Raw genomic sequence first — 52,006 nt, forward strand, 5'->3', positions numbered from 1 at the left:
AACCCGGCTATGCCGTGCCCGTGGTCGCGGAAGTGGCGCTGGCGATCACGCTGCTGATCGCCCGCCGCATTGGAACCTCGCCAGCATAAAACGCGCTGGCGTTCGCCCGCATCACCCCGCGCGCAGGGCCGTCAACAGCGCCACCATATCCGCTGGCAGATCCGCCTCGAAGTCCATCTCCGTGCCTTCGACCGGATGGGCAAACCCCAGCGATGCCGCGTGCAACGCCTGCCGCGCAAAGCCACGTGCCGCCTCGGCCCCTGCCGCCCCCACCGCACGCTCCGAAAGTTTGCGCCGCCCGCCATAGACCGGATCCCCAATCAACCCGTGCCCGATGTGAGACATATGCGCCCGAATCTGATGTGTGCGCCCGGTCTCCAACCGGCATTCCACCAGTGCCGCCACCTCACTCAGCCGCTCGACCACCCGCACCCGTGTCACCGCATGGCGCCCACCCGCAAAGCAAACCGCCTGCCGCTGCCGGTCGGTCTTGTGGCGCGTAAGCTGGGTGGTGATCCGCAGCGTGCCATCCGGCTCAAAATGGGTGCCCTTGATGCCGCGCAGCCGAGGTTCGGACCCATCAGGAATACCGTAACACATCGCCAGATACCGCCGCCGTGCGGTATGGGCCTCAAACTGTTCGGCAAGCCCATGATGCGCCGCGTCAGACTTGGCGACCACCAGCAAACCACTGGTATCCTTATCAATTCGGTGCACGATACCGGGCCGCTTTTCTCCTCCGATTCCCGAGAGCTCCCCGCCAAAATGATAGAGCAGCGCGTTCACCAATGTGCCGCGCGGGCTGCCCGGCGCCGGGTGCACCACCATGCCCACCGGCTTGTTGACCACCACGAGGTGATCGTCTTCAAAGGCGATGTCCAGCGGTATGTCTTCCGCCACCATCTCCACCTCGACGGCCTCGGGCACGGCAATTTGCACCGCGTCTCCCTCCGCCACCTTGGCCTTGGCATCGGCGACCACCGCGCCGTTCACCAGCACCGCGCCCTCGGCAATCAACCGCACAAGCCGCGACCGGCTAAGGCTGGCCTCGTCTGGCACATCACGCGAAAGCGCCTTATCAAGGCGCGACGGCGGCGTAGGGCCGATGATGAAAGTCACGAGAGAGGCGGCCATGGCGGCTCCGGAAAATGACGAACTGCCGGTGGACCTGAAATGGCTCAAGCGGCTGGTGACGGGGCTGACGCTCACGATGATCGCAGGGATCGCCGTGATCGCCGCCCTGCTTATCATCCGCCTCTCCGGGCCGCAAAGCCCATCCCTCCCCGAAAGTATTACCCTGCCCGAGGGCGCCACCGCGCAGGCCTTCACCGCCACGGCCGAATGGTATGCCGTCGTCACAACCGACGACCGCATCCTGATCTTCCACCGCGATGGAAGCCTGCGTCAGGAAATTGCCCTGTCACCCTGAGCCGGGCAAAGCCGCTTCAGAGCTTTTGGATGTAGGTCTGCGAAACGTAGCCAACCATGCCCGGCGAGCGGTCCAGCGCGACCTTGCACCAGCGCGTCCCGCCGATGCGCGAACAGTCCCTGACCCGCACCACCGTGCCATTCGGCAACCCGGCCTGAATGGTGTAGCCCGTCCCCGGCCCGGCGCGCAGTTTGAGCATGTCGCCCTCTTCGACGCCGGTCACCTCGTATCTCTCCGCCCCAACAGACACCGGGCCCGCCGCATCACATGCCGTGAGCGCACCCGCCGCCAGAGCGCAGATCATGATTCTGTGCATGATTTTCTCCTGCTCCTGCCTCGACGCTCAGCTTAGTTCGTCACCCGCCGAAGGGCCAGTTGCCAATGCGCTGCACTTCGGCAATTGGACGCGCCGCAAAGCAAGGCACCCTTGGGCAATCCATCTATCGTACCGCGATTTCAGGGCTGAATGGTACCACCTCCCCGGCTCGAACGGGGGACCTCTTGATCCACAATCAAGCGCTCTAACCAACTGAGCTAAGGCGGCACTGGGGCGTCATTTAGCGCCCGTCCCGCGCGATTGCAAGAGTGTCAGAGGTCAATCCTGTAGTCGATTATCACGGTATCCTGGCCGAATTCATGCATCGGGCGGCTGCCGATGCGCTGGAAGCCCGCCTTGTCATAAAGTCGGCAGGCCGCCACGTGGGATTCGTGGGTCCAAAGCACCAGTTCATGGTAGCCCTTCTCACGGGCGAATGTGAGGCAAGCGTCCAGCATCTTGCGGCCCAGCCCGAGGCCGCGAGCTTCCGGTTCGAGGAAGAAAAGCCGAAGCTGCGCTGTATCCGGCCCGCGCGCCACACAAAAAACCGAGCCCAGCCGCCGCCCCCCGCCCCAGGCGATCCACCCACGTTCACGCGCCGGGTCATGGCTGCGGATGAACTCCGCCATGATCTCGGCCACCAGCGCCTCGAAGCTCGCGTCATACCCCTCGTCACGGGCATAAAGCTGGCCGTGGCGCTCCACGATCCAGCCTGCGTCGCCCGGAGAAAGATCTTTCAGCTCAACATCCTGTGGCGGATTGAAGGCCTGTTTGACCCGGGCAAGCCCCTCGCCCAGAAGTGCTCGTGCATCTGGGGACATCTGGCCCAGAAACGCCCCCACAGCCGCACGTGAGGCCTTGTCATGACCGGCGGCCAGGGCCTTGCCGTCTTCGGTCAGTGTCAGACGTCGGCGGCGGGCATCGTCCGGGTCCGGCTCCCGCGCGATCCAACCTTTCTTTTCGAAACCGGCGAGCAAACGCGACAGGTATCCCTCGTCGAGGCCCAGCCGCTCCGCTATCTGCCGAGCGGTGCCCTGATCGCCATAGGCCAGTTCCCACAGCACCCGTACTTCCGTGACGCCAAGCCCGGAGCCGAGGTAACTCTGGCCAAGCAGGCCCAGCCGCTGGGTGTAGAACCGCGAGAAGTCGCGCAGCGCTTCGATATCGTCCATTACGTCCTCCTAAGAGAACGGTCCGGCATGCCCTTGCCTCGGTCAAGCATTATCCACCCTTGCCACAAGCCATCCCTCACGCTAGCTCACGGCGCACCGCAGCCGGAGACAGATCATGGGCATTAACAGCGATAGCGACATCACCGCCAACCTGCAGATCGGCCCGACCGATCAGGGCATGGTGCGAATCTACGTTCAGGGTGAAACCGTTGACCTGCCCATGGATTTTGACCCGCAGGAAGCGCTCGAAATTGCAGAAGAGCTGAAGGGGGCCGCTCAACGTGCTGCTGCCATGGTCGCCGGCAACAGCAAGAAGAAGCGCTAAAGCAGCCCCGAAGGCCGAGGATCGCGAAGGGCCTGAAGCCGCAGCGCCGCGTGACGGGCGAATTTTTGCACCATCACCTTACGCCGCGCTGGTGGCAGTTTGGTTTCGGGCGACATGCGAACGATCTCTGCATCATAGCTATCGGCAATGATAAGGCCTGTTTCGGCTGGCAAGAGCTCGGTCGGAAACTCCTGATCCACTGCCCAGAAGAACCGGTCACACCACTCCAGATAACCTTGCCACTTGTGGTCGGCAATATAATCGGCCCGGCTGGATTTGCATTCGATCACCCAGATTTCGCCTTTCGGGCCAAGCGCCATTACATCCACTCGAAGCCCGCTCGTTGGCACCAGCTCCTCGACGGTGACGAAGCCGTGGCTAAGCAGATGCCGACACACGCCGCGCGCGAGCAACTGGCCGGGTTGCATCCCTGGCGTGGGCGATTCTGGGTCAAACTTCATGCGCGCAGCATGAACAAAACATAAACACCCTGCAAGTCACGGACACGACAGGAAACTTTCAGACAAGAATTTGCCTCTTTTTTGCCTCAATTATCCCGGACTTCGCCGGAAATGCGCACCCTGCACGCTCATCGTTTCCAGCTAGGGAACACCCGGCAGAAAAGCGGGATGACTCGCCGCTGCCCCTGCCCTAATTTTGCCTCATGGGGCGTCTTTCTTTCATAACTCTCGCAATTGCGCTGGCGGCGGCCATCGCCATCCCGGCGCGTGCGTCGGATGAAGACTTCGGCAAAAAGTTCTGGAGCTGGCTCTCCGGAACGAACACACCGGCTCAAGTTGAAGAAACCTCATCCGGCCGCCCCAAGGTCTGGACGTTGCATCCCTCCGACCGTGCTCGCCACCCCGAAAAGCGGTTTCGCGGGGGCGGTAAGAAGGGCCATCGGCTTTTCCCGTTCCAGAAGGACTACGTGGTTTATGGCGGCGGCCCCTCTCGCGGGCTTTCGATTGGCACGACCACACCCAACGGCGCGATCATCCGCCAGGGCAGCCCCTCTCTCTCGCGCGGCATCAAGCGTTCTTCGGTCAAGCGCAAGGTGCGCCGCGCGTTCCGGTGAGCTTTGCCCCCGCGCAAGCCGCACGCATTTTCACCGCCCCCTTGTCATGTGCCCACCATGGGCCTATCTGCGCTCTTGGCGGATCTGCTCTTCTCGTGTCGAGGCACAATTCCAGTGGCCTTAAGCAATTCCATGGGAGTTGGCTCTGTCCGGGCCCTGGTCCGGTTACCCGACGCCCACCTGTATATACAGGTCCCCGGGAATTCGAACGCCTTGCCGGTTGCTGTGGTCCCCGCCACCCACACCCTTCTCCGGCTCATAACGCCCAAGTGAAGCGCAGCGCGCTTTCCTCTAGGCGGTGCGCGCCTATACTCGCCGGATCAAGGTGGAGGGCGCTATGAGCCGGAAGATGAGCCAGAGCGAGGCGCGCGGCCTTGCTCATGCGAAAGAGCTGGAGGGGCACCTTGGCGTGCTCGACGGCTTCACCCCCACGGCGCTTGGCGTTCTGGCCACGGCCTCGGGTATTTATACCTACCTCGGCGTGTCCTCCCTTCTCGACAACAACGGCGCGATGACCTTCTTCGCCGCCGTTGCCTATTCCATCGCGGTTTCGGTCGGCATCTTCGTGTTCTGGTCCTTCCTGCTGCGCCTGCTTCCGGCGGTGCGCACGGGCGCGGCCCGGATCGGATTACTGCTTTCCATGGGGCTCGGCTCGCTGGCGATTGTTGCCATGTCGTCATGGTTGAACGCGGCAGCGCTCGCCGGTGCGGCGGCGGTAGAGCAGCACCTCGCCAAGACCGTGCAAGACTATCAGGGCGCATTGGAGCGCAGTTACCAGATCGCCACTGCCGGACAGGGGCTGGGGCGCGATGTGGCCCGCGTGCGCCAGAGCTTCACTGACCTCTCCGAGCAGGAGGCGACCGGCAACCTCTCGGGCCTCGCCGGTCGCGGAGCAGTGTTTCGGGTGCTCAACCAGAAGGCCGATGAGCTGGGCGGGCTGGAAGCGCAGATCGCCAGCCAGACCCCGCTGGTGGAAGAGCGCTTTTCTCAGGGCAACGTGATCCTGAGCCGAATGCGGGCGCTGACGGTAGAGACCGGGCCGGTGGAGGCTCGATCCATCGAGTTTTCCGAAGAGGCCGTGCGATTGGCGGGGATCATCACCGAACTGCGGCAACTCTCGGTCGCGCCGCTGGTGCAGCGGGCGGCGCAGGATCTGTCGGAATCGGTTGTTCTGCCCGAGCTTGACGGGCGCACCGAGCAAGACCGGATCGGTCAGGCCTCGACGCTGGAATCGGTGCTTTCCGTTCTGGGGCAGCGCGCTGAAACGCTGCGCCTTGCTGCCGAGAGCGTCATGGCCATGACCGCGCCCGCCGAGGTGGCCTACACACCGATTTCAGCTGCCGATGCGGTGATCCTTTATGCCGAGAACTTCGTGCCAAGCTGGGCCGGGGCGATTGCCATCGACCTGCTGCCTGCCGTGCTGGTGCTGATCCTCATGGTGGTGCAGGCCGCCATTCGCACGGGCCGCGAGCCGGTAGACCTTGGCGACAGGCTTACAATGGCCGAGCTGCGCGCCGCTCTAGTCGCGGCGCGGGATGTGGAAAACGCGATGGATGACCGCGAAGAGCGGGACATGCAAGAAACGCAGCCCCCGGATGCCGAGCAAGAGGCTGATCCGCACCCCGAGAATGTTGAGCCGCTCGAAAAGCCCGCCAAGGGCTCAGGCCCCCGGTCGGTCTGAGGAGCAGGCGATGGCGTTTACGGCAAAAACCGGCCTCAAGGCGATTTTCGGGCTCCAGATGGGCATCGCGTCCGTGCTTTTGGCGCAGGATTTTGCCGCTGTGGCCCCCGAGATCCGCTGGCCCACCTCCGCCCCCGCCGTCACCAACCCCGTCGCCCCCGGCGACCAGACCCGCCGGTTCAACCCCGACGAAGTGCGCCGCCCCGCCATGCCCGGCGTCCCGATGGAGGGGGCCGCGAACATGCCCAAGCGGCTCTATTTTGAGGACCGCCCCGAGGGTGGCTTTCGGATCGTCGGGGCGATCAAGGAAGGCGATGCCGCCCGCTTTGTGGAATGGCTGGAGCGCCAGCCTGAACAGCCCGATCAACTCTGGCTGCACTCCCCCGGCGGATCGGTGCGTGATGCGTTGCAGATTGGCCGGCTGATCCGCGAGAAGGGCATCGACACAGCGATGGACGATGGTGCCTTTTGTCTCTCCGCCTGCCCTTACATCCTGATGTCAGGGACCGAACGGCAGGTGCATGCGGACGCGAAGGTGGGGGTGCATCAAAGCTACTACGGGCAGAGCACGGTTTTGCCTGCCTTCCTGGCGGTGGAAGATATCCAGCACAGCCAAGCGGAGGTAATCCGTTACCTCGGCGAAATGGGCATAGGGCTGGGGCTTATGGAGCATGCGCTCTCTACCCCGCCGGATGAAATTTACATTCTTCTGCCAGAGGAACTTACCGAGTTTTCTGTCGCGACCGAAATCACCGGCCAGTAGCGATCAGAAATCTTCAAATCTGCGCTGCTTGCGCTGTTCTGCCTGCCGATCCTGCACAGCGATGGGCACGGTGGCGTGCTGCTTGGCCACCCGCCCGTTACCACCACTGCCACCCTCGGGCTCTGCCATCCGCATGATCGTGATGCCAAACTGCACGCCGGAAAAAACGATACCGTTGAACATGAACAGCATGAACACAGCCAGCGGCCCAGCTGAGGTGTGTGAAACCAGATGCCAGAGGTTGCCCACATTGAGCCAGAGAAGTCCGGCGACAAACAGCGCAGCGAGCGCGAAGCCGATCAGAACGTGGCGGATATACAGGGTAATGAGCTTGGGCATTAGCAGGGCCTCCGGGGCAATGCGCGTCGAATAGAAGATAGCGCCCTTGAGGTTTACGACCAGTCAATTCGCGCGGAGCGGCCCGGTCAGCAATGCTCCGCCTGCTAAAATGCCTCGGGCTTGGCCTCTCGGGCCATATGATCCAGCACCGCATTCACGAACTTGGGCTCTCTCCCCTCGGGAAAGAACGCCTTGGCGATATCGACGAATTCCACGATCACCACCTTGGGGGGCGTGTCGCTTTCTACCAGTTCGGCCCCGGCGGCGCGGAACAGCGCACGCAGGGTCGGGTCGATCCGGCTGATCGGCCATTTGGCCACCAGCGCCCGGTCGGTCATCTGGTCAATCTTCGCCTGTTGGTTCACCGCATCGCCCACGAGCCTGCGAAACAGCGAAGGATCGCCTTCGACCATCTCCGCGCCCTCAAAGTACTCGGTGCCAAAGCGATGGTCTTCAAACTCGGCCTCAACCGCCTCAGCCGTTTGACCGGAGGCTTCCATCTGAAACAGCGCCTGCACGGCATAGAGACGTGCGGCGGATTTCTTCGTGCGTTTGTCGCTCATGCGGTTTTAGGCCCTTCGCCGCTGCCAGCCAGCAGGATTTCATTCTCAAGCGGGGTGCGAAAACCCACCCCGCGCTCGGGCTTGCCAAAACGGCGGGTCAGCGCGATCAGGTGCAACGCCGCAGCCGCCGCGCCGCCGCCCTTGTTCTGGCCGTCAACCTCGGCGCGCACGTCGGCTTGCCTGCGGTTCTCAACGGTCAGGATCCCATTGCCGATGCAAGCGCCCTCCAAACCCAGAAGGGTCAGCGCGCGGCTGCTGTCGTTACAGACCGTTTCGTAATGGGTGGTTTCACCCCGGATGACGCAGCCAAGCGCTACGAAGCCATCAAAGTTGCTCTGCCGATGGGCGATGCGAATGGCAGTAGGCACCTCCAGCGCACCAGGCACTTCGACGGTTTCATGAAAGGCTCCAACGGCCTCCAGCTCGGCTTGCGCCCCGGCCACCAGCGCATCGGCTATGTCCTTGTAATAGGGCGCAACGACGATGAGCACCTTGGGCGCGGTATCAAACTCGGGGCGCGATAGGATGTAGTGGCTTTCGCTCCCGGCCATCAGTTCGCCTCCTCGATCCGGCGTGTGCCGGTGATCTCCAGCCCATAAGCATCAAGCCCCACGATCTTGGGAGAGGGCGAGTTGGTGAGCAGTTCCAGCTTGTTCAGCCCGAGGGACGACAGGATTTGAGCCCCAAGGCCATACTGCCGGAGCGTCTGCGGCGAGGCTTCCTCCGCTGCGGCAATTTTCATCGTGAGGTCGCGCAGCAGCACCACCACGCCACGGCCCTCGGCGGCCACGGCCTCCATTGCCGCGCCAAATTCATGCGCCCGGCCCGCGCCCGCCACGCCGACGACATCAAGCATAGGGTCAAGCGCGTGCATGCGGGTGAGCACCGGCGCATCGCCCGAGATGTCGCCCTTCACCAGCACGATATGCTCGGCGCCCTGCACCTCGTCAGAGTAAATCTTCATCTGCCACTCGCCGCCGAAGGCGGAGGTAACGGTTTCTTCCTTCTTCACGCGCACGAGGTTGTCGTGGCGGCGGCGGTAGGCGATGAGATCAGAAATCGTGCCGATCTTGATGTTGTGCCGCTGGGCAAAGGCCACCAAATCGGGCAGGCGCGACATGGTGCCATCTTCGTTCATGACCTCGCAGATCACCCCCGAGGGGTTGAGTCCGGCCAAGCGGCTCACATCAATTGCCGCCTCGGTGTGCCCGGCACGCACCAGCACGCCGCCCTCGCGGGCGCGCAGCGGAAACACGTGGCCCGGCGTGGCAATGTCCTGCGCGCCCTTGGCAGAGTCGATCGCAACGGCCACGGTGCGGGCCCGGTCGCCCGCCGAGATGCCGGTGGTCACACCCTCGCGGGCCTCGATGGACACGGTGAAGGCCGTCTCGTGGCGCGAGGAGTTTTGCGAGGCCATCAGCGGCAGCCCGAGCGCGTCAATCCGCTCGCCCGTCAGGCACAGGCAGATCAGCCCGCGCCCGTGGGTGGCCATGAAGTTGATCGCATCGGGCGTGGCCATCTGCGCGGGGATCACCAGATCGCCCTCGTTCTCCCGGTCCTCATGGTCGACAAGGATGAACATCCGCCCGTTGCGGGCATCTTCAATGATCTCTTCCACCGAGGAGATCGCGTCATGATAGTCAGTCGAAAGATCGTTCATCGGGCCGCCCGTCTGGTTTGCGGCCTCATCTAGCCCGGTTGTGCCGGGTTGGAAAGGGCGGAAGCCGGGGGAGAGACGTGAGGTCGCGGGCGCTCAGAGGCCGAAATACTCATCGGCTGGCACATGGCCCGCAAGGGCGGCAGTGGGGGCCCAATCCGCCTCCAGAGCGGTGTCGCCCACGACGACCACCGCCCCGGGCAGGTAACCCGCTGCATTGAGCAGGTCGCGCAGGCGTGCCCGGGTCTCGCCCCAGCTCTCGGACAGCTGCGGCGCCTGGGCGGCAGGGGCCAGCACTATGCCATTAGCCGCTTCAATGCGGGCAGCCATCTGCGCCGGATCTTGTGGAGCATGGGCCAAAAGGCCGGTGCCGCAATTGGTGAGGCGCTGCAATTTGGCGGCGCGGGTGGCGGGCATGTCTTGCCCGGCGCGGATCATCCGCAAGGCGTTGTTGGAAAACAGGATCGCAACGATATCCCGCCCCGCAGAATGGTGCACCCGGGCATAGGTTTTGAAATCCAGCCCCAGCTCGTTCGCGCGCTTCAGGCGGCGCTGGATCACCGGCAGGGGCAGGCTGGGGAGCAGCTCGGCCCGCGCCCGTTTCCACGCATAGCTGCGCCAGCCCGCGCCGGGCTCCATTGAGGGGCCGCCGTTGTGCCCGGGGCCGAAATTGGCTTGATCCACCATCAACCGGCCTCCTGAAGCCGAGCGACGTAGCGGGCCATCGTATCGACCTCCAAGTTTACGCTATCGCCCTTCGCCACCTCGCCCCAAGTTGTGACCTCGCGGGTGTGGGGAATGAGGTTGATGCCGAACTCGACCCCATCAACCTCGTTGACCGTCAGCGAGGTGCCATTGAGCGCAACCGAGCCCTTGGGCGCGATGAACTTCGCCAAGGCTGCGGGCGCACGAAAGGTTAGACGCAGGCTATCGCCCTCATCGCGCATCCCCACCACCTCGGCCACGCCATCGACATGGCCCGAAACGATATGCCCGCCAAGCTCATCCCCCACCTTCAGCGCCCGCTCAAGATTGAGCCGTTTGCCGACCGGCCAGCCATTGGAGGGGATTGAGGTTTTCGAAACGGTTTCGGCAGAGACGTCCACCTCAAACCACCCTTCCCCCAGCGCCACTGCCGTCAGGCACACCCCGTCGCAAGCGATACTCGCGCCAATATCAATGCTGCCCGTGTCATAGGCCGTTGCGATCCGCGCGCGCATGTCGCCGCGCATCTCAACCTTTTCCACCCGCCCGATGTCGGTGACGATGCCGGTAAACATGCCTCAATCCTTTATCGCTACCCCCGGCAGAGGCCGGAGCGTTTCAGCCTTAATTCTGCCGCAGGAATGGGTTAGGCCACAAGCAAGACCTGAGGAGACCGCGCCAAAGATGAGCGCCCTTGCCGCTGACAACCGACGCTTCCTGTTTTTGCAGGGGCCGCACGGGCCGTTTTTTCATCGGCTCGGCAAGATGCTGCGGGCTGCGGGCTGCGAGGTTTGGCGCGTGGGCTTCAACAAGGGTGACGAGGCTTTCTGGTTTCATCCCCGCAGTTTCATCCCCTATCGCGGCACACCGGAGGATTGGCCGGCCCGCTTTGCCAAGCTTTGCGACGAGAAGAGCATCACCGACGTCGTGCTTTATGGTGACACCCGTGGCATCCACGCTGAGGCCGTGCGCATCGCGAAGGAAAAAGCGATCACCGTGCATGTCTTCGAAGAGGGCTACCTGCGGCCGTACTGGGTGAGCTACGAGCGTGGCGGCTCCAACGGGCACTCACGGCTGATGGAATTTTCCATCGAGGATATGCGGACCGCCCTGGCCATGTCAGACATCGACTTGCCCGATGCGCCCGCCAAGTGGGGCGATATGCGCCAGCACATCTTCTACGGCTTCCTCTACCACTACTTCGTTCTGCTCTGGAACCGCCCCTACCGCAACTTCCGCCCGCACCGCTCGCTTAGCGTGGCGCAGGAGTTTGGCCTCTACCTGAAACGCCTTTTGTTGATGCCCGTCTTCTGGGCCGACCGGGTGCAGGCGACCTTCCGGATCAAGCACGGTGGCTTCCCCTACCATCTTGCAATCTTGCAGCTTGAGCATGACGCCAGCTTCCAGAAGCACTCGCCCTTCTCGACCATGATCGAGTTTCTCGAAGTCACCATAGATGGCTTTGCGCAGGGAGCGCCGCGTCACCATCACCTCGTGTTCAAGGCTCACCCGCTGGAAGATGGCCGCGTGCCGATGCGCAGCGAGATCCGCCGCCTTGCCCGGGAGCATGGGGTGGGAGACCGTGTGCATTACGTGCGCGGCGGCAAACTGGCGCAACTGCTCAACCATGCCCGCAGCGCGGTGACGGTCAACTCCACTGCCGCACAACAGGTGCTGTGGCGCGGGCTCCCGCTGAAGGTGTTTGGCGACGCGGTCTATTCCAAGCCCGAGTTCGTCTCGACCCAGCCGCTACCTGACTTCTTTGCCGCCCCAAGCCGCCCCGACAGCAAGGCCTACCGCGACTATCGCAGCTTTCTCTTGGAAACGTCGCAAATCGCCGGGGGCTTCTACTCTGCGCGCGGACGGCGGCAGCTTCTGCGGCAGGTCGTCGACATGATGCTGGCGCCGGAAGACCCTTATGACGCGCTCGCTCAAGGCAAAGCCGGGCCGAGGCTTCAGCTCAGGCTCGTCACCTGACGCAGCCCTTGGGGGTGACAAAAGCCACTTCCACTACATCTGCCAAATATCAGGGATTCCTAGTAGAATCTGAATGGTGCCAGGGAGGAAACAATCGCGGCACATGCGCAACACCCTTGCCCTGATCGGCCCGAGTTCGCCACCAGCCAGCTTTCATTTCATATGTCGCTTCCGTAGGTTCGGGTCAAAACTTGAGGCAGAAATCCGTAAAGGAGCCCGAGCAGTGAAACTGAAAACGTCCCCGATGGCCCGGGCTGCAGCCGCATTGGCTATGGTCGGCCTTCTGGCCTCCTGCGGATTGCCGCGCGTTGGCCCGAACAAGCGCGAAATCTATGCAGGTTCCGTGATGAAAAAAGGCGACGCCTATATCGTCGCCGTGAATTCCCGCGTCACCAAGGTCACTTCCGGCACGGCGGCGCTGGGCTTTTCCAAAGCCTTCCTGAACGCGGGGCGCATCGGCTCCGATACCATTCGCCCCGGCGACACGCTGGGCCTGACCATCTGGGAGAACGTCGATGACGGGCTTCTGGCAGGTGAAGGCCAGAACGCCACGGTGCTGGAAGAAGTGCAGGTAGACGCCGCGGGCTTCATCTTTGTGCCCTACGCTGGCCGGATCAAAGCCTCTGGCAATACGCCCGAGCGCATCCGTCAGCTCATCACCGATAAGCTCGACACCCAAACCCCCGACCCGCAGGTCATCGTTCGTCGTCTCGCCGGTGATGGCGCAACCGTTTCTGTGGTTGGCGGTGTAGGTGGGCAGGGCGTTTACCCGATTGAGCGGCCTACGCGCACCCTGTCTGCCATGCTGGCAGCGGCCGGTGGCATCGCCATCGAGCAGGAAGTGGCTCAGATCACCGTGATCCGGGGCAAGCACAAGTGCACCATCTGGTGGGAAGATCTGTTCAAGAACCCCCACTTCGACATCGCCCTGCGCGACGGTGACAGGATTCTTGTGGAAGAAGACACCCGCGCCTTTACAGCGCTTGGTGCGACCGGCTCGCAAAACCGCGTTCCTTTCACAACGCAAACGCTCTCGGCCATTGAAGCCATTGCCCAAGTGGGCGGGCTGAGCTCCAACTTGGCAGACCCGACAGGGGTGTTCGTGTTCCGCGATGAGCCCGAGTCCGTGGCCAGAAAGGTGCTTGGCCGGAGCGACCTGCAAGGTCAGCAGCGCATGGTCTATGTTCTCGACCTGACCGAACCGAACGGCATGTTCGAGGCGCGTGACTTCGTTATCCGCGACGGCGACACCGTCTATGTCACCGAGGCACCCTATGTGCAGTGGCAGAAGACCCTTTCGGCCCTGACCGGTGCCGCCGGAACCGCCAACACGCTGGCCTCCGCCGCCGGCAATTAACGGGGCCGCCGTGGCCCCCGCGCCAGATGAGATTGACGCCGCCGGAGCCGAAAGGCCCCGGCGGCTTTTCGTTTACTCCGGCGGTTTCCTCTTTCAAAAGCGCGTCCGCCGCATTCTGGAGCTCGGCGGATGGGACGTGCGCCTTGGCATCGCGCGGGCCGAAGACTGTATCGGCGTTTGGGGCCACTCGCCCTATGCGGCGCGCGGCGAGGCCATGGCCGAACGCACAGGAGCCTCGCTTGTGCGCATCGAAGACGCCTTTTTGCGCTCCATCCATCCTGCGCGCGCCGAGGGTGAACCGCCGATCGGGCTATTGATAGATCAACATGGCGTGCATTTTGACAGCAGCCGCCCTTCAGACTTGGAAACCCTGCTCGCAACCCACCCGCTGGACGATACTGCCCTGCTGGAAAGGGCCCGCGCCGCAATAGAACGTCTCAAGCAGGAACATCTGAGCAAATACAATAGCTTTGATGCAAAGGCTAACCTGCCGGACCCAGGCTATGTGCTGGTCATCGACCAGACCCGCGGAGATGCCTCGATTGCCCACGGCAACGCTTCGGAGGCGACCTTCCGTGAGATGCTGGCCTTTGCACAAATCGAACATCCCGGCGCTCGCATCCTGATCAAGACGCATCCCGAGAGCCAATCCGGCGCACGCGAGGGCCACTTTGGCCCGGATGACCATGACGGACGCACCGAACTGTTTACGGAGCCCGTTTCTCCATGGGCGCTGTTGGAGGGGGCGATTGCCGTTTACACCGTGTCTTCCGGGATGGGCTTTGAGGCTATTCTTGCCGGGCACAAGCCACGCGTTTTCGGCCAGCCCTTCTATGGCGGATGGGGGCTCACAGCGGATGAAGCCCCCTGCCCCCGCCGCGAGCGCCGCCTGACCCGCGCCCAACTCTTCGCCGCCGCGATGATCCTCTATCCGACGTGGTACGACCCTTGGCGCGACCGTCTGGCAACGCTGGAAGAGGTTATGGATGGCCTCGCGGCCCGCACGCGGGCATGGCGGGAAGATCGCGCAGGCGGCGTGGCTTATGGGATGCGACTGTGGAAGCGCAAGCCGCTGCAACGCTTCTTTGGCTCTGAAAAGCCGCTGATCTTCAATGACAAAGCGGTCGAAGCCACCGCCACGGCAGAAGCGATGAACGCGCCAGTTTTGGCTTGGGCGGGCCGTATCGACGAGACGCTGGAGGCCGAGACCGCACGCGCGCATGTGCCGCTCATCCGCATAGAGGATGGTTTTTTGCGCTCAAAAGGCCTCGGCGCGGAACTGGTTCCGCCGCTGAGCCTCGTGCGGGACGACCTTGGCATTTACTACGATCCGGGTACGCCCTCCCGCCTGGAGCAGTTGATTGCAAGGGCGGCGCGGCGCGCTGAACACACCCGCGCCGCTGCGCTGATCAACCGCCTCAAGGCCAGCGGGCTCAGCAAATACAACCTCGGCACTGCATCCCTGCCGAACCTGCCCACAGGCCATCGGATTCTTGTGCCCGGTCAGGTTGAAGACGATGCCTCGATACGTCTCGGCGCGGGTGACATTTCACGCAATTCCAGACTCTTGGAGGCCACGCGCGCCGCCAACCCCGAGGCCGTGATCCTTTACAAACCGCACCCTGACGTGGAAGCGGGCTTGCGCATTGGCAAGGTCGACAACCCGCTTGACCATGCCGATCTGGTCCTCAGCGGCACGGATCCGGCCGCACTGATCGAGCGGGTCGACAGCGTCTGGACAATGACCTCCGGCCTTGGCTTCGAAGCGCTGTTGCGCGGGGTGCAGGTGACAACATTTGGCGCCCCCTTCTATGCGGGTTGGGGCTTGACGGACGATCGAGGCACCGTGCCTGAACGGCGGGAGGCGCGACCTACGCTAGAGGCGTTGGCGCAGGCCGTACTGATTGACTATCCACGCTATTTTGACCCTGTCACCGGCACGCCATGCCCGGTGGAGGTGGTGCTCGACAGGTTGGAACATGGGCCGCTGCCTTCGGGTGGGCCCGGCAATCGCATACTAGCGAAACTTCAGGGTTGGTTCGCCGGATATGCGCACCTTCGGCGGTAGCGCCGCTTAACTGGCCCGCACCCAGGTTGCCATCAGGTCTGGCCCTATTTTCTGTTCCTCCTCAAGCACATAGCGCACCGCCTCGGAGAGGCTTGAAAGGCCAAGCGGACCGAAAGAAGGCTGGCCTTCTGCGCCGAGGACAAGGCCCGCGGTGAAGCCGACGAGCCGATCGACAAGCCCCGCCCCCATGAGCGACGCGGCCAACATGCCACCGCCCTCGCAGAGCACCCGCGTCAGCCCTCGCATGCCGAGAAGCTCCAGCATAGCGACGGGGTCAGGGTGCCTGTCCGCGCCCGGCGGCACTTCGATCAATTCCGCGCCCAGCGCCGCCCACTCCGCCTTGCGCACCTCAGGCGCATCAGAGCCGTGGCAAAGCCAAAGCGGCAGTTCACGGGCGGTTCTGGCGAGTTGCCCATCCGTGGGCACATCGAGCCTGCGGGAGACGACCACGCGCACCGGCGGGCGGCGCTCACCATAGCCGCGAAGGGTTAACGCCGGATCGTCGGCGCGGGCGGTGCCTGCTCCAACCAAAACCGCGTCATGGCTGGCTCGCAGGCCTTGAACCGCGTGGCGGGCTGCGGGGCCGGTGATCCACTTGCTCTCGCCCGAGGCGGTGGCAATGCGGCCATCGAACGAGCTGGCAAGCTTCAGGGAGAGTTGCGGGCGGCCAAGTTGAACGCGCGAGAAAAAGCCAGCATGGGCACGTTGAGCGGCATGTGCCATGACGTTGGTTTCGCAGCGAATTCCGGCCTCGCGCAAACTATCCATGCCTTGGCCTGCGGTGCGTGGATCCGGGTCTTGCAGGGCTGCGACTACCCGCGTGACGCCTGCTTCTATGAGCGCCTCAGAGCAGGGCGGGGTTTTGCCGTGGTGGGCGCAAGGTTCTAATGTGACATAGGCGGTGGCCCCCCGGGCCGCCGCGCCAGCTTGGCGGAGTGCCATCACCTCGGCATGGGGACGGCCACCGGGCTGCGTCCAGCCGCGGCCAACAACCCTTTGATCTTTCACGAGGATACAGCCCACAGCCGGGTTGGGCCAAACCTGCCCCAAGCCACGCGCCCCAAGGCTCAGGGCGCGGGCCATCCAGCCTTCGTCAGCCTGACGGCTCACTCCTCGGGATCACCGGGCATCACCGGCGGGCGAAGCTCGGAGACGAAGCGATCGAAATCATCCGCGGCCTGGAAGTTCTTGTAAACACTGGCAAACCGGACGTAGGCGACAGTGTCGATCCGCGCGAGGCTCTCCATGACGATCTCGCCAATCACCTTGCTGTCGATGTCCGTCTCGCCCATGCTTTCCAGCCGACGGACGATACCGGAGATCATCTGATCCACGCGCTCCGGGTCAATCGGGCGTTTCTGCAAAGCAATCCGGATCGAGCGTTCGAGCTTGTCCCGATCGAAGTCCTCGCGGCGCCCGCTGGACTTTATCACAATAAGATCACGTAGTTGCACGCGCTCATAGGTGGTGAAACGGCCACCGCAAGCCGGGCAGAACCGCCGCCGCCGAATGGCAACATGGTCCTCCGCCGGGCGACTGTCTTTCACCTGCGTATCGACATTTCCGCAAAACGGGCAGCGCATTCCTGTCCCCTTCTTCTCTGCCTCTTTGGGGTTATGCTCCCCATTTATCCACAGGCACTATAGGACAGCCCCCATAGTTTGGGTAGCCTAAACCGCTTGCCCCCATATGCTGCTGTGCGAACGCAGCATGAAACCGTGTTAACCACGTCACAACCCATGCACATCCTATGCACAACCCATGCATATCGCGGTGCAGCGCAGCGCTGCCGTTAACCTTGAGAGAAATGCGCCGCGACCTCGCGGCGATGTGGTGCCGCGCGATGCTCGAACAGGTAGATCCCCTGCCAGGTGCCCAGCCGCATCCGCCCCGCCTCCACCGGGATCTGCAGCGACACCGGCAACAGCGCCGCCTTTATGTGGGCGGGCATGTCATCGGGGCCCTCCAGGGTGTGGGTGAGATAGGCCATCGAATAGTCGTCTGCGGGCGGCACGAGGCGGTGGAAGAATTCCATGAGGTCCACCCGCACATCCGGGTCAGCGTTTTCCTGAATGAGCAGCGAGCAGGAGGTATGGCGCACCATCAGCGTCAACAGCCCATCGCCCGCGCCCTTGAGCCAGCGGGCGACATCATCGGTAAACATGGTCAGGCCGGGGCCTCGGGTGGCGATGGTAAAGGTGGTTTGCATGAGCGCGAGGATGCGCAGGCTAACGATTGGGCGCAACCTTGTGACGGATTTTGCCGCCCGGCGCGTTACATAGAGACTGACCACACCGAGGAGACCGCCATGACAGCCATCAACCGCCGCCATCTACTCGCCACGCTCGCCGCCATGCCGCTTTCAGCACTGGCAGCGCGAAGGGCGCTCGCGCAGGAAGGCGGGTTGATTACCGGCAATGTCTGCATGGTGCAGCGCGAAACAACCGAGGGGCCTTACTACGTTGACCCGGGATTGATCCGGGGTGACGTGACAGAGGGCCTGCCGGGGCTGCCATTGGCGTTGGCGTTGCAGGTGGTGGATGCCGGATGCACGCCGATAGAAGGTGCTCGGGTGGATATTTGGCATTGCGATGCTGAAGGGCGCTACTCGGGCTACGCGCGCGAGCAGACAGCGGGAGAGACCTTTTTGCGCGGCACGCAGGTCACTGGCAACGATGGGGTTGCGAAGTTTTCTACCATTTACCCCGGTTGGTATCCGGGGCGGGCGGTGCATGTGCACTACAAGGTGTGGCTGAACGCGCGGGAGGTTCTGACGTCGCAGATCTTCTTCCCCGAGGCCGTTTCAGACCAAGTGTTCAGCAAGGTCTCGGCATATGGGGGGCGTGGTGAGCGGGACCGCAAGAATGGAAACGACAGGATCGCTCAGCGGGCGGGCCCTGGCGCTGTGGCGGAAGTGGCAAATGCGCGGCGGGGTTTGCAGGCCAGTTTGGTAGCGGGCGTGGCGGGATAGGCCCGACCCGGTCAGGAGCCGGGCACGGGGCGCGAGCGCGGCTCTGTTACGCAGGTGGCCACGGGCAGCGCCGGGGCTTGCTCGGCGTCCATGGCAACGCGGGTTTCCGTGGCACCTTGGGGAACGGCGACCGGGGCGCCGGTGACCATCGCCAGCATCGCTTGGCAGCGGCTCAGGTCTTCTGGCGCAACGACGATTTCGACGACCTCTTCGGTCGGCATGCCGGGATCATCGGGGTAATCAATGAATGGGCTCGCGGCGGCAGAGCTTGCGGCAGCGGCGGCGGTCGCGAGGGCGATCAGGAGGGGAGCTATCTGTTTCATGTCGCAGGAGAAACTCCGCCTGGCGGGCGGAGGTTCCATGCGCAAGAAAGCGTGACAGGCTCAGTTTTGGATATCGTCACCGCAAAGCGAGCGGGCATGGGCGACAGACACTGCCTCGCCTTGACGCGATGCCTTTAGGAAAATCCCGTGATCGGGCGACGCGCCCGGATCAAGCCGGAAGCCCACGGTTTCGCCACCCGGCCCGAAAACCCGGCCGCTGCGCGGGGTGGTGACAACCACGGTATCGGCTGGTTGCGCGCCGAGGCGATCGAGCGCGTAGGTGGCTGCCGCGCAAAAAATGCCCGGGCTGCCCGCCCCCGCCAAAGGGTGGACGACAATGGATTGCGGCCCGCCATCCACGCGGTAGCCATTGGGAGCCATCCAGCTGCCCGCAAGCGCTGGCGTGGCAATGAACGCGGCAAGAAGTGCGAAGCGGCGCATGGGATGTCCTTTCAATCGTTGAGCACAGGATAGCTTAGCTAGGCCAATTCGCACAGGGGGCATCACGGTGACGTGCAGCGGGACCACAGGAACCCGCCGAAGCAGAGGTTTTCAGCGGCCAAGGCGGCGTCCAGCACGCCGAAATCAAGGGTGCTGCTGCCCGGGTCGCAATCAAGAACTGCCAGCGCGCTGTCACCCTGCACCACTTCGACCCCTGCGCCATTTGAGCTGGCCCAAAGCGCGTAGCCCGTCTTGCCATTCCAGAAGGTCGCGATGGACTGTCCTGCGGGGTGCTGGGCGGCGGGCGTGTATTCAAACCCATCAAGCGGGGCCGTCAGCGCCAGTTCGGGGGCTGCCCCTGCCGGGCCATAGCTGTAGTGCGCGCCATTGGGGCCGACACAGCCCGCAACCTGCTTGGCGCCGCGACCGGTTGTGCAGGCCAGAAACGGGCGGCTGCCTGCATGGCATGCGGCGGGTGCCGAGGACGCCGCCGGTTCGGCGCAGCTTTTCCATGAGTAACCCTGCCAGCATTGGCCGATCTCTGCCTTGGCCTCATAGAGCCCTTGGTAATTGGCGGAGATGGTGCCCGGATCACATTGTAAGTCTGCCAATGTCTCGTCGCCCCGGGTCACGGTGACCCCTGCGGAAGGCGGATCGCCCCCCGGGTCACGGTCGATCCGGTGCCAGACGGAATATTGCACATCACCGTTGTGATAGTTGACCTCTTCCCAGATCGAACTGCCCACGCCGGCCCATGGGATAAAATCCAGCTGGGTGAGCGGTACCGAAAGTACCAGCTCCGGCTCGCCGCCCGCAGGCCCGTATTGGTAGCCCGCATCGCCCGGCCCCCAGCAGCCGCGCAACTCCTTGGCACCGCCATTAACGGTGCACATCAGGAAACTCTCGGCGCGGGTGATGCAATCTGCCGTGGCGGCGGGCGCGAGCAGGAGAAGGGCGGCAGCGGAAAGCGGCGCAACGTGAAACATGGCAAGGGCCTTTCGGGGTAATCGGATCAAGGTAATGCGGCCAGTTTCGGCCATGTTCTGCCAGCTGGTCAAGCTGGAGAGAGCCTGCATGGCTGCGATGACTGGTGACGCAGCCGCCGCGAAAGCCTAAACCGGTGCGGGCCGCAACGCCAACCACATTTGGGAGGGCTTGCACGGACAGTGGCACTAAGGGGCGTCGAGAAAGCGGGCGCGAATGTCGGGCGTGAGCAGATAGCAGCTATCGCGCCGTCCGAAGAGCCGGAAGCGGTTGCGGGCCACCAGCCGGTAGAGCGGGCGTTTTATTGGGCCGGGCAAAAAGCGGCAGATGGCCAGCGCCCGCCAAGGCCAACCGAGGGCAGACATGGCGGCGGCGAAGGCGTCCATATGGGTGTGGATGGCTCTGCCGGTTATCACGAGATTGCTTTCGAAGTCGTCCAGAGGCATTCCGAGTGCCGCATAAAGCTGTTGGCCGAGGGCTGATTGCGCCGTTGCATAGCGGAAACGCTGGGCATGGTCGTGCCGGAGCATGAACTGGAAGAAGCGGGTGCACAGAACGCAGTCTCCGTCGAAAACGATGATGTCATGGGGCGCGACGAGGGCGCGCAGTTCTTTTGGCAGAGCCTCTAGCGAGGTCATGCGGCAAGCTCTGCCATAAGCGCCCGAAACGGGGCATCATGGCGGGCCAGCCAGCGCAGGAACGCTTGACGCCGGGGCCAGTTGGGCTTTGCCATACGCGACAGCCATATGCCGTTCACCGCCGCCATGCCGTGGGCTTGCGCCAGTTGGCGTGGGCGGGGCAGCACCCTTTGGCCCCAAACCGCCTGAAAATGCGCCAGTTCTTCGAGCGAGGTGAAGAGATACTCGGCGCTGCCCTCCTCCACCCGCCACACCGCCCGCAACCCGGGGCGGGCCAGCCTTGGGCGGGGCGGGGTATAGTGCGCGGCCTCAAACCAAGGGCAGGGCCGCCCCTGCGCCGTGCGCGGGCGGTGCACCATGAAGGTGAGCCGGGTTGCGAAATGGTCGGCCCGGAAGATAATTTCGGCGCGGCGGGCCATGGGCAAAGCCTTGCCTGCGCGTTCTGGATGGTCAAGCCTCACTCGCCGCTTGCCTCGCCTGAACCGCCCGCTAAGATTGGCCCGTCATGGGCAAAGCAGTACCCACATGGACCTGATCACTTTCGCCCCGCCTTGGGACGCCGTTTTTGCGCTGGCTGTTGTGGGCGCGATGTTCATCCTGTTCATCCGAGAGAGCTTTCCGCCGGAGGTTGTGGCCATTCTCGGCGTGTCCGTGCTGCTGCTTTCAGGCGTGTTGCCCTACAATGACGCCCGCGAGGTTTTGGCCAACCCGGCGCCCTGGACGATTGCCGCGATGTTCCTTGTCATGGGGGCTTTGGTGCGCACCGGTGCGCTGGATTGGTTCACGCAGGTGGCCGACCGCAATGCCGCCACCCGGCCTGCGCTGGCCGTGGGGGCGATGATTGCATTCGTGGTGATCGCCTCGGCCTTTGTTTCGAACACGCCGGTTGTGGTGGTGATGATCCCGGTGTTCGTTCAGCTCGCGCGGACCATGAAGGTTTCGGCCTCCAAGCTGCTGATCCCGCTTTCCTATGCTGCCATCCTCGGCGGCACGCTTACCCTTATCGGCACCTCCACAAACCTGCTGGTAGATGGTGTGGCCCGCGCCAACGGGCTTGATCCCTTTGGGATCTTCGAGGTCACCCCGCTGGCCGTGGTTTTGGTGATCTACGGCATGATCTACCTGCGCTACATCGCGCCCCGCATTCTGCCGGACCGGGCCAGCATGGCCAACCTGCTCTCGGGCGGAGACTCGGCGCGGCGCAAGTTCTTCACCGAGGTCGCCCTGCCAGAAGACAGCCCGCTGATCGGCCAGAAGCCGGGCGAGGTGGATGCTTTCAAGCGCGAGGGCGTGCGGCTGATCGACGTGCTGCGCGGCGATGCCTCGCTGCGGCGCAACATGGGCGAGGTGGTGCTGGAGGCGGGCGACCGTGTGGTGCTGCGCAGCCAGATGTCGGAGCTGCTGAGCCTGCAGGAGAGCAAACATGTGCGGATGGTCGACAAGCTCTCCTCGGTAGAAACCTCCACCGTTGAGGTGCTTATCACCCCCGGTGCCCGCATGGTGGGCCGTTCGCTCGGGGCGCTGCGTTTGCGCCGCCGCTATGGTGTTTATCCGCTGGCCGTGCACCGGCGAAACCAGAACATCGGGCGCCAGCTTGATGACCTTGTGGTGCGGGTGGGCGACACGCTGCTGCTGGAAGGCGCGCCGGAGGATATTCAGCGGCTGGCTGCTGATATGGACCTCGTCGATGTTGCCGCCCCGACGGGCCGGGCCTTTCGCCGGCAAAAGGCTCCGATTGCCATCGTCGCCCTGCTCGGCATCGTCGGGCTGGCTGCCTTCGGCCTTGCGCCCATTCTCGCGCTCTCCATCTTTGCGGTGGCGTTGGTGTTTGGCACCCGGTGCATTGACGCCGATGAGGCCTTTTCCTTCATCGACGGGCGGCTTCTGGCGCTGATCTTTTCGATGCTCGCGGTGGGGGCTGCGCTCGAGGCTTCGGGTGCCGTAACGCTGATTGTTGCCGCCATTGCACCGGCGCTGGAGACGCTCCCGCCCTTTTTCATCGTCTGGGCGATCTACCTTCTCACCTCGCTCCTCACCGAGCTGGTCTCGAACAACGCGGTGGCCGTTGTGGTGACCCCCATCGCCATCGGGCTCGCCACGGCGCTGGGATATGACCCGCGCCCGCTGGTGATTGCGGTCATGGTTGCCGCCTCGGCCAGCTTCGCCACGCCAATCGGCTATCAGACCAACATGCTGGTCTATGGCCCGGGCGGCTACCGGTTTACCGACTTCATGAAGGTGGGCATCCCGCTCAACATCACCATCGGCTTGCTGGCCTCGGCACTGATCCCGCTGATGTGGCCGCTTGTGCCTTGACCTGAAGTTAGGTTGAGACTTCATCAATGGGCCTCCAGATCGAATCGGAGGCCCTCATGCCAGCCACGCGTCCCTTCTCCCCACCCGAACCGCTCGCCAGCCAGTTTGACGGCATCCGCTTGCCTCGCCCGCCATGGGCGACCGGCAGAGGCAAATAGTTTTTATCGGGAGATCATCCGCCGGGCGCGCTCGGCCAGCGCCCCTGCTCCTGACGCCTCGCCCCTTCCCAAGACCCGCAACCAAGCGTAAAGCGTGACAGATGCATACGATCCCTCTCCGCGAGGCACATCGCCTCCCGCGTTGGCGCCAGCCAATTACCCTGCTCTTCCTGATGGCCGTGGCGATGCCGCTGGCCTTTGCCACTTGGTCGGCGCTGCTAAACAACTTCGTTATCGAGGTCGCCGGGTTTGACGGGCGCGATATTGGGCTGCTGCATACCGTGCGCGAAATCCCCGGATTTTTGGCCATCGGGGTGATCGCGCTGATCATCTTTATTCGCGAGCAGGTGTTGGGCCTAATCTCGCTGGTTCTGCTGGGCGTGGCCACTGCGCTGACGGCCCAGTTCCCCAGCCTTGGTGGAATTCTGACGATCACGATGCTCTCTTCGATCGGGTTTCACTACTACGAAACCGTTAACCAATCTCTCCAGCTACAGTTTCTCAAGATCGAGCGCGCACCGCAGATGCTCGGCTGGCTGCTGGCGGCAGGCTCGGCCTCTACGCTGGTGGCCTATGCGCTTATCGTGATGACGTGGGAGAACTTCGATCTTTCCTATTCCTTCGTCTATTGGGTCTCGGGTGGGCTCTGCACGGCCATCGCCCTCTTCTGCCTCATCGCCTACCCGCGCTTTGAGGGCGAGCATCGGCAGAACACGCGGATGGTGCTGCGTCGGCGCTACTGGCTTTACTATGCGCTGCAGTTTTTCGCCGGGGCGCGGCGGCAGATATTCGTCGTCTTCGCGGGCTTCATGATGGTAGAGCGCTTCGGCTTCGAGGTGCACGAGATCACTGCGCTTTTTCTGCTAAACCTCGTGGCCAACATGATCTTTGCACCGTTGATGGGCCGGCTCGTGGGCCGCTGGGGAGAACGCAACGCGCTAATCTTTGAGTATAGCGGACTGGTGATCGTGTTCACTCTCTACGGCGGCATTTACTGGTTTGGCTGGGGCGTGGTGCTGGCGGCCACGCTCTACGTGATCGACCACGTTTTCTTCGCCCTCGCGCTGGCACTGAAGACCTACTTTCAGAAGATCGCGGACCCGGCCGACATTGCCCCCACTGCTGCCGTGGCCTTCACCATCAACCACATCGCCGCAGTCTTCCTTCCGGCACTGCTAGGCTACCTCTGGGTGGTCTCGCCCGGCGCGGTTTTTGGCCTCGCCTCGGGGATTGCTTGCGGCTCGCTGGTGCTGGCCACACTTATCCCCCGACATCCAGCGCCCGGGCACGAGACGCGCCTTTCTCCCAAGCTGGCAACCGCCGCCGAGTAACGATCTTGGCAAAAGACATGAAGTCGGGCGCCCAGATACTATATCATCGGACAAAAGCACCCGAAGGGAATCGAGGACTCGACAATGTTCGGATTTGGACGTGACAAGGGAACGATGATCGGCGAAGGCGAAGCACTGCCGGGCCGGATTGCCCCAATCCCCACCGCAACCCACCACCACCTGACCGGCGCCCCGCTTACCCGCGAGGTGCCCGAGGGCCAGGTAGCGGCAATGTTTGGCATGGGCTGCTTCTGGGGCGTGGAACGCCTGTTTTGGCAGATTCCGGGGGTGGAGCTAACGATGGTTGGCTACGCGGGCGGTTTCACGCCGAACCCGACCTATGATGAGGTTTGCACCGGGATGACCGGCCACAACGAAGTGGTGCGGCTGCATTTTGACCCGGCACGCGTGAGCTATGACGCGCTGCTCGCCGCCTTCTGGGAAGGCCACAACCCGACGCAGGGGATGCGGCAGGGCAATGACAGGGGCACGCAGTATCGCTCGGGCATTTACGCCTTCAGCGACGCACAGAAGGCGGCGGCCACGGCCTCGAAGGAGGCGTATCAGACGGCGCTTGATGCGCAGGGGCTGGGGCGGATCACCACCGAGATCCTGCTGGCACCGGACTTTTACTTTGCCGAGGACTACCATCAGCAATACCTCGCCAAAAATCCGGGCGGCTACTGCGGGCTGGGTGGCACGGGCGTCAGCTGTCCGGTCGGTCTTGGCGCGCGATGACCAATGCCCTGCCGGGCGTCGAGGATGGGGCTTGGTATAATTGCATGACAGCAGAGCTGGGCGCGCTGCGCGATGCTGCGCGGATGGCCTGCCACGAGCACGCGACGATGGCACCGGGCCTGCGCGGTGCCTGTGGCCCACAACTCCGCGCGCTTTTCGGCAATATCGGCACGGGCTGCTTTATCGAAGCGCCTTTTCATGTGGCCTATGGGGTGAATCTGCACCTTGAGGAGGGCGTTTATATCAATGCCTTCTGCACCATTCTGGACACCGCACGCGTGCAGATCGGGGCCCGGTCGCTGCTGGGCCCGGGCGTGCATGTTTATTGCGCCGACCACCACCATGACGTTGAAGGCCGTCAGAAGGGTCTGGAGCGTGCGCTGCCTGTCAGCATAGGTCGCGAGGTCTGGATCGGTGGCCATGCCACGCTGCTGCCGGGGGTGGCCGTGGGAGACGGGGCGATTGTGGCGGCCGGTGCGGTGGTGACCAAAGACGTAGCCCCCGGCGACACCGTGGCCGGTGTGCCCGCCACGCCGCGCTGAGCGCCACAGCGGGCGAAGACGCCACGCAGGGCGGATGAGGCTGCCCCCGGGGCCTTGACCACGCACCGCAATGCCCCTACCCGGCTTGCGACCTATCGCAGGAGCGCCAGCCATGCCCACATTCACCGCCCTCACCACGCTCATGGGCCAAGGCCCTGCCGAAGCCTTGGGCGAAGCGCTGGAGCGGCTTGAGCCCGCCCCCACCGGCGTTGGCGTTTTCGAGGTGGAGGATGACTCGGGCCTCTGGGAGGTTGGTGGCTATTTCACCGAAGCGCCGGATGACGCTGCCTTGGCGGTGCTCGCCGCCGCCTTCGAGGCCAAGCCTTTCACCGTTTCCGAACTGCCCGAAACCGACTGGGTTGCCCATGTGCGCCGCGAGTTGGCCCCTGTCGAGGCCGGGCGCTTCTTTGTTTACGGCTCGCATGATGCCGACAAGGTGCCAGAGGGCGCGTTGCCGCTGCTGATCGAGGCAGCCATGGCTTTCGGCACCGGCCACCACGGCACCACGCTGGGCTGCCTGCGCGCCTTTGACCGCCTGCTGGAAAACGGCCTTGCGCCCTGCTCCGTGGCGGATGTGGGTTGCGGCACCGCCGTTTTGGCGATGGCCGCCGCCCGGGTGTGGGACACCCCCATCATCGCCTCCGATATAGACCCGGTGGCGGTAGAGGTGGCTGAAGCCAATGTGGCCGCGAACGGGCTGTCGGGCCGGGTCACCTGCATCGAGGCCGAGGGGCTGGAAAACCCGACCCTCGAAGCGGCGGCCCCATTCGGCCTCATCTTCGCCAACATCCTGAAAGGCCCACTCATCGGCCTCGCCCCCGATATTGCAAAGGCCATAGCACCGGGCGGCTATGCGATTCTCTCCGGGCTGCTCAACGATCAGGCCCCTGATGTGACGGCTTCTTACGTTGCGGAAGGGCTTACTGTGGAAAACGCTGAAACAATCGGCGACTGGACGACTCTCTGTCTCGCAAAATCCTGACACCTCGCCCAATTTCCGCCCAAATCATGGCGCATCTTCATGGCGAGGCGGGGGCAGCGCGAACAATTTTTCGGACGGAGAGCACCTTGGCCGACCCAACCATGCAGAATTTTGCCGGACGTATCCGCCGGATCGAAAAGATTCACCGCAAGGGCGGTGGATTTGAAGCCTCAGGCACCCTGGGCCAAAGCCACTACAGCAAGGCCAAGCGCACCAAGCGCCCGGTGCTGCGGCCCGCGCTGACGGTTCTGGCGGTTTTCGTCTGCTTCAAGGCGCTCACCCTCGCGCATCTTGGCACCGCAGATTACACCGCACGGCTGGACGGCCTGCGCACGGGCAACACGGTGCAGCAAGTGGGCGCGCATCTTATGGCGATCGACCCGATCACCCAAGCTGCGGCAGCCGGGATCAAACCGCTGATCCAGTAACAACAGGCGTTTCACACACTCCGGGCGTGTCGTGAAAGCGGCGCGCCCGGAGTGCGTTTGGCGCACCGGACAGCCTAGCGCATGTCGCCCAGCAGCCGCGCCACATGATCGGGCCACTCCCGTTCCCCCACCGAGGCCGCCCGCACCAGCCCGTCAAAATGACCGGTGATCGCCTGCACCCGCTCCTTGTCACGGAAGGCGAGGTATGAGGAGCCGAGGTAGACCGCCGCGAGCAGCGGGCCGAACACGGTAACCGGGGCCGAGAACATGCGCCGCCGGTCGAAGAGACATATGCGAAGCTGCGGATAGAACTGCCGGTGCAGTTCTGCCATCCATTCCAATTGCTCACGCCGGATGTCGAGCGGCAGGCCCTTGTAGTAACCCGAAGCCACGGTGAAGGCGGCCAACTCATCAAGCGGCAAGGCGATCTCGTAGTCACTGCCCGATCCGCGCATCCAATCGAGCCGATCCTGCGCCGCGCCGATGGCCTGTGCCGTGGTCTTGCCAAGATGCGGGGCATACTCCCAATGCAGCATCGCAGGCGTCTTGAGCATATCGGGCAGGGTCGCGGGCACATGGCGGATCTTGTAACCCGCCGCCTCCTGGTGCCAGGCGAAGATCTGGTCATCAATCAGCGCGCGTTCGGCCTGGGTGATTGAGAGCGCGGCTTCAGCCAGTTGCGCGGCGTGCTCTGGACGGTCCGTCAGGCCCAGCAGCCAATCGGCGCTTACGCCAAGCGCACCGGCCATGTCTGCCAGAAGCTGCGCCCCGGGCAGGCGCGGTGCCTCACCCTTGAGCAGCTGCGAGAGGGTCGACCGGCTCACCCCGACCGCCCGCGCCAATGCCGCTTGGCTGATGGCGGCTTCGGCCAGCGCCTGTGCGCTTCGGGCGCGGAAAAGCGCGGCGCGGGTCCGTTTGTCTAGTTTAGCGGTCATTTGTTCATAAATATCAACATCGATGAGATATGTTAACAAGAGATCGCCGCCCGCGGCCTGAAGCAGCCCGATAGCCAAAGAGGGAACCGGCAACGCCGCCCCCAAACATATCGGAGCATCTTTTGAGCGCCCCCCATCGCGCCACAAGCACGGAATGGCCAACCCTCACCTTGCTGGCGGTGTGCTACGGCTGCTTTGCCCTTGGGACGACGGCGATTGCCGGCATCTCCCTCCTCCTCGGGATGATCGTGACCACCCTCGCCATTGTGCTGCACTCCTCCCTGAGCCACGAGATGATTCACGGGCATCCGTTTCGCGCCGCGATCGCGAATGCGGCGTTGGTGTTTCCGGCGCTTGGCATCTTCATCCCTTACCTTCGGTTCAAGGACACCCATCTGGCGCACCACACCGACAGCCTGCTGACCGACCCTTATGACGACCCGGAAAGCAATTACATGGACGCCGGAGACTGGGGCCGCCTGCCCCGTTGGCGGCAAGTGGTTTTGCAAGCGAACAACACGCTGGCAGGCCGTGTCATTCTGGGGCCGTTGATTGGGCAGCTCGCGTTCATGCGCGGCGACTGGCGCGCGATGCGCGCGGGCAGCAGACGCGTTGTGCTCGGCTGGGCGCTGCATGCCGCCGGGCTTGTGCCTTTGGTGATCTGGATCGCCTACGCCCAAATGCCGCCACTGACCTATGTCGGCTGTGCGTATGCTGCCCTGTCGACCCTCAAGATCCGCACCTTTCTGGAACATCAGGCGCATGAACGGGCGCGGGGCCGAACCGTGGTGATCGAAGATCGCGGGCCGCTCGCCCTGCTGTTCCTCAACAACAATCTGCATGTGGTGCATCACATGCACCCGCGGACCCCGTGGTATCGCCTGCCCCGGCTCTACTTTGCCAATCCGGCCCGCTACCTTTCGCGCAACGAAGGCTACCGTTATCGCTCTTATGGCGAAGTGTTCCGCCGCTACTTCCTGAAAGCGAAAGACCCGGTGCCCCATCCTCTCTGGAAGAGACAGGGGCCGCCTGCGCCCTGAGGCTTCCCTTTCGTGCACTTATGTGCCCATAGCACGCAAATGGAATGGCTCTGGATTCCCTTCGCCCTCGCCGCCGCCCTCATTCAGGCGATGCGCTTCATGGTGCAAAAGCAGATGGCGCAGGCTGGGCTTACGGCAACAGGGGCGACATGGGCGCGGTTTCTTTATTCGCTGCCGATGATCTGGGCCGCGCTTTGGCTGATGGTCTGGATGCGGGGCATGGCGCTGCCCGCGCTCGGTGATCGGTTTTGGCTCTGGGCCGCGATTGGCGGCAGTTCACAGATCCTCGCGACCGTCTTCACCGTGATGCTCTTTGCCCGCCGAAACTTTGCCGTTGGGATCACCCTGCGCAAATCCGAGGTGCTGCTCACCGTCGCGGTTGGCTGGGTGCTGCTCGGCGAGGTGCCGGGCTGGGGCGGCTTTGCGGCGATGGTCGTGGGCATGGTGGCGATCCTGATGCTTTCGGGCACTGGCGGAAGGCTCCGGCTCGACCTGCCCTCTGCCTCCCTCGGTCTCGGCGCGGGCCTGTTTTTTGCCTTCTCCGGGGTGGGCTACCGCGCGGCCACGCTTGAGGTGGCGAGCGATGACGTTCTGTTGCGCCCCGCTCTTGCTCTGGGCTGCGTGGTGATCTTGCAAAACCTGCTGATGCTGGGCTGGCTCGGCGTGCGCGACCGCGGCGAGATTACCCGCGTCCTCGCGGCATGGCGGCCGGGCCTTGCGGTTGGCATCACCTCCTTTGGAGGCAGTTTTTGCTGGTTCGCCGCCTTCGCCCTGCAAACCGCCTCGGTGGTTTTTGCCTTGGGTCAGGTGGAGGTGCTGTTTTCGATGGTGATCGGCGCCCGCGTCTTTTCGGAGCGCCTATCGGGGCGCGAGTTTACGGGCATTGCGCTGCTGATCGTTTCCGTCATCGCCTTGGTGGCAGCAACGAACTGACCCCGACCGTGCTTCGCGCGACCTCCGTGCCCGCGGCCCGGCTCAGCGCAGCCGGCGAATGCCTGCAACGAGGTCATCGTTCTTGACGAAGGGCACGCCATCGGGCGGTGCCTCATGGGCCGTCAGCCCGGCCACCTCGCCCAAGACCACCTCGGTGATGAAGGGCAGATCGAAGCTGCGCGCCTTGGTGAGCGGTATCCACTGCAGCAAAGACAGCTCGTCTTCCGCGCGAGAAAAATCATCCACATCGCCAGCCACCCGGCTGGCGGGGGCGAGGAAGAAGCGCGCATCAAAGCGGCGGGGGCGGCCCGGCGGTGTTACGGCACGATAGACGAACCGCAAACCCTCTGCCGAGGGCAGATGGCCCGTGGCCGCAAATCCGCGCCAGCCCTTCGGCGCGGGGCTTGGCCAATCTCCCGGCACGCCGAGGATGAGCCCGGTTTCCTCCCAAAGCTCACGGATCGCGGCGGCAAGCAGCGCGGGGACGAGCCCGCCCTCGGCCTCGGCGGCCAGCCGCGCAGCGCAAAGCGGATCGGGACCGCAGGCCAGGGGCACCTCGGCGTCCACGGCATCTACCGCGCCGCCGGGAAAGACGAACTTGTTGGGCATGAAGGCGGCGCTGGCGCCGCGCTGGCCCATCAGCACTTCAACCCCCTTTACCCCCGCACGATAGAGGATGATCGTCGCCGCATCGCGAAGCTGTGATTTATCCATGAGCCTCCCGCCTCGTTCCGAAGGCGGGCCAGCGGAGCGACACTCAGCCGGACTCGCCGCCAAACCCGTGCATCCGCTTGGCCCATTGCAGACCAACCATCAGCCCCTTCAGCCGCGGCAGAAGGTAGAGGGAAAGCGCAACACAGCCAACCGAAAATCCGGTTGCCATGATCAACGGATCGGGGCGGAAATTGCTGTAAACGATGAGGATCAGCGGCGCGAGGATGTGGCCGACGATAACGATTGTCAGATAGGCCGGGCCATCATCGGCGCGCTGGTGGTGCAGTTCTTCCTCGCAGACAGGGCAGGTGTCGCGCACCTTGAGATAGCCCGCCATCATCGGGCCGTTGCCGCAGGAGGGGCAGCGCCGCCGCCAGCCGCGCAGCATCGCGGGCTTGGCCAAACGCTCCTCGCCCGCATCAGGCCTGCGCTCCACGCCCGAGAGCCCCTCGGCCCGAAGCGTTCCATCGGCTTGCAGATGTTGCATTGCACTTACCCCTTGCAGCGCCCGGCATGGCGGAGCGCGGCGATACCTCGACTTTGGTCTTATCTACGCCAGAGAGGACGCGAACGGCAGAGCACAGATTGTCCTTGCGGCGGGATGTCGCAAAACCGACCCGAAAGTTTTTTTGCCCCCTCGGCGACGGAAGCTGCGCCGCCACGCGTTTGAGAAGCATCAACGGGCCAACGAAGGGCCCCGAGGCAAACGAACCTAGAGCATTTCCGAGGAGGAAAGACGAGATGAAACGCATTCTGCTTCTGACCACCCTGATCGCCACCGGCCTGTCGGTGGCCCCCATGGCTGAGGCCCGCGGCCCGGGCGGCGGCGGTATGGGCATGGGCCCGGGTGCCGACCCGACGCCCCCCAGCTTTACCGAACTCGACACCAATGGTGATGGCGCCCTTTCGGCTGAAGAACTCGCCGCCGGTGATGCCGTGCGCTTTGCCCGCGCCGACACCAATGGCGACGGCGAAGTTAGCGCCGAAGAGCTGGTTGCCGCCGAGGAGGCCCGTGACAAGGCTCGCCGCGCCAAACGTGCCGAGCGGATGATTGAGCGGCTCGACACCGATGGCAATGGCACCGTGTCCGCCGAGGAGATGGCCGCCGGACGCCCGGAGAAAGCACTGGAACGCCGCGAGAAGATGCTCGAAGACCTCTTTGAGCGGATGGACACGGACGGTGACGGCACCGTCTCCGAGCAGGAATTCGAAACGGCCATGGCCTTCCTCGCCGAGCGCGGCGAAGGGCGTGGAATGCGGGACGGTGAGCGCAAGCACAAGCGCGGCGAACACCGTGGTGGTGACGAGCGCGGTGGCAACGGACATGGCCACTACCGCCGGAACTGATCCGCACCGTTTTGAAGCTTCCCTCCCCGCGTCATGTGTCATCCCCTGAAACGCGCGGGGAGGGGGCCGTTGAGAAGACCGGGAAGACAAGATACTGACAGGCGATGCCCATGCCCCTCGATGCGCCGACAGAGCCCGATGACGAGGCGCTCCTGGTCCTGTTTGCCGGGGGTGATCGCGCGGCCGTTCGCAGCCTCACGCTTCGGCTCACGCCTATGGTGCTGGGGCTTGCCACCCGTATGCTGACCGATCGCGCCGAGGCCGAGGACGTGGCACAGGAAGCGATGATGCGGCTGTGGAAGATTGCGCCCGAGTGGCGGCCGGGTGAGGCCAAGGTGAGCACGTGGCTCTACCAGGTGGCCCGCAACCTTTGCACCGACCGGCTGCGCAAGAAGCGCGGTCAGGCGCTCGACAGCATCCCCGAGCCCGAAGACGAACGGGCCGGTGTGGTGGAGCAGATGCAGGCCGAAGAACGTGCCGCGGCGCTTTATGCCGCGCTGGCCGAGTTGCCTGACCGTCAGAGCGAAGCGGTGCGGCTGAGGCACATTGAAGGGTTGGGCAATCCGATGATTGCTCAGCAGATGGACATTTCCGTCGAGGCGGTCGAGAGTTTGATCGCCCGAGGCAAACGCGCACTTGCGGCCCGCCTGAGGGGCGCTCGCGCAAAACTGGGGTTGAGCGATGGCTGACCATGACAACAAGCTGAACGCCTCCGAGGAGGCCCTGCTCGAAGGCTTCTTTTCGGCCGCCCGCACCGATGCGGCGGTTGCGGCAGAGCCTTCGCCTGAGCTGCTCGCCCGGGTGCTGGAAGATGGCTACGGCGTGCAGGACGCGCTGCCTGTGCCCGCGCCCGCCGCTGCCGCTCCCCGCCCCCCGCGCCGCTCGTTCATGGCGGCACTTCTGGCCTCCATCGGCGGCGCGCCGGGACTAGCCGGGCTTACCGCCGCTGCGCTCGTCGGCATCTGGTTTGGCGCCCGCCCGCCTGAGGCCGTTTCCACAGTGACAGCGACCCTCTTTGGCACCTCCGCCGCAGAAGAGGGCGGGACCGATGATGACTTGCTGGGCTATGACATTGCTTTTGCAGACCTGCTGACCGATGGCTGAGAAACTCATATGACCGACCTTCAACCGCCCCCGCCCGAAGAGACCACCACCCGCCCGCGCCGCCGCTGGGTGCGTGTGGTGCTCGTGCTCTCGCTCGCTGCCAACCTCGCCGTTGCCGGGCTGGTGCTTGGCGCATGGATCACCCATGACGGCAAGCGCGGACCCGATGGAGCGCGTGGCGAGCGGGACCGCATCGTGCGCGAGCTGGGCTTTGGCCCCTACTCCCGCGCCATTCCGCGCGAGGGCCGCGAGGGCATGAAAGCCGCGATCGAGCCGCATCGGGGCGCTCTTCGGGCCAATCGCGATGCGCTGCGCGGCGCCTTCGAAGCCACGCTGACCACGCTGCGCAGCGAGCCTTTCGACCGCGCCGCGATGGCCGCTCAGATGGCCGCCCAGCGTGATGCCATCGCCGCCAACCAAAAGATCGGCCACGAGATCCTTCTGGACCGGCTGGAGGCCATGACCCCCGAACAGCGCACCGCCTTTGCCGACAGGCTTGAACGCGGGCTCGGGCGGGAACCGGGCCGGAAGACAAAGGGCGATTAACCGGCTCGCTGAAGGCGAGACACGCCCTGCCCTACTGGACTCATCCCGCTCGCGGCCCGATATATGGCAGATGTCGCTGCCACCTGGATTCCTTGACGAGCTACGCACCCGCCTGTCGCTCTCCGACGTGGTGGGCCGCAAGGTCATGTGGGACCGCAAGAAATCCAACCAGGGCAAGGGCGACATGTGGGCGCCCTGCCCCTTCCACCATGAGAAGACAGCGAGCTTTCACGTCGATGACAAGCAGGGGTTCTACTACTGCTTCGGCTGCCACGCGAAGGGCGATGCGATCAGCTTCGTGCGCGAAACCGAGAATGTCGGCTTCATGGAGGCGATCGAGATTCTCGCGGGCGAGGCCGGGATGCAGATGCCTGCGCGCGATCCGCGGGCGCAGGAAAAGGCCGATGCCGCCACCCGGCTGACCGGGGTTATGGAGCAGGCGGTGCAGTGGTTTCGCTTGCAGCTCAAAACCGCCGCCGGGGCCGAGGCACGTAGCTATCTGGCTGGGCGCGGGCTGGGGGACGCGGCGCAAGAACGCTGGGGGCTGGGTTTTGCCCCGCCGGGATGGGAAGGGCTGCGCGAGGCATTGGCCGCCAAGGGCGTGAGCGTCGAAGACATGCTCGCCTGCCGCCTCCTGCGCGAAAGCGACAAGGGCCGTGCGCCCTATGATGCCTTCCGCAATCGCATCATGTTTCCGATCCGCGATATCCGGGGCCGCTGCATCGCTTTTGGTGGGCGCGCGATGGACCCGGCGGACAATGCGAAATATCTAAACTCATCGGAGGGCCCGCTCTTCGATAAGGGCCGCGTGCTCTTCAACCACCAGCAGGCCCGGGGGGCGGTGGGCAAGGGGCAGGCTCTGATCGTGGCCGAGGGCTACATGGATGTGATCGCGCTGGCCGAGGCGGGCTTTGGTGCGGCGGTGGCTCCGCTGGGCACGGCGATCACCGAGGAGCAGTTGCAGATGCTCTGGCGAATGGCACCCGAGCCTGTGGTGGCGCTGGATGGCGACAAGGCCGGCCTTCGCGCGGCGATGCGGCTCATCGACATGGCGCTGCCGCAGATCGGCCCGGGCCGCTCGCTTCGCTTTGCCCTGATGCCCGAAGGAAAAGACCCGGACGACCTGCTTCGCGCCGAAGGCCCGCCTGCCATGCAAGCCGTGCTTGACCGGGCCGAGCCCCTCTCTGCCATGCTTTGGCGGCGCGAAACCGAAGATCGCCCGCTCGACAGCCCCGAGCGCCGCGCCGCGTTGGATGCCTCGCTGCGGGCCGCAACTGCGTTGATCCAAGACCCCGACGTGCGGCGGCACTACGAGGAAGACTTCAAGCAGCGCAAATGGGAGTTGTTCAACCCGCGCCGCACCACCATTGCTCCGGCCCAACAGGGCAGCGCCCCCCAGCAGCGTGCGTGGCGCCCGCGCGGCACCCCGCCCCCGGCGCTTCCTACGCCCTCTACCCGCAGTTCGGCACTGGCCGCCGCCGGCGCCGAGATCGAGGAGCAACTGCGCGAAGCGGTGATTCTCGCCACCCTGCTCACGCATCCTGATCTGGCCGATGAATTTGCCCATGCCATCGAAGAGCTCGACTGGAAGGGCGACGGCCATGCTGCCGTTGCCATGGCGCTGCTGACCCACGCCGATGCCCCCGACCCCCGTGGCGCATTGGAAGAAGAATTCGGCCATGCCGCCCTTGAAAAACTCTTCACACCGGCACATGTCCGCATTGCGCCCTGCATCCGCAATCCCGGCGACACCGAGTTGGCTCGTATGTGCCTCGCCATGGATTTCGCAATCCTCTCTGCCGATCGCGGGGCCGCGCGTGAGATCGCCGAAGCGATGCACCAGATTGACGGGTTGGCCGATGAGGGGCTGACCTGGCGGCTTGGGCAGGCGTCAGAAGCCCGGCATCGCGCCGCAACCAACCAGGAAACCGACAAGGCCGACTATGACATCGCCCCAAACGGCGCCCGCCTCGACCGCAGCGAACGCGCCAGCCTCGACGCTCTGTTGGAGCAGATCGGGCACCCGAAACCGCGCGGCAAACAGGAATGAGTCGAATTGTCGACATAACCGCCACAGGGCGCACGCCTTTCACATCAATTTTTATGGGGTTCGGCTGGAATCTCCGGTGATTCGCGTTATTGATTCGGGAAGCCCGAATCGCGCGTTTGCACGGATTGCCCGAAACGCCCTTCAGGAGAGCTAGATGGCCGCCAAGGACAACGACGACAACAAGCCCGACGACGCCGAGGCCGAGCCGATGCTCGACGTGAGCCAGGCGGCAGTGAAGAAGATGATCGCCGAGGCGCGTGAACGCGGCTACATCACCTACGATCAGCTCAATCAGGTTTTGCCGCCCGATCAGGTCTCTTCGGACCAGATTGAGGATGTCATGTCGATGCTCTCCGAGATGGGCATTCAGGTGACCGAGGACGACGAGAACGAGGATGAAGACGAGAGCAAGGGCTCGACCGCCGTGGTCGAAACCTCTTCGTCGCGCGAAGTCGCCGTTTCGGCCAGCGAGACCGAAAAGCTCGATCGCACCGATGACCCGGTGCGGATGTACCTGCGCGAGATGGGCTCGGTGGAACTGCTGAGCCGCGAGGGCGAGATTGCCATCGCCAAGCGCATCGAGGCTGGCCGCAACACGATGATCGCCGGGCTCTGCGAGAGCCCCCTGACCTTTCAGGCGATCACCATCTGGCGCGAGGAACTTCTGAACGAAGACATCCTGCTGCGTGATGTCATCGACCTTGAAACCACCTTCGGCCGGGGCGTCGATGGCGATGAGGACGACGATGAAGAGGTGGCCGAAGCCACCCCCGCCGCATCCACCGCCACCTCCACGGAAACCGAAAAAGAAGAGAAGCAGGAACTCGACGCCGACGGCAATCCGATTGCCTCGGACGACGATGATGACGACGATGACGAGCAGGCCAACATGTCGCTCGCCGCGATGGAGGCCGCGCTCAAGCCGCGCGTGCTGGAAATGCTCGACGTCATCGCCCGCGACTACACCGAGCTGGCCGAGATGCAGGACCAGCGGATGTCGGCCACGCTGAACGAGGATGGCTCGTTCTCTGACAAGGCCGAGAAGAAATACCAGAAGCTGCGCGGCGAGATCGTGCTGCTGGTGAACGAGCTTCACCTGCATAACAACCGGATCGAAGCGCTGATCGACCAGCTCTACGGCATCAACCGCCGGATCATGTCGATCGACAGCGCGATGGTGAAGCTGGCCGATCAGGCCCGCCTGAACCGTCGCGAGTTCATCGAAGAGTATCGCGGCTACGAGCTGGACCCGACCTGGATGGAACGGATGTCCGAAAAGTCGGGCCGTGGCTGGCAGGCGCTGTTCGAGCGGAGTGCCGAAAAGGTCGCCGAGCTGCGCATGGATATGGCGCAGGTTGGCCAATACGTCGGCGTCGACATCCCCGAATTCCGCCGCATTGTGCAGCAGGTTCAGAAGGGTGAAAAAGAGGCGCGGCAGGCCAAGAAGGAGATGGTGGAAGCCAACCTTCGCCTCGTGATCTCGATTGCCAAGAAATACACCAACCGCGGCCTGCAATTTCTTGATCTCATTCAGGAAGGCAACATCGGCCTGATGAAGGCTGTCGACAAGTTCGAGTATCGCCGCGGCTACAAGTTCTCCACCTATGCGACATGGTGGATCCGTCAGGCGATTACCAGGTCGATCGCGGACCAGGCCCGCACGATCCGTATTCCGGTGCATATGATCGAGACGATCAACAAGCTGGTGCGCACGGGCCGCCAGATGCTGCACGAGATCGGACGCGAGCCGACGCCGGAGGAACTGGCCGAGAAGCTCCAGATGCCGCTGGAGAAGGTTCGCAAGGTGATGAAGATCGCCAAGGAGCCGATCTCGCTGGAGACGCCGATTGGCGACGAGGAGGACAGCCAGCTTGGCGACTTCATCGAAGACAAGAATGCCGTGCTGCCGCTGGACTCGGCCATTCAGGAGAACCTGAAAGAGACGACGACGCGGGTGCTGGCCTCGCTGACGCCGCGTGAAGAGCGCGTGCTGCGGATGCGCTTTGGCATCGGGATGAACACCGACCACACGCTCGAAGAAGTCGGCCAGCAGTTCTCGGTGACCCGCGAACGTATCCGCCAGATCGAGGCGAAGGCGCTGCGGAAGCTGAAGCATCCGAGCCGGAGCCGGAAGCTGCGGAGTTTCTTGGATCAGTGATCCGCGCTTTATAGGCGACCAGAGATGCTCTCTTTATTCCAGCTGACAGCACCGCAAGCGGTGCTGTTGGCATTTCTCGGCCTACTGGCGATCAACACTCTAACCATCGCTCTGTTCAGCATCGACAAGCGCCGAGCGCAGCAACGTGAATGGCGCATATCCGAGAGTACGCTTCTGTTCGTCGCCGCGCTTGGTGGCTATCCAGGAGCCAAATTCTCCCAGAAATTCTTTCGCCACAAAACCCGCAAGCAACCGTTCGGTTGGCAACTCAATTTCATTGGCGCGTGTCATTTTACGCTTCTGATCTTGCTAGCTATTCCGGCTTCGCGGGCCAAACTCTTCATGTTCGCGGGCCATCTGATGAACTGAGTATCTCTAAACCAATAGAGTCCGGGCTTCTTAACCAAGCTACTAATTTGCTTCCTGCCGACCCCGCGCCACAATAATCGGTTTCCCATGCCCCTCATCACCCACGACAACATCCTCACAGACCGCGGCTCGAAATACGCCGTTTCCGGCGGCCCGGCTGCTTCGAGGGCCGAAGCGCTCGCCCTCGTCAAGGAGCTGAAACGAAACAAGAAATTCGCCAAGGCCACTCACAACACATGGGCGTTCCTCACCGAGCACGGCCCCGTGAAGAACGACGATGGCGAGGCGGGCGCGGGCATGGTGATTGTGCGGATGCTGGAGCGGGCCAACCTCACCGGCCATGTTATCATCGTCACCCGCTGGTTCGGCGGCACCCATTTGGGGGGCGACAGGTTCCGCCGGGTGCAGGATTGCGTTACCCATTATCTAGATCACATGGAGTAAGCACATGTCTCTGCTGTCCAAGCTCTTCGGAAAATCCGAGCCCCCTGCCCCCGACCCTGTGGCGCACGCGGGCTTCACGATTACCCCCTGCCCGGAGCAGGCCCCCGGCGGGTTTCGCATCGGCGCGGTGATCGAGAAGGATGGCAAGCGCCACCACATGATCCGTGCCGATGTGATCGCCTCCGAGGAAGACGCCACCGAGGCCAGCCTGCGCAAGGCCCGCCAAATGATCGACGAGCAGGGCGACAGGCTGTTCTAGCCTGCCGCCCGCCCAACCATTCAGCCTGTCGGCATTACGAAGACCTCCTGCACGCTGGCGCGCGCATCGGCCTCCAGCGCAAAGACGACCGCGCGGGCGATGTCTTCTGGTTTCAGCTTGTCGGGCTTGGCCTCATCAAAGAAGGCCGTGTCGACCATGCCCGGCGCAATCACCGTGACCCGCGCGCCAAATTCGCGGAATTCCTCGGCGAGATTGCCGCCATAGCCATGTACGAACCACTTGGTGGCACCGTAGAGCGAGCCCTTGATGTGCCTCCGCCCCGCCGCCGAGCCGGTCAGCAAAAGGTGGCCGCCGCCGTCAAAATGCGCGCTCGCCGCCTTGGCCGTCCACATGACGCCAAGGATGTTGAGTCGGATCATCGCCTCCCATTCCTCTGGGTCGCCATCACGGGTGCCGGGGGTATCAAGGCCCATGCCCGCATTGGCAAAGGCCGCATCGACCCGGCCGAAGTGGCTGGCGAGGCGCTCCATCGCGCCGCGCTGATCGTTAAGCGAGGTGGCATCCCCCGGCAGCGCCAAAGCCTTGGCGCCAAGTTCCTCCACAAGGGCTTCGAGCTTGTCTTCGGAACGGGCGAAGAGCCCCACTTTCCAACCTTGGGCAACGGCGGCGCGTGCGGTTTCGGCTCCGATGCCGGAGGAAGCGCCGGTGATGAAGAGTGTCTTATCGGTCATGTCGGTCCTTTCACGTTGTCAGGCAGACAACGTGGCAGGGCCGATCCGGTTGCGTGCCTAGGCCGGGCCCGTCTGCTCCAGCCGGCCACCTTGGCGCACCTGCACCACGCGCTTGGCCAGCCCCGTCCGGTCATCGGTTTCTACGTAGAGCCCACATAGCGTGGCCTCGCCCATCGCGGGTTGGAACCGCCCCTTGCTCATGCCTGTCACAAAGCGGCGCAGCGGCTCGTCAGGCTCCATTCCGATCACCGAATTGTAATCGCCGCACATCCCCGCATCGGACTGAAAGGCCGTGCCCTTGGGCAGAAGCTGCGCATCACCTGTGGGCACGTGGGTGTGAGTGCCCACCACCACGCTCGCGCGCCCGTCGCAAAAGTGGCCCATCCCCATCTTCTCGCTGGTCGCCTCGCAATGCACGTCGATCAATGCCGCCTGCACCATGCCGCCCGGCGGGTGCGACTTCAAAACCGGCTCAATGGCCGAGAACGGGTCGTCGAAGCAGCGCTTCATGAAGACCTGCCCAAGCACCTGCGCCACCAGCACCTTGCGCCCCCCCGGCGCATCATACACCCGGAAGCCTTTGCCGGGGGCATCCTTGGCAAAGTTGATGGGCCGCAGGACACGAGGCTCATTGCCGATGAAACTCAGCATCTCCTTCTGGTCGAAGGCATGATCGCCAAGAGTGATCACATCAGCGCCCGCCTCAAGCAGGCCCTTCGCATGGGCCGCCGAGAGCCCCGCGCCAGAGGTGGCGTTCTCGCCGTTGACCACCACGAAATCCAGACGCCACGCCTCGCGCAGCCCGGGGAGGCGTTCGGCCACCGCTGAGCGGCCCGCGCGTCCCATTACATCGCCAAGAAAAAGTATCCGCATCCCATTGGCCTAAGCTGCAACCGGCCTCAGGGCAAGCCCGAGGGTCTCATCATTTTCTTGCTGCAAATACTCCCGGGGGTGTGGGGGCAGCGCCCCCGCTCCGACGGTGCCACGAAGCACCCCGCACCTGGTCACGCCGCGCGTGGCGGAACGGGGCGGGTGGGTGGGCGGTCCGCCACGCGCGGCGCTACAGCGAAATCACTTCGCGCTCGGTCACGATCATGTCCAGCGGCGCATCTGTTGGCTCCAGCGGCAGCGCCTCGGCTTCCTGCGCGCCGTAGGCAAAGCCCACCGCCAGCACCGGCCCGTCGCGGCGCAGCAGTTCAAGCGTGCGGTCGTAGAAGCCCCCACCGTAGCCGAGCCGTGCGCCGTCGCGGGTGAAGGCCACCAGCGGCACCACGAGGATTTCGGGGCGCATCACTGCGCCGGTCGGCTCGGATGTGCCGAAGCGCGCGGGCACCATCTCGGCCCCCGGCTCCCAGAGGCGGAAGACCAGCGGCGTGGCGGGTGCTGTGATGGTGGGCAGGCCGACGGGGCCATGGGCGGCGGCCTCTTCCAGGGTGGGCGCAGGGTCGATCTCGTCGCGCATCGCCATGTAGCCTGCCAGCGGCACGCCCCTGTAGCCCGCGAGCACTTCAGAGAGGTGGCCGGCCGCGTGGCCCGACCACTCTGCATGGGCCTCGGCCCGTCGCGCCAGCGCTGCGGCCCGGGCAGCGCGCTTCTCTTCCGCAAGGCTCACAGCAGCAGCACCGCGGCAAGGCCGAGGAAGGCGAAGAAGCCGACCACATCGGTCACCGTCGTCACGAAGGCACCGGAGGCCAGGGCCGGGTCGATGTTGAACTTGTCGAGCACCACGGGCACCAAGATGCCCGCCAGCCCCGCCACCACGAGGTTGATCACCATGGCCAGCGCCAGCACCGCCCCGAGCATTGGCGTGCCAAACCATATCCAGCCCACCAGCCCCATCAGCGCGGCAAAAGCGAGGCCGTTCAGCAGGCCCACAAGAACCTCGCGCCGGATCACCCGCCACACGTTGGAGCCGGTGAGGTCTTTGGTGGCGATCGCGCGCACCGCCACGGTCAGCGATTGGGTGCCTGCGTTGCCGCCCATCGACGCCACGATGGGCATGAGCACGGCCAGCGCCACCAGTTGCGCGATGACCGCCTCGAACTGGTCGATCACGAGGCTGGCCATGATCGCCGTCACGAGGTTGACGGCGAGCCAGGGGAAGCGCCGCTTGGTGGTTTCCCACACCCGGTCGGTCACCCGGCTTTCGTCGCTCACACCCGCGAGGCGCAGGATGTCTTCTTCGGCCTCGTCATCCAGCACCGCCATGGCATCGTCGATGGTGATGACGCCGACGAGCCGCTCGCCTTCATCCACCACCGGGACCGAGATCAGGTGATACTGGTTGAAGGCATAGGCCACCTCGCCTTCGTCCTGATCAACCGGCACGGTGCGAAAGCTGTCTTCCTTGATCTCCGCGAGCAAAACCTCGCGGGGGCTGGCAAGGATGCGCCCGAGGGCGACATAGCCGACCGGGTGCATCTTCGGGTCGATCAGGATGACGTGGTAGAACTGCTCGGGCAGCTCGCGCCCCTCGGCCCGCATGAAATCAATCATCTGGCCCACGCTCCAATGCTCTGGCGCGCGCACCACCTCCCGCTGCATCAAACGCCCGGCGGACTCTTCGGGCCACGACAGCGCTTCTTCCACCGCGATCCGGTCGGCGGCGGGGAGCGCTTCGAGGATCGCCTCCTGCTGGTCTTCTTCGAGGTCTTCGACGAGGTCGACCACGTCATCGGAGTCAAGTTCGCGGACGGCTTCGGTGAGGGTTTCGGGCGAGAGGGTGGCGATCACGTCTTCGCGGATCGTCTCATCGAGTTCCGAGAGGATGTCGCCATCGACGCTTTCGCCCCAGAGCATCAACAACTCGCGCCGCGGCCCTGCCCCGATCTGTTCCAAGAGGTCGGCGATGTCGGCGGGGTGCAGCGGGTCGAGCAGTTCGGAGAGAGTGACCACGTCATCGGCAAAGGTGGCTTCGAGCACCGATTGCACGAAGGGGGTTCGGAGCGAGTAATCCTGCTCCTCGCGCTCCTCGGGGCGCTCTTCCTCCTCGATCTCGGTGGTCGGCTCTTCGCTCATTGGCGGCCCCTCTGCTCGGCGTTGCGGCCACCATATTGCACGCGCCGGGTGGCGCAAGCGCAGGAGCGCGAAATCAGCGGCCTGCAGGCCGGAGCCCGGCGTGAATTCGCAACTTGCGCCGCTGGTTACATCATTTCACGCATTGTCCGCCGTGCAGGGCCCGCTTAATCTCCGGGGCATGTCTGCCTCTGCCCCGCCCAACGCCGAGTCTTCGGCCCCAGAGACCCTGCTGCTTGGGCAGATCATCGACTTTACCGACGATCCCTTTGCTACGCCTGCGCCGGACTGCGCCCGCCACCTGTCGCGCGGGGCGATCCTTTTGCGGGGCGGGAAGATCGCCGAAGTCGGCCCCGCGGCGCGCTTGGGAGAGGCACACCCCACCGCTCGCCGGGTGGATTATGGCGCGGCGCTGCTGCTTCCCGGCTTCGTCGACGCCCATGCCCACTATCCGCAAACCGGCATCATCGCCTCATGGGGCAAGCGGCTGATCGACTGGCTGGAAGGCTATACCTTCCCCGAAGAGAGCCGGTTTAGCGATGCGCTCTACGCCGCCACGATCGCTGGGCGCTACCTTGATCTGGCGATCGCCAATGGCACCACCACGGTTGCCAGCTTCTGCACATCTCACCCCGAGAGCGTCACTGCCTTCTTTCAGGCTGCGCAGGCCCGAGGCATGGCGGTGGTGGGCGGCAAGGTTGCGATGGATCGCAACGCGCCCAAGGCGCTGCTCGATACGCCTGAGCGGGCCTATGACGAGAGCAAGGCGCTCCTTCAGCGCTGGCATGGGCAAGGGCGCGCGCGCTATGCCATAACCCCCCGTTTCACGCCCACATCGAGCGAAGCGCAGCTGGAGGCCATGGGCGCACTTTGGGCCGAGCACCCGGATTGTGCCATGCAAACGCACCTTAGTGAGCAGGCGGAAGAAATTGCCTGGGTAAAGGAGCTTTGCCCCGATGCCGAGGATTACCTTGCCACCTATGAGCGGCACGGCCTCATCGGCCCGGGGGCCCTCTTTGGCCATGCCATCCACCTCACTCCGCGAGAGCGGGCAAGACTGGCCGAGAGCGGCTCATCGGTGGTGCATTGCCCGACATCGAACACCTTTATTGGCTCCGGTGTTTTCGATGCCGCCGGGTTGGCGGCGGAGGGTGTTACAACCGGCTTGGCGACTGATACGGGGGGCGGCTCGTCATTTTCGATGCTGCGCACCATGGGGGCCGCCTATGAGATCAGCCAGCTCAATGGCGCGGTGCTGCACCCGGCGCAGCTTTTGTGGCTGGCCACCGAAGGCTCGGCCCGCGCGTTGCGGATGGAGAGCGAGGTGGGCACGCTCGCGGTTGGAAGTGCCGCCGATATCATTGCACTAGATCTTGCCTCCACCCCCGCCATCGCCCAGCGGGCCGCGCGTGCGGGTGATATTTGGGAGGCGGTGTTTCCGACGATGATGATGGGGGACGACCGCGCAATCAAAGCCGTTTGGATCGGTGGCGTTGGCCGCCGCTGAGCACAGCGCCCACCGCGCGGCGTTTTAACAGGGCCGCGCCAGCACCAAGACCCGCACCGCACCTGCATGGCCCTCACCGTAAAGGCTGGCATTCGGGAGCAGCATGTTGCGATTGTGCCCGGCTGAGCCCTTCCACCCCGCCACCGCCTGCGCAGCCGTTGGATAACCGAACGACAGGTTTTCTGCCACGAGACAGGCCTGAAGGCCCTGCGCCCGCACCCGGTCCATCACGCTGGAGCCGCCGCGCCCGGTGTGGCCTGTGCGCCCCGTTGCGGCAAGGTATGCCGCCTGATCCTGCGCCGCCCGCATCAGGGCCGGGTGGGCTGTGAGCGGCGTTAGCCCGCCAGACGCGCGGTATGCGTTGAGCGCCGACCCTACGCTGCCCGGTGTGGTTGGAGTGCGTGATTGCGGAGTAGAGCTATCGTCCAAACCTGCCGCAGGCGCGGCGGGGGGTGGCGCGGGCACGCAGGCCGCGAGAGTGATCAGCAGGCCTGTGGCCATGGCGATCCGACAGTGTTGTAACATACTTGGCCTCCTCACGTGCCGTTGGCCAGCCGGGCCACCGCCGCTGCCGCCTGCTGCGCCAGCTCCCGTGTATCGACGCCTACCAGCGCACCGGCGCGCACCACGTCGCGCCCCTCCACGATCAGGTCGCGGACCTGCGTTGGCCCGGCCAGCAATAGCGCGGCGCGATCCCAGTTGCCTGCCGCCTCCAGACCCGCCATGTCCCAGATTGCGACATCGGCGCGAAACCCCGGCGCAAGCTGGCCAAGGTGGCCACCGCGCCCAAGCACCTCGGCCCCACCCCGCGTGGCAATCTCGAGAGCCTCGCGCGCGGGCATGGCATCGGCCCCGTCCCGCACCCGCGCCACCAGCAATGCCATGCGCGCCTCTGCGGCCAGATTGCCCGCGTCATTACTGGCTGAGCCGTCCACGCCCAGCCCCACCGGCACCCCCGCATCACGCATCGCCCGGATTGGCGCGATCCCCGAACCGAGGCGGCAGTTGGAGCAGGGGCAATGGGCGACCCCTGTTTTTGTGTGGGCGAAAAGATCTATTTCTGCGCTATCCAATTTTACGCAATGGGCATGCCACACGTCTTCGCCGACCCAGCCAAGCTCTTCGGCGTATTGGCCGGGACGACAGCCGAAGTTGGCTTCGGAATAGGCGATGTCTTCATCATTCTCGGCCAGATGGGTGTGCAGCCGGACGCCCTTTTCGCGCGCCAAGATAGCGGCATCCCGCATCAACTCGCGGCTGACCGAAAACGGCGAGCAGGGCGCAAGGCCCACCTGCACCAGCGCCCCCGGCGACGGGTCGTGAAACGCGTCCACCACCCGCGCGCAATCCTCCAGAATTGCAGCCTCATCTTCCACCAAGGCATCCGGCGGCAGCCCGCCCTTGCTTTCTCCAATGCTCATCGCGCCGCGTGTGGCGAGAAAGCGGATGCCGACCTCGCCCGCGCCTTCGATGCTGTCCTCCAGCTTGGCACCGTTCGGAAAAAGATAAAGATGGTCAGAGCTCATCGAACAGCCCGAGAGCGCAAGCTCGGCGCAGGCCAGTTTGGCGGACAGGCGGATGTCTTCCGGCGTCATCCGGCCCCAAATCGGGTAAAGCGCCTGAAGCCAGCCGAAGAGCCGCGCATCCTGGCCCGCTGGCACGGCGCGGGTCAGGCTTTGGAACATGTGGTGATGCGTATTCACCAACCCGGGCGTAACAAGGCAGCCCTCGGCGCTGATTACCTCGGCCCCATCCGCAGCAAGGCCCGGGCCGATCTCTTCGATGATCCCGCCGCGCAAACGCACATCTAATGTGCCTTCGCGGCGCGCATCGTCCATGCTCAGCACATGGCCGCCCCGGATGAGGCGATGCGTCATGCGGCCTGCTCGGCCAAGAGCGCCATCGCTGCGCGGTGTAGCTCGGGCGTGGCTGCGGCGAGGGCCCTGCCGCCCTCGTGCACCGGCCCGCCCTCCCAATCTGTCACGACGCCGCCTGCTGCCTCGATCACGGCAATCGGTGCGGCAATATCATAGCTTTGCAGACCTGCTTCGATCACAAGGTCGATTTGCCCGAGGGCGAGCAGGGCATAGGCGTAGCAATCCAGCCCGTAGCGGGTAAGCCGCGCTTTGCTCGCGACGCGCCGAAATGCGGCGGCCTCGGCCTCGGTGCCGACCTCCGGGAAGGTGGTGAACACTGTCGCCTCCGCGAGGCTGCGCCCTTCGCGCACTTTCAACAGTGTTTCGCCGCGCGGGCCGGTGAGCTGCGCCGCACCAAGGCCACCCTGAAAACGCTCCTCCATATAGGGCTGGTCGATGATGCCATAAAACGGGCCGCGCGCATCGTTCAGCGCGATCAGCACGCCCCAGCTCGCGGTACCGGAGATAAAGGCGCGGGTCCCGTCGATCGGGTCGAGCACCCAGGTCAGCCCGCTCTCGCCCGCCTGGTGGCCAAACTCCTCGCCCAGCACTGCATCCTGCGGGCGCCGTTCGGCCAAAACCCCGCGCATGGCTTCCTCGGCGGCGCGGTCTGCAACGGTGACCGGATCAAACCCACCGGGGCCTGCCTTGTTGTCGGCCAGCATTGGGGTGCGGAAATGTGGCAGGATCGCCGCCCGAGCCGCATCGGCCATTGCCGCGCCACAGGCCCGTAGCTCGGCCGCCTCTTCTTCCATGATTTCTTCGCGCAACATATGCCTCTCCCTGCCTTTCAGCAGCCATAGCGCACCCCGTAAAACGAGAAAAGCGCCCCTGGGTGGGGGCGCTCTCTTGGTGGCACCGGCAACAGGTGGTTGCTTTTGCTCAGTTCACATCGCTCAAAACTCGGGCGAGATCAAAGAGCCGGCGGCGTTGGCTTTCAGGGATGGCGTAGTAGCTGCGCACCAGTTCCAGCGCCTCGCGGTCTCCGAGAATGTCGCCCGGAACGCCCTCGCCCTCGACCGCATCGGTCTTGGACACCTGCGGCAGATCTTCACTAAGCCCCTCGAAGAAAAAGGAGATTGGCACCTCGAGCGCGTGGGAGATGTCCCAAAGGCGCGATGCGCTTACACGGTTCATGCCGGTCTCGTATTTCTGGATCTGCTGAAACTTGATCCCGACCTTCTCGGCCAGCTGCTGCTGCGTCATCCCCACCATCCAACGACGGTGCCGAACGCGCTTACCAACATGGATGTCGACCGGATGCTTCATGAATGTCTCCTTCATATCTCTCCACCTAGTACACAGCAACTTTCGTGCCAAAACGGGCGAACCCGCTGAGATTTATCATATTTGTTTGATATTAAATCATCATTCCCTTTAAAAACAGAGGGTTGCGATGTTATCCTGCATTTCAGAGCCTGCAACTATGACCTTACTACGGCAAGTTTAGACGTGAGTCTCGATACAATTATAAGTTGCGCTTGGTTGACGCCGTGAACTCTCGCGAATTGCAATTGCATTTTGCAAATACCCACAGGATTGCGCAATTTTTCGACAGCTCGTAGGGATGGTGCGCAATTGGAGGGATGTGATGAAGGCCTACCGTGTTACCGAGACGGGTGAACGCCCGGCCCTTACCGAGATTGCCGCGCTAAAACCGGCGCCGGGAGAGGTGGCGGTGGAGATTGCGGCCTGCGGGCTCAACTTCGCCGATCTGCTGATGGTTGAGGGCACATATCAAGACACGCCTCCCGCCCCCTTCACCCTCGGAATCGAGTTGGCCGGCACCGTCACTGCCCTCGGTGAAGGTGTGGAGGGTTTTGCACTCGGGGATCGCATCGGTGTTTTCGGCGGGCGTGGTGGGCTGGCCGAAGCCGGGTGCTTTCCGGCTGACCGCTGCCTCAGGCTGCCCGATGCCATGCCGTTCCATATCGCCGCAGCGTTCCTTGTTGCATATGGCACATCTCATCTCGCGCTCGTTCATCGCGCCCGGCTCGCCAAGGGCGAGCGCCTTGTGGTGACCGGAGCGGCCGGAGGCGTGGGGCTGACGGCAGTGGAACTGGGGGCCAAGCTGGGCGCCGTGGTGGTGGCCATCGCGCGCGGGGCCGACAAGCTTGCTGTTGCAGAAAAAGCCGGAGCGACCCACCTGATCGACGCGACCAGCGAGGACATTCGCGGCCAGCTCAAGGCACTTGGCGGCATCGACGTGCTCTATGACTCTGTGGGTGATCCGCTGTTTTCGGACTGCTTTCGCGCCGCTCGCCCCGAGGGCCGCCTGCTTTCCATTGGCTTCGCCGGGGGCAAGGTGCCGCAGATCAAAGCCAATCATCTGCTGGTCAAGAACCTAACGGTGATGGGGCTCTACTGGGGCGGCTATATGGGCTTTGCGCCAGAGGTGCTGACCGGCTCACTCAAGGAACTTATGGCGCTGTGGGAAACCGGCGGATTGGAGCCGCATGTCTCGCACCGCCTGCCGCTTGAAGAGATCGACGCGGCGATGGAGCTTATCAGGACGCGGCGCTCGACCGGGAAGGTCGTTGTTGAGCCACGGCGCTGAGCGCCTCGCCCACCACACCCGCCTCTGCAACCGGCACGGGGCCCATGCCCGTGGTTGGCAACCGCCCCGCGTAAGAGCGGCGCAGCAGCTCGGCCAGCGCCTCCTGCGCTGGGTTCTTCAGGCTGGCGGCTCCGTAAAGATTGATCCGGAAAGAGCGCAGCTCAGGCAAAGCGCCACCGTGGCAGATCGGCTCAGTGGTGGGCGGCTGCATGCCTTCCAGCATCGCATGCACGGCCAGATCAGCGTTCACCGTTGCCTCCACAGTGCGCGATGAATTTGAGCTGACCTGCATGGTCCAAGGCAGCCCCGCCTCATCAAGCGCACGCTGCACAATGGGTTTGAAAAAGCACTTCTCCTCGAAGGCCAGGGGCAACGGTCGGCGCCGCCACGCACAGCCACCCGGGGCACCCACCCAAACGAGCGGCACCTCGCGAAGCGTCTCGCCGCCCTCGTCCATCCCGTCCTCGGTGGTTACGATCATGTCGCATGCCCCCTTTGCAAAGTCTTCCTTGAGGCTTCGTGTAAAGGAGGAAACGAGATGCACACGCACGCGCGGAAACTCAGCCGCGAAGCGTTGGAGCATCCGCGGGATATAGCCCAGCACGATATCATGGGGCACGCCCAGCACGATCTGGCCTTCGAACTCTTCTGCCGTCAGCCGGGTGATCGCCTCATCGTTCAGCGCCAGCATCCGGCGGGCATAGCTGACAAGCTGCTCCCCGGCAGGGGTCAGGCCAATCTTGCGCTGGGAGCGATCAAGCAACTTTTGGTCCAGCGCCTCTTCCAGCCGCTTGAGCTGCATCGAAACGGCGGATTGGGTCACGTTGAGCTGCCCGGCTGCGCGGGTCACCCCGCCACAATCAGCGACGGTCACAAAGCTGCGCAGGGCGGTGAGATCCAGGTTGCGGGGCATCATCAATCTCCGTGATGGCGGGCGTCACAAACATTCGTTTCCAATATGCCCCACCCCACGCCATATATCAATCATCCTGATCAAACAGATCGTAACGTTCACAGAAAGCAAAGGATCGGACTGATGAGCTCCCCCGCTTCCACCCTCTCCTCCGGCGCCCTGTCCGGACACTGCAACCCTCCCCGCAGCAGCCTGATCGCTCGCGTTCTGGGCCTTTTGGCTCTACGCCGTCAGCGCCGCGCTCTGGCCGCGCTCGATGAAACCCTGCTGCGCGATATCGGCGTGTCGCCCGACGCAGCGCGCACCGAAGCTGCCCGGAAACTCTGGGACGTTCCCCCGGGCTGGCGGACCTGATCCCGCCATCCCAAGAGAGCGGCGCTTTCCCCCCGAGGGCGCCGCTCTCGAAAACTTTGTGTCGAAACAACCCGTTTCCCCGTCAGAACCACTTGAAATCAAGGCCGTCTGTGCCGATATTTGACACCAAGCAGTGCGCCCGCCGGGCGTGCTGACATGAATTTTGTGCAAATGGAGGCATGAATGGCAGAGACTGGACCGATCCGCACGATGGGCGCAGGCGTCCGTACGGCGCAGATCGACGAGGGCCTCCGGGCCCATATGAACAAGGTGTACGGCACCATGTCGGTGGGGCTCTTCCTCACCGCTGCGGTGGCCTGGGCCGCTGGCAACAGCGAAGCCGTGGTGATGCAACTCTTCGCCACACCGCTGCGCTGGGTGATCATGTTCGCTCCGCTGATCATGATCTTCGCCTTCGGCGCGCTCATCAACAAGATGTCCTCTGCGGCCGCGCAGCTGTTCTTCTATGTGTTCTCGGCCGTCATGGGCCTGTCGATCAGCTGGATCTTCGTAGCTTACACGGACTTCTCGATTGCCCAGACCTTCCTGATCACGGCCGTCGCCTTCGCTGGCCTGTCCCTGTGGGGCTACACCACGAAGAAAGACATCTCCGGCTGGGGCAGTTTCCTGATCATGGGCGTGATCGGCCTGGTCATCGCCTCGGTGGTCAACCTGATCCTGCCGATGTTCATCGCGGGTTATGACCCCAGCGGCATGATGTTCGCCATCTCGGTTCTGGGTGTGCTGATCTTCGCAGGCCTTACCGCCTACGATACGCAGAACATCAAGAACACCTACATCGCCCATGCGGCGCATGGGGATCAGGAATGGCTCGGCAAGGCCGCCATCATGGGCGCGCTCAGCCTCTACCTGGACTTCATCAACATGTTCATGTTCCTGCTCTCGCTGCTTGGCGGGCGCGAATAAGAGACAGTTGAAAGACTGAAACGATCAAACCCGCCGGAGTGATCCGGCGGGTTTTTCTTTGCCGAGATTTTTCGGCCATCACTACTAGACGACCGGTCTAATACTTCCTACATGCCTAACATGACCGAGCAACGCAAATCTGAACAGACCCGTGCCCGCATCCTCGAAAGGGGCCGCGCATTGGTGCTTGAAAGAGGCTTCGGCGGGGTTGGGCTAAAGGATATCCTCGCCGCCGCCGATGTGCCCAAGGGCTCTTTTTACTACTACTTTCCGTCCAAGGAGGCGTTCGGTTGCGCGCTGCTTGAGGGCTACGTCACCGAGTATGTTGCCGCCCTCGACGCGATCATCGCCCTCCCCCAGCCTGCCGCCACACGTATGGAACGCTACTTCAACGGCGCGCTCGGCACCGAGGCCGCCACGATGGCCGACCGTTGCCTGGTGGTGAAGCTCGCTGCTGAAATCGCCGATCTTTCGGAAGATATGCGCCAGATCCTCGATGCCGGGGTAGCGCAGGTTTGCACGCGGCTCTCGGCCCTGCTGCGAGAGGGGGCGGAGGACGGCTCTGTCGCACTGCAATCCGACCCGGAGCGCAGTGGCGCGATGCTCTATGCCCAATGGCTCGGCGCGGCCATCCACGCCAAGCTATCTCGCAACCGCCTGCCGCTTGAGCAAGCCATGGAAGACACCCGTACGCGGTTCTTCACCTAAATCGAAACACAAAGAAACCGAATGCCTGCGCATCCGTTGGGTGCGCAGAAAAGAAAGGACACACCATGAAAGCCATCACCTACGACACCTTTGGCGAACCCGCTGACGTGCTGCAAACCTCTGATATCGCTGTGCCAGGGCCCCAGGCCGGAGAGGTCCGCATCGACATGATACTCTCCCCCATCCACAACCACGATCTGTGGACCGCGCGTGGCACCTACGGCTACAAGCCCGAGCTG

The 52,006-nt window shown here is 64.0% G+C and carries 63 protein-coding genes and 1 tRNA gene (2 of these 64 running past the window's edge); 33 read left to right on the forward strand and 31 right to left on the reverse strand.

The window, feature by feature from the left end:
- Nucleotides 1–89: the 3' portion of a DUF4386 domain-containing protein gene (locus ACXAG6_RS16450; protein WP_475338893.1), read on the forward strand. The gene continues 568 nt to the left of window position 1, outside the view; only the last 89 of its 657 coding nucleotides appear in the window; the start codon falls outside the window, past its left edge; its stop codon occupies nucleotides 87–89.
- Nucleotides 90–111: 22 nt separating this feature from the next.
- On the opposite strand, the gene ACXAG6_RS16455 is transcribed toward ACXAG6_RS16450, so the two are convergent.
- Nucleotides 112–1,134, reverse strand: a complete 1,023-nt coding sequence (locus ACXAG6_RS16455; RefSeq protein WP_475338895.1) for an RluA family pseudouridine synthase — start codon at nucleotides 1,132–1,134, stop codon at nucleotides 112–114.
- Between ACXAG6_RS16455 and ACXAG6_RS16460 the strand changes: the two genes are divergently transcribed.
- Complete coding sequence (locus tag ACXAG6_RS16460) at nucleotides 1,133–1,429, forward strand: DUF6476 family protein (RefSeq protein WP_475338896.1); 297 nt, start codon at nucleotides 1,133–1,135, stop codon at nucleotides 1,427–1,429. The genes ACXAG6_RS16455 and ACXAG6_RS16460 overlap by 2 nt on opposite strands.
- A 16-nt stretch (nucleotides 1,430–1,445) precedes the next feature.
- Here ACXAG6_RS16460 and ACXAG6_RS16465 read toward each other — a convergent pair whose 3' ends face one another.
- The 3 genes from ACXAG6_RS16465 to ACXAG6_RS16475 form a co-directional block, all read right to left on the reverse strand.
- Nucleotides 1,446–1,745: an SH3 domain-containing protein gene (locus ACXAG6_RS16465; RefSeq protein ID WP_140014954.1), complete on the reverse strand. Its 300-nt coding sequence runs from the start codon at nucleotides 1,743–1,745 to the stop codon at nucleotides 1,446–1,448.
- Nucleotides 1,746–1,896: 151 nt separating this feature from the next.
- Nucleotides 1,897–1,973, reverse strand: a tRNA-His gene (locus ACXAG6_RS16470).
- 44 nt (nucleotides 1,974–2,017) lie between these two features.
- Nucleotides 2,018–2,917 (reverse strand): bifunctional helix-turn-helix transcriptional regulator/GNAT family N-acetyltransferase, encoded by a 900-nt coding sequence (locus ACXAG6_RS16475; protein ID WP_475338898.1) that lies wholly within the window; start codon nucleotides 2,915–2,917, stop codon nucleotides 2,018–2,020.
- Nucleotides 2,918–3,032: 115 nt separating this feature from the next.
- Between ACXAG6_RS16475 and ACXAG6_RS16480 the strand changes: the two genes are divergently transcribed.
- Entirely contained in the window at nucleotides 3,033–3,242 is a 210-nt protein-coding gene (locus ACXAG6_RS16480; protein ID WP_140014956.1) for a DUF6324 family protein, read from the forward strand.
- Here the strand turns inward: ACXAG6_RS16480 and ACXAG6_RS16485 are convergent.
- Nucleotides 3,239–3,703, reverse strand: a complete 465-nt coding sequence (locus tag ACXAG6_RS16485; RefSeq protein ID WP_475338899.1) for an MmcB family DNA repair protein — start codon at nucleotides 3,701–3,703, stop codon at nucleotides 3,239–3,241. The two genes, ACXAG6_RS16480 and ACXAG6_RS16485, sit on opposite strands and share 4 nt — an antisense overlap.
- A gap of 203 nt (nucleotides 3,704–3,906) precedes the next feature.
- Between ACXAG6_RS16485 and ACXAG6_RS16490 the strand changes: the two genes are divergently transcribed.
- From ACXAG6_RS16490 to ACXAG6_RS16500, 3 genes are all read left to right on the forward strand, one after another.
- The gene (locus tag ACXAG6_RS16490; protein WP_475338901.1) at nucleotides 3,907–4,317 is read left to right on the forward strand and encodes a hypothetical protein; all 411 of its coding nucleotides are present in this window, start codon (nucleotides 3,907–3,909) and stop codon (nucleotides 4,315–4,317) included.
- Between the two features lie 337 nt (nucleotides 4,318–4,654).
- On the forward strand, nucleotides 4,655–5,998 hold the full coding sequence (locus ACXAG6_RS16495; protein ID WP_475338902.1) for a hypothetical protein: 1,344 nt from the start codon (nucleotides 4,655–4,657) through the stop codon (nucleotides 5,996–5,998).
- 10 nt (nucleotides 5,999–6,008) lie between these two features.
- Nucleotides 6,009–6,761, forward strand: a complete 753-nt coding sequence (locus ACXAG6_RS16500; RefSeq protein WP_475338903.1) for a COG3904 family protein — start codon at nucleotides 6,009–6,011, stop codon at nucleotides 6,759–6,761.
- A gap of 3 nt (nucleotides 6,762–6,764) precedes the next feature.
- Here ACXAG6_RS16500 and ACXAG6_RS16505 read toward each other — a convergent pair whose 3' ends face one another.
- The 6 genes from ACXAG6_RS16505 to ACXAG6_RS16530 form a co-directional block, all read right to left on the reverse strand.
- A complete protein-coding gene (locus tag ACXAG6_RS16505) occupies nucleotides 6,765–7,100 on the reverse strand; it encodes a hypothetical protein (RefSeq protein ID WP_475338905.1) in 336 nt (111 codons plus the stop codon).
- A gap of 104 nt (nucleotides 7,101–7,204) precedes the next feature.
- The gene (gene nusB / locus ACXAG6_RS16510; protein WP_475338907.1) at nucleotides 7,205–7,663 is read right to left on the reverse strand and encodes a transcription antitermination factor NusB; all 459 of its coding nucleotides are present in this window, start codon (nucleotides 7,661–7,663) and stop codon (nucleotides 7,205–7,207) included.
- Nucleotides 7,660–8,214 (reverse strand): 6,7-dimethyl-8-ribityllumazine synthase, encoded by a 555-nt coding sequence (locus ACXAG6_RS16515; protein WP_475338908.1) that lies wholly within the window; start codon nucleotides 8,212–8,214, stop codon nucleotides 7,660–7,662. The genes nusB and ACXAG6_RS16515 overlap by 4 nt, the downstream gene beginning before the upstream one ends.
- A complete protein-coding gene (gene ribB, locus ACXAG6_RS16520; RefSeq protein WP_475338909.1) occupies nucleotides 8,214–9,323 on the reverse strand; it encodes a 3,4-dihydroxy-2-butanone-4-phosphate synthase in 1,110 nt (369 codons plus the stop codon). Before ribB ends, ACXAG6_RS16515 begins: the two co-directional genes overlap by 1 nt.
- Nucleotides 9,324–9,416: 93 nt before the next feature.
- Nucleotides 9,417–10,007: a hypothetical protein gene (locus ACXAG6_RS16525; protein ID WP_475338911.1), complete on the reverse strand. Its 591-nt coding sequence runs from the start codon at nucleotides 10,005–10,007 to the stop codon at nucleotides 9,417–9,419.
- Nucleotides 10,007–10,600, reverse strand: coding sequence for a riboflavin synthase (locus ACXAG6_RS16530; RefSeq protein ID WP_475338912.1), 594 nt, complete (start codon nucleotides 10,598–10,600; stop codon nucleotides 10,007–10,009). Before ACXAG6_RS16530 ends, ACXAG6_RS16525 begins: the two co-directional genes overlap by 1 nt.
- 109 nt (nucleotides 10,601–10,709) lie before the next feature.
- Here ACXAG6_RS16530 and ACXAG6_RS16535 point away from each other — a divergent pair, with 109 nt between their 5' ends.
- From ACXAG6_RS16535 to ACXAG6_RS16545, 3 genes are all read left to right on the forward strand, one after another.
- Complete coding sequence (locus ACXAG6_RS16535) at nucleotides 10,710–12,002, forward strand: capsule biosynthesis protein (RefSeq protein ID WP_475338913.1); 1,293 nt, start codon at nucleotides 10,710–10,712, stop codon at nucleotides 12,000–12,002.
- A 244-nt stretch (nucleotides 12,003–12,246) separates the two neighbouring features.
- Nucleotides 12,247–13,359 (forward strand): polysaccharide biosynthesis/export family protein, encoded by a 1,113-nt coding sequence (locus tag ACXAG6_RS16540; protein WP_475339078.1) that lies wholly within the window; start codon nucleotides 12,247–12,249, stop codon nucleotides 13,357–13,359.
- Nucleotides 13,360–13,369: 10 nt separating this feature from the next.
- The gene (locus ACXAG6_RS16545) at nucleotides 13,370–15,427 is read left to right on the forward strand and encodes a capsular polysaccharide biosynthesis protein (protein ID WP_475338915.1); all 2,058 of its coding nucleotides are present in this window, start codon (nucleotides 13,370–13,372) and stop codon (nucleotides 15,425–15,427) included.
- A 6-nt stretch (nucleotides 15,428–15,433) separates the two neighbouring features.
- Here the strand turns inward: ACXAG6_RS16545 and ribD are convergent, their stop codons facing one another.
- From ribD to ACXAG6_RS16560, 3 genes are all read right to left on the reverse strand, one after another.
- The gene (gene ribD, locus ACXAG6_RS16550) at nucleotides 15,434–16,537 is read right to left on the reverse strand and encodes a bifunctional diaminohydroxyphosphoribosylaminopyrimidine deaminase/5-amino-6-(5-phosphoribosylamino)uracil reductase RibD (RefSeq protein ID WP_475338916.1); all 1,104 of its coding nucleotides are present in this window, start codon (nucleotides 16,535–16,537) and stop codon (nucleotides 15,434–15,436) included.
- The gene (gene nrdR, locus ACXAG6_RS16555) at nucleotides 16,534–17,010 is read right to left on the reverse strand and encodes a transcriptional regulator NrdR (protein WP_475338917.1); all 477 of its coding nucleotides are present in this window, start codon (nucleotides 17,008–17,010) and stop codon (nucleotides 16,534–16,536) included. The genes ribD and nrdR overlap by 4 nt, the downstream gene beginning before the upstream one ends.
- Nucleotides 17,011–17,219: 209 nt before the next feature.
- A complete protein-coding gene (locus ACXAG6_RS16560; protein ID WP_475338919.1) occupies nucleotides 17,220–17,636 on the reverse strand; it encodes a secondary thiamine-phosphate synthase enzyme YjbQ in 417 nt (138 codons plus the stop codon).
- A gap of 99 nt (nucleotides 17,637–17,735) precedes the next feature.
- On the opposite strand from ACXAG6_RS16560, the gene ACXAG6_RS16565 reads away from it, so the two are divergent.
- Nucleotides 17,736–18,398 (forward strand): dioxygenase family protein, encoded by a 663-nt coding sequence (locus tag ACXAG6_RS16565; RefSeq protein WP_475338920.1) that lies wholly within the window; start codon nucleotides 17,736–17,738, stop codon nucleotides 18,396–18,398.
- Between the two features lie 11 nt (nucleotides 18,399–18,409).
- Here the strand turns inward: ACXAG6_RS16565 and ACXAG6_RS16570 are convergent, their stop codons facing one another.
- The 5 genes from ACXAG6_RS16570 to ACXAG6_RS16590 form a co-directional block, all read right to left on the reverse strand.
- Nucleotides 18,410–18,721, reverse strand: coding sequence for a hypothetical protein (locus ACXAG6_RS16570; protein ID WP_475338921.1), 312 nt, complete (start codon nucleotides 18,719–18,721; stop codon nucleotides 18,410–18,412).
- Between the two features lie 60 nt (nucleotides 18,722–18,781).
- Nucleotides 18,782–19,162 carry a hypothetical protein gene (locus ACXAG6_RS16575; protein WP_475338922.1) on the reverse strand — a complete coding sequence of 127 codons (381 nt, stop codon included), beginning with the start codon at nucleotides 19,160–19,162 and terminating at the stop codon, nucleotides 18,782–18,784.
- 62 nt (nucleotides 19,163–19,224) lie between these two features.
- Nucleotides 19,225–20,148: a hypothetical protein gene (locus ACXAG6_RS16580; RefSeq protein WP_475338923.1), complete on the reverse strand. Its 924-nt coding sequence runs from the start codon at nucleotides 20,146–20,148 to the stop codon at nucleotides 19,225–19,227.
- Nucleotides 20,149–20,334: 186 nt separating this feature from the next.
- A complete protein-coding gene (locus ACXAG6_RS16585) occupies nucleotides 20,335–20,784 on the reverse strand; it encodes a thiol-disulfide oxidoreductase DCC family protein (RefSeq protein ID WP_475338925.1) in 450 nt (149 codons plus the stop codon).
- Nucleotides 20,781–21,203, reverse strand: coding sequence for a hypothetical protein (locus ACXAG6_RS16590; protein WP_475338926.1), 423 nt, complete (start codon nucleotides 21,201–21,203; stop codon nucleotides 20,781–20,783). Before ACXAG6_RS16590 ends, ACXAG6_RS16585 begins: the two co-directional genes overlap by 4 nt.
- Nucleotides 21,204–21,309: 106 nt before the next feature.
- On the opposite strand from ACXAG6_RS16590, the gene ACXAG6_RS16595 reads away from it, so the two are divergent.
- The 6 genes from ACXAG6_RS16595 (at nucleotide 21,310) to ACXAG6_RS16620 (ending at nucleotide 27,279) form a co-directional block, all read left to right on the forward strand.
- A complete protein-coding gene (locus tag ACXAG6_RS16595) occupies nucleotides 21,310–23,100 on the forward strand; it encodes an SLC13 family permease (RefSeq protein ID WP_475338927.1) in 1,791 nt (596 codons plus the stop codon).
- 259 nt (nucleotides 23,101–23,359) lie between these two features.
- The gene (locus tag ACXAG6_RS16600; RefSeq protein WP_475338928.1) at nucleotides 23,360–24,589 is read left to right on the forward strand and encodes an MFS transporter; all 1,230 of its coding nucleotides are present in this window, start codon (nucleotides 23,360–23,362) and stop codon (nucleotides 24,587–24,589) included.
- Nucleotides 24,590–24,673: 84 nt separating this feature from the next.
- Complete coding sequence (gene msrA, locus ACXAG6_RS16605) at nucleotides 24,674–25,327, forward strand: peptide-methionine (S)-S-oxide reductase MsrA (protein WP_475338929.1); 654 nt, start codon at nucleotides 24,674–24,676, stop codon at nucleotides 25,325–25,327.
- Nucleotides 25,324–25,869: a sugar O-acetyltransferase gene (locus tag ACXAG6_RS16610; protein ID WP_475338930.1), complete on the forward strand. Its 546-nt coding sequence runs from the start codon at nucleotides 25,324–25,326 to the stop codon at nucleotides 25,867–25,869. The genes msrA and ACXAG6_RS16610 overlap by 4 nt, the downstream gene beginning before the upstream one ends.
- A gap of 112 nt (nucleotides 25,870–25,981) precedes the next feature.
- Nucleotides 25,982–26,851, forward strand: a complete 870-nt coding sequence (locus ACXAG6_RS16615) for a 50S ribosomal protein L11 methyltransferase (RefSeq protein WP_475338931.1) — start codon at nucleotides 25,982–25,984, stop codon at nucleotides 26,849–26,851.
- Between the two features lie 86 nt (nucleotides 26,852–26,937).
- Nucleotides 26,938–27,279, forward strand: coding sequence for a hypothetical protein (locus tag ACXAG6_RS16620; protein WP_475338932.1), 342 nt, complete (start codon nucleotides 26,938–26,940; stop codon nucleotides 27,277–27,279).
- Between the two features lie 74 nt (nucleotides 27,280–27,353).
- Here ACXAG6_RS16620 and ACXAG6_RS16625 read toward each other — a convergent pair whose 3' ends face one another.
- Nucleotides 27,354–28,214 carry a helix-turn-helix domain-containing protein gene (locus tag ACXAG6_RS16625; protein WP_475338934.1) on the reverse strand — a complete coding sequence of 287 codons (861 nt, stop codon included), beginning with the start codon at nucleotides 28,212–28,214 and terminating at the stop codon, nucleotides 27,354–27,356.
- A gap of 122 nt (nucleotides 28,215–28,336) precedes the next feature.
- Here ACXAG6_RS16625 and ACXAG6_RS16630 point away from each other — a divergent pair, with 122 nt between their 5' ends.
- Nucleotides 28,337–29,254 carry a fatty acid desaturase gene (locus ACXAG6_RS16630; protein WP_475338935.1) on the forward strand — a complete coding sequence of 306 codons (918 nt, stop codon included), beginning with the start codon at nucleotides 28,337–28,339 and terminating at the stop codon, nucleotides 29,252–29,254.
- Nucleotides 29,255–29,293: 39 nt separating this feature from the next.
- Nucleotides 29,294–30,187 carry an EamA family transporter gene (locus tag ACXAG6_RS16635; protein WP_475338936.1) on the forward strand — a complete coding sequence of 298 codons (894 nt, stop codon included), beginning with the start codon at nucleotides 29,294–29,296 and terminating at the stop codon, nucleotides 30,185–30,187.
- A 42-nt stretch (nucleotides 30,188–30,229) separates the two neighbouring features.
- Here ACXAG6_RS16635 and ACXAG6_RS16640 read toward each other — a convergent pair whose 3' ends face one another.
- Together ACXAG6_RS16640 and ACXAG6_RS16645 are read right to left on the reverse strand one after the other, a co-directional pair.
- Nucleotides 30,230–30,901: an NUDIX hydrolase gene (locus ACXAG6_RS16640; protein ID WP_475338937.1), complete on the reverse strand. Its 672-nt coding sequence runs from the start codon at nucleotides 30,899–30,901 to the stop codon at nucleotides 30,230–30,232.
- A 43-nt stretch (nucleotides 30,902–30,944) separates the two neighbouring features.
- Complete coding sequence (locus ACXAG6_RS16645; protein ID WP_254695511.1) at nucleotides 30,945–31,289, reverse strand: DUF983 domain-containing protein; 345 nt, start codon at nucleotides 31,287–31,289, stop codon at nucleotides 30,945–30,947.
- A 353-nt stretch (nucleotides 31,290–31,642) separates the two neighbouring features.
- On the opposite strand from ACXAG6_RS16645, the gene ACXAG6_RS16650 reads away from it, so the two are divergent.
- From ACXAG6_RS16650 to ACXAG6_RS16690, 9 genes are all read left to right on the forward strand, one after another.
- The gene (locus tag ACXAG6_RS16650; RefSeq protein ID WP_475338939.1) at nucleotides 31,643–32,248 is read left to right on the forward strand and encodes an EF-hand domain-containing protein; all 606 of its coding nucleotides are present in this window, start codon (nucleotides 31,643–31,645) and stop codon (nucleotides 32,246–32,248) included.
- 104 nt (nucleotides 32,249–32,352) lie between these two features.
- Entirely contained in the window at nucleotides 32,353–32,937 is a 585-nt protein-coding gene (locus ACXAG6_RS16655) for an RNA polymerase sigma factor (protein ID WP_475338940.1), read from the forward strand.
- Complete coding sequence (locus tag ACXAG6_RS16660) at nucleotides 32,930–33,352, forward strand: hypothetical protein (RefSeq protein ID WP_475338941.1); 423 nt, start codon at nucleotides 32,930–32,932, stop codon at nucleotides 33,350–33,352. Before ACXAG6_RS16655 ends, ACXAG6_RS16660 begins: the two co-directional genes overlap by 8 nt.
- A gap of 9 nt (nucleotides 33,353–33,361) precedes the next feature.
- Nucleotides 33,362–33,898: a periplasmic heavy metal sensor gene (locus ACXAG6_RS16665; RefSeq protein WP_475338943.1), complete on the forward strand. Its 537-nt coding sequence runs from the start codon at nucleotides 33,362–33,364 to the stop codon at nucleotides 33,896–33,898.
- Nucleotides 33,899–33,968: 70 nt separating this feature from the next.
- Complete coding sequence (gene dnaG, locus ACXAG6_RS16670; RefSeq protein WP_475338944.1) at nucleotides 33,969–35,948, forward strand: DNA primase; 1,980 nt, start codon at nucleotides 33,969–33,971, stop codon at nucleotides 35,946–35,948.
- A gap of 154 nt (nucleotides 35,949–36,102) precedes the next feature.
- Complete coding sequence (rpoD, locus tag ACXAG6_RS16675; RefSeq protein ID WP_475338945.1) at nucleotides 36,103–38,106, forward strand: RNA polymerase sigma factor RpoD; 2,004 nt, start codon at nucleotides 36,103–36,105, stop codon at nucleotides 38,104–38,106.
- Nucleotides 38,107–38,130: 24 nt separating this feature from the next.
- Complete coding sequence (locus ACXAG6_RS16680) at nucleotides 38,131–38,475, forward strand: DUF1294 domain-containing protein (protein ID WP_475338947.1); 345 nt, start codon at nucleotides 38,131–38,133, stop codon at nucleotides 38,473–38,475.
- Between the two features lie 87 nt (nucleotides 38,476–38,562).
- Nucleotides 38,563–38,919, forward strand: coding sequence for a YigZ family protein (locus tag ACXAG6_RS16685; protein ID WP_475338948.1), 357 nt, complete (start codon nucleotides 38,563–38,565; stop codon nucleotides 38,917–38,919).
- A gap of 4 nt (nucleotides 38,920–38,923) precedes the next feature.
- Nucleotides 38,924–39,178, forward strand: coding sequence for an HlyU family transcriptional regulator (locus tag ACXAG6_RS16690; RefSeq protein WP_475338949.1), 255 nt, complete (start codon nucleotides 38,924–38,926; stop codon nucleotides 39,176–39,178).
- Between the two features lie 20 nt (nucleotides 39,179–39,198).
- On the opposite strand, the gene ACXAG6_RS16695 is transcribed toward ACXAG6_RS16690, so the two are convergent.
- From ACXAG6_RS16695 to mgtE, 4 genes are all read right to left on the reverse strand, one after another.
- A complete protein-coding gene (locus ACXAG6_RS16695; RefSeq protein WP_475338950.1) occupies nucleotides 39,199–39,870 on the reverse strand; it encodes an SDR family oxidoreductase in 672 nt (223 codons plus the stop codon).
- Between the two features lie 57 nt (nucleotides 39,871–39,927).
- The gene (locus tag ACXAG6_RS16700; protein WP_475338952.1) at nucleotides 39,928–40,743 is read right to left on the reverse strand and encodes a TIGR00282 family metallophosphoesterase; all 816 of its coding nucleotides are present in this window, start codon (nucleotides 40,741–40,743) and stop codon (nucleotides 39,928–39,930) included.
- 187 nt (nucleotides 40,744–40,930) lie between these two features.
- The gene (locus ACXAG6_RS16705; RefSeq protein WP_475338953.1) at nucleotides 40,931–41,482 is read right to left on the reverse strand and encodes a 5-formyltetrahydrofolate cyclo-ligase; all 552 of its coding nucleotides are present in this window, start codon (nucleotides 41,480–41,482) and stop codon (nucleotides 40,931–40,933) included.
- On the reverse strand, nucleotides 41,479–42,888 hold the full coding sequence (mgtE, locus tag ACXAG6_RS16710; RefSeq protein WP_475338954.1) for a magnesium transporter: 1,410 nt from the start codon (nucleotides 42,886–42,888) through the stop codon (nucleotides 41,479–41,481). The genes ACXAG6_RS16705 and mgtE overlap by 4 nt, the downstream gene beginning before the upstream one ends.
- Nucleotides 42,889–43,066: 178 nt before the next feature.
- Between mgtE and guaD the strand changes: the two genes are divergently transcribed.
- Nucleotides 43,067–44,392, forward strand: a complete 1,326-nt coding sequence (gene guaD, locus ACXAG6_RS16715) for a guanine deaminase (RefSeq protein ID WP_475338956.1) — start codon at nucleotides 43,067–43,069, stop codon at nucleotides 44,390–44,392.
- A gap of 24 nt (nucleotides 44,393–44,416) precedes the next feature.
- On the opposite strand, the gene ACXAG6_RS16720 is transcribed toward guaD, so the two are convergent.
- The 4 genes from ACXAG6_RS16720 to ACXAG6_RS16735 all read right to left on the reverse strand — a co-directional run bounded on the left by ACXAG6_RS16720 (nucleotide 44,417) and on the right by ACXAG6_RS16735 (nucleotide 47,577).
- Nucleotides 44,417–44,917, reverse strand: coding sequence for a CAP domain-containing protein (locus tag ACXAG6_RS16720; RefSeq protein ID WP_475338957.1), 501 nt, complete (start codon nucleotides 44,915–44,917; stop codon nucleotides 44,417–44,419).
- An 11-nt stretch (nucleotides 44,918–44,928) separates the two neighbouring features.
- A complete protein-coding gene (locus ACXAG6_RS16725; protein ID WP_475338958.1) occupies nucleotides 44,929–46,269 on the reverse strand; it encodes an 8-oxoguanine deaminase in 1,341 nt (446 codons plus the stop codon).
- Nucleotides 46,266–47,081 carry an inositol monophosphatase family protein gene (locus tag ACXAG6_RS16730; protein ID WP_475338959.1) on the reverse strand — a complete coding sequence of 272 codons (816 nt, stop codon included), beginning with the start codon at nucleotides 47,079–47,081 and terminating at the stop codon, nucleotides 46,266–46,268. Before ACXAG6_RS16730 ends, ACXAG6_RS16725 begins: the two co-directional genes overlap by 4 nt.
- Nucleotides 47,082–47,190: 109 nt before the next feature.
- Nucleotides 47,191–47,577: a helix-turn-helix domain-containing protein gene (locus tag ACXAG6_RS16735; protein WP_140015004.1), complete on the reverse strand. Its 387-nt coding sequence runs from the start codon at nucleotides 47,575–47,577 to the stop codon at nucleotides 47,191–47,193.
- 322 nt (nucleotides 47,578–47,899) lie between these two features.
- Here ACXAG6_RS16735 and ACXAG6_RS16740 point away from each other — a divergent pair, with 322 nt between their 5' ends.
- Nucleotides 47,900–48,865 carry an NADPH:quinone oxidoreductase family protein gene (locus ACXAG6_RS16740; protein WP_475338961.1) on the forward strand — a complete coding sequence of 322 codons (966 nt, stop codon included), beginning with the start codon at nucleotides 47,900–47,902 and terminating at the stop codon, nucleotides 48,863–48,865.
- On the opposite strand, the gene ACXAG6_RS16745 is transcribed toward ACXAG6_RS16740, so the two are convergent.
- Nucleotides 48,816–49,778 carry a LysR family transcriptional regulator gene (locus tag ACXAG6_RS16745; protein ID WP_140015006.1) on the reverse strand — a complete coding sequence of 321 codons (963 nt, stop codon included), beginning with the start codon at nucleotides 49,776–49,778 and terminating at the stop codon, nucleotides 48,816–48,818. The two genes, ACXAG6_RS16740 and ACXAG6_RS16745, sit on opposite strands and share 50 nt — an antisense overlap.
- Nucleotides 49,779–49,901: 123 nt before the next feature.
- Here ACXAG6_RS16745 and ACXAG6_RS16750 point away from each other — a divergent pair, with 123 nt between their 5' ends.
- The 4 genes from ACXAG6_RS16750 to ACXAG6_RS16765 form a co-directional block, all read left to right on the forward strand.
- Nucleotides 49,902–50,132: a DUF1127 domain-containing protein gene (locus ACXAG6_RS16750; RefSeq protein WP_475338962.1), complete on the forward strand. Its 231-nt coding sequence runs from the start codon at nucleotides 49,902–49,904 to the stop codon at nucleotides 50,130–50,132.
- Between the two features lie 183 nt (nucleotides 50,133–50,315).
- Nucleotides 50,316–51,059 carry a Bax inhibitor-1/YccA family protein gene (locus tag ACXAG6_RS16755; protein WP_140015008.1) on the forward strand — a complete coding sequence of 248 codons (744 nt, stop codon included), beginning with the start codon at nucleotides 50,316–50,318 and terminating at the stop codon, nucleotides 51,057–51,059.
- Between the two features lie 120 nt (nucleotides 51,060–51,179).
- Nucleotides 51,180–51,767, forward strand: coding sequence for a TetR/AcrR family transcriptional regulator (locus tag ACXAG6_RS16760; RefSeq protein WP_475338964.1), 588 nt, complete (start codon nucleotides 51,180–51,182; stop codon nucleotides 51,765–51,767).
- A 65-nt stretch (nucleotides 51,768–51,832) separates the two neighbouring features.
- On the forward strand, nucleotides 51,833–52,006 hold the 5' end (the start) of the coding sequence (locus ACXAG6_RS16765) for a zinc-binding dehydrogenase (RefSeq protein ID WP_475338966.1). 804 nt of this gene lie beyond the right edge of the window; only the first 174 of its 978 coding nucleotides appear in the window; the start codon lies at nucleotides 51,833–51,835; its stop codon lies off the right edge, out of view.

It is taken from the genome of Vannielia sp. ABF1_015, from assembly GCF_056160745.1.

What these genes read in the sequence shown, in the direction of transcription:
- ACXAG6_RS16460 (WP_475338896.1), top strand. Translation starts at nt 1,133, where the DNA reads ATGGCGGCTCCGGAAAATGACGAACTGCCGGTGGACCTGAAATGGCTC.
- ACXAG6_RS16455 (WP_475338895.1), bottom strand. Translation starts at nt 1,134, where the DNA reads ATGGCCGCCTCTCTCGTGACTTTCATCATCGGCCCTACGCCGCCGTCG.
- ACXAG6_RS16465 (WP_140014954.1), bottom strand. Translation starts at nt 1,745, where the DNA reads ATGCACAGAATCATGATCTGCGCTCTGGCGGCGGGTGCGCTCACGGCA.
- ACXAG6_RS16475 (WP_475338898.1), bottom strand. Translation starts at nt 2,917, where the DNA reads ATGGACGATATCGAAGCGCTGCGCGACTTCTCGCGGTTCTACACCCAG.
- ACXAG6_RS16480 (WP_140014956.1), top strand. Translation starts at nt 3,033, where the DNA reads ATGGGCATTAACAGCGATAGCGACATCACCGCCAACCTGCAGATCGGC.
- ACXAG6_RS16485 (WP_475338899.1), bottom strand. Translation starts at nt 3,703, where the DNA reads ATGAAGTTTGACCCAGAATCGCCCACGCCAGGGATGCAACCCGGCCAG.
- ACXAG6_RS16490 (WP_475338901.1), top strand. Translation starts at nt 3,907, where the DNA reads ATGGGGCGTCTTTCTTTCATAACTCTCGCAATTGCGCTGGCGGCGGCC.
- ACXAG6_RS16495 (WP_475338902.1), top strand. Translation starts at nt 4,655, where the DNA reads ATGAGCCGGAAGATGAGCCAGAGCGAGGCGCGCGGCCTTGCTCATGCG.
- ACXAG6_RS16500 (WP_475338903.1), top strand. Translation starts at nt 6,009, where the DNA reads ATGGCGTTTACGGCAAAAACCGGCCTCAAGGCGATTTTCGGGCTCCAG.
- ACXAG6_RS16505 (WP_475338905.1), bottom strand. Translation starts at nt 7,100, where the DNA reads ATGCCCAAGCTCATTACCCTGTATATCCGCCACGTTCTGATCGGCTTC.
- nusB (WP_475338907.1), bottom strand. Translation starts at nt 7,663, where the DNA reads ATGAGCGACAAACGCACGAAGAAATCCGCCGCACGTCTCTATGCCGTG.
- ACXAG6_RS16515 (WP_475338908.1), bottom strand. Translation starts at nt 8,214, where the DNA reads ATGGCCGGGAGCGAAAGCCACTACATCCTATCGCGCCCCGAGTTTGAT.
- ribB (WP_475338909.1), bottom strand. Translation starts at nt 9,323, where the DNA reads ATGAACGATCTTTCGACTGACTATCATGACGCGATCTCCTCGGTGGAA.
- ACXAG6_RS16525 (WP_475338911.1), bottom strand. Translation starts at nt 10,007, where the DNA reads ATGGTGGATCAAGCCAATTTCGGCCCCGGGCACAACGGCGGCCCCTCA.
- ACXAG6_RS16530 (WP_475338912.1), bottom strand. Translation starts at nt 10,600, where the DNA reads ATGTTTACCGGCATCGTCACCGACATCGGGCGGGTGGAAAAGGTTGAG.
- ACXAG6_RS16535 (WP_475338913.1), top strand. Translation starts at nt 10,710, where the DNA reads ATGAGCGCCCTTGCCGCTGACAACCGACGCTTCCTGTTTTTGCAGGGG.
- ACXAG6_RS16540 (WP_475339078.1), top strand. Translation starts at nt 12,247, where the DNA reads ATGGCCCGGGCTGCAGCCGCATTGGCTATGGTCGGCCTTCTGGCCTCC.
- nrdR (WP_475338917.1), bottom strand. Translation starts at nt 17,010, where the DNA reads ATGCGCTGCCCGTTTTGCGGAAATGTCGATACGCAGGTGAAAGACAGT.
- ACXAG6_RS16560 (WP_475338919.1), bottom strand. Translation starts at nt 17,636, where the DNA reads ATGCAAACCACCTTTACCATCGCCACCCGAGGCCCCGGCCTGACCATG.
- ACXAG6_RS16565 (WP_475338920.1), top strand. Translation starts at nt 17,736, where the DNA reads ATGACAGCCATCAACCGCCGCCATCTACTCGCCACGCTCGCCGCCATG.
- ACXAG6_RS16570 (WP_475338921.1), bottom strand. Translation starts at nt 18,721, where the DNA reads ATGAAACAGATAGCTCCCCTCCTGATCGCCCTCGCGACCGCCGCCGCT.
- ACXAG6_RS16575 (WP_475338922.1), bottom strand. Translation starts at nt 19,162, where the DNA reads ATGCGCCGCTTCGCACTTCTTGCCGCGTTCATTGCCACGCCAGCGCTT.
- ACXAG6_RS16580 (WP_475338923.1), bottom strand. Translation starts at nt 20,148, where the DNA reads ATGTTTCACGTTGCGCCGCTTTCCGCTGCCGCCCTTCTCCTGCTCGCG.
- ACXAG6_RS16585 (WP_475338925.1), bottom strand. Translation starts at nt 20,784, where the DNA reads ATGACCTCGCTAGAGGCTCTGCCAAAAGAACTGCGCGCCCTCGTCGCG.
- ACXAG6_RS16590 (WP_475338926.1), bottom strand. Translation starts at nt 21,203, where the DNA reads ATGGCCCGCCGCGCCGAAATTATCTTCCGGGCCGACCATTTCGCAACC.
- ACXAG6_RS16595 (WP_475338927.1), top strand. Translation starts at nt 21,310, where the DNA reads ATGGACCTGATCACTTTCGCCCCGCCTTGGGACGCCGTTTTTGCGCTG.
- ACXAG6_RS16600 (WP_475338928.1), top strand. Translation starts at nt 23,360, where the DNA reads ATGCATACGATCCCTCTCCGCGAGGCACATCGCCTCCCGCGTTGGCGC.
- msrA (WP_475338929.1), top strand. Translation starts at nt 24,674, where the DNA reads ATGTTCGGATTTGGACGTGACAAGGGAACGATGATCGGCGAAGGCGAA.
- ACXAG6_RS16610 (WP_475338930.1), top strand. Translation starts at nt 25,324, where the DNA reads ATGACCAATGCCCTGCCGGGCGTCGAGGATGGGGCTTGGTATAATTGC.
- ACXAG6_RS16615 (WP_475338931.1), top strand. Translation starts at nt 25,982, where the DNA reads ATGCCCACATTCACCGCCCTCACCACGCTCATGGGCCAAGGCCCTGCC.
- ACXAG6_RS16625 (WP_475338934.1), bottom strand. Translation starts at nt 28,214, where the DNA reads ATGACCGCTAAACTAGACAAACGGACCCGCGCCGCGCTTTTCCGCGCC.
- ACXAG6_RS16635 (WP_475338936.1), top strand. Translation starts at nt 29,294, where the DNA reads ATGGAATGGCTCTGGATTCCCTTCGCCCTCGCCGCCGCCCTCATTCAG.
- ACXAG6_RS16640 (WP_475338937.1), bottom strand. Translation starts at nt 30,901, where the DNA reads ATGGATAAATCACAGCTTCGCGATGCGGCGACGATCATCCTCTATCGT.
- ACXAG6_RS16645 (WP_254695511.1), bottom strand. Translation starts at nt 31,289, where the DNA reads ATGCTGCGCGGCTGGCGGCGGCGCTGCCCCTCCTGCGGCAACGGCCCG.
- ACXAG6_RS16650 (WP_475338939.1), top strand. Translation starts at nt 31,643, where the DNA reads ATGAAACGCATTCTGCTTCTGACCACCCTGATCGCCACCGGCCTGTCG.
- ACXAG6_RS16655 (WP_475338940.1), top strand. Translation starts at nt 32,353, where the DNA reads ATGCCCATGCCCCTCGATGCGCCGACAGAGCCCGATGACGAGGCGCTC.
- ACXAG6_RS16660 (WP_475338941.1), top strand. Translation starts at nt 32,930, where the DNA reads ATGGCTGACCATGACAACAAGCTGAACGCCTCCGAGGAGGCCCTGCTC.
- ACXAG6_RS16665 (WP_475338943.1), top strand. Translation starts at nt 33,362, where the DNA reads ATGACCGACCTTCAACCGCCCCCGCCCGAAGAGACCACCACCCGCCCG.
- dnaG (WP_475338944.1), top strand. Translation starts at nt 33,969, where the DNA reads ATGTCGCTGCCACCTGGATTCCTTGACGAGCTACGCACCCGCCTGTCG.
- rpoD (WP_475338945.1), top strand. Translation starts at nt 36,103, where the DNA reads ATGGCCGCCAAGGACAACGACGACAACAAGCCCGACGACGCCGAGGCC.
- ACXAG6_RS16680 (WP_475338947.1), top strand. Translation starts at nt 38,131, where the DNA reads ATGCTCTCTTTATTCCAGCTGACAGCACCGCAAGCGGTGCTGTTGGCA.
- ACXAG6_RS16685 (WP_475338948.1), top strand. Translation starts at nt 38,563, where the DNA reads ATGCCCCTCATCACCCACGACAACATCCTCACAGACCGCGGCTCGAAA.
- ACXAG6_RS16690 (WP_475338949.1), top strand. Translation starts at nt 38,924, where the DNA reads ATGTCTCTGCTGTCCAAGCTCTTCGGAAAATCCGAGCCCCCTGCCCCC.
- ACXAG6_RS16695 (WP_475338950.1), bottom strand. Translation starts at nt 39,870, where the DNA reads ATGACCGATAAGACACTCTTCATCACCGGCGCTTCCTCCGGCATCGGA.
- ACXAG6_RS16700 (WP_475338952.1), bottom strand. Translation starts at nt 40,743, where the DNA reads ATGCGGATACTTTTTCTTGGCGATGTAATGGGACGCGCGGGCCGCTCA.
- mgtE (WP_475338954.1), bottom strand. Translation starts at nt 42,888, where the DNA reads ATGAGCGAAGAGCCGACCACCGAGATCGAGGAGGAAGAGCGCCCCGAG.
- guaD (WP_475338956.1), top strand. Translation starts at nt 43,067, where the DNA reads ATGTCTGCCTCTGCCCCGCCCAACGCCGAGTCTTCGGCCCCAGAGACC.
- ACXAG6_RS16720 (WP_475338957.1), bottom strand. Translation starts at nt 44,917, where the DNA reads ATGTTACAACACTGTCGGATCGCCATGGCCACAGGCCTGCTGATCACT.
- ACXAG6_RS16725 (WP_475338958.1), bottom strand. Translation starts at nt 46,269, where the DNA reads ATGACGCATCGCCTCATCCGGGGCGGCCATGTGCTGAGCATGGACGAT.
- ACXAG6_RS16730 (WP_475338959.1), bottom strand. Translation starts at nt 47,081, where the DNA reads ATGTTGCGCGAAGAAATCATGGAAGAAGAGGCGGCCGAGCTACGGGCC.
- ACXAG6_RS16735 (WP_140015004.1), bottom strand. Translation starts at nt 47,577, where the DNA reads ATGAAGCATCCGGTCGACATCCATGTTGGTAAGCGCGTTCGGCACCGT.
- ACXAG6_RS16740 (WP_475338961.1), top strand. Translation starts at nt 47,900, where the DNA reads ATGAAGGCCTACCGTGTTACCGAGACGGGTGAACGCCCGGCCCTTACC.
- ACXAG6_RS16745 (WP_140015006.1), bottom strand. Translation starts at nt 49,778, where the DNA reads ATGCCCCGCAACCTGGATCTCACCGCCCTGCGCAGCTTTGTGACCGTC.
- ACXAG6_RS16750 (WP_475338962.1), top strand. Translation starts at nt 49,902, where the DNA reads ATGAGCTCCCCCGCTTCCACCCTCTCCTCCGGCGCCCTGTCCGGACAC.
- ACXAG6_RS16755 (WP_140015008.1), top strand. Translation starts at nt 50,316, where the DNA reads ATGGCAGAGACTGGACCGATCCGCACGATGGGCGCAGGCGTCCGTACG.
- ACXAG6_RS16760 (WP_475338964.1), top strand. Translation starts at nt 51,180, where the DNA reads ATGACCGAGCAACGCAAATCTGAACAGACCCGTGCCCGCATCCTCGAA.